Origin of the sequence: Paenibacillus sp. A3 (assembly GCF_001399685.1) — a bacterium.
Taxonomy (GTDB): Bacteria; Bacillota; Bacilli; order Paenibacillales; family NBRC-103111; genus Paenibacillus_G.
Map to the genome: position 1 here is coordinate 1 of NZ_JTHN01000005.1, position 57,671 is coordinate 57,671.

Below are 57,671 nucleotides of genomic sequence, written 5' to 3' on the forward strand. Positions count from 1 at the left end.
TTTATCAGCTACGGAGGAAGCTCGCTGCTCACCAATATGGTTGCGCTCGGTCTTGTTTTAAGCGTTAAAATTCATCAGGGTCCGTTCGAATGAGGCGCTTCTTCACCTGATTTGCACCGGATCTGCATTTTATCTTCACTTTTTCCTATTATTCTTTCTTGAAGCGGAGTCTGGAGGGGAATAGAATGATAGGGACAACGATGGCAATAGGAGAGCAATCGATGCACAGAACGATATTAATTGTAGAAGATGAGCCTATTTTACGGGAAATTATGAAGGATTATTTCATCAACGAAGGCTTTGATGTGCTGGAAGCAGGGGACGGGAAAGAAGCGCTGTCGCTCTTTCAGGAACGCGAAGTGCATTTGATTATTTTGGATATCATGCTGCCGGAGCTGGACGGCTGGTCCGTGTGCATGCGCATCCGTAAGAGTTCGAATGTTCCTATCATTATGCTGACGGCCCGGGTGGACGAGGACGACACGCTGCTCGGATTTGAGCTGGGTGCGGATGACTATGTGGCTAAGCCGTACAGTCCGCCGATTTTATTGGCAAGAGCGAAACGGCTGCTGGACAGCAGGGGAGTTTGCGAGCCTGCAGGCGATAGGTTGGAGAGCAGCGGCATTGCGGTGCATCTTCCCTCCCGCACCGTTACGGTAGACGGGACGAACTGCAATTTGACGCATACCGAGTTCGAAATATTAACGTACTTAATGAAAAATAAAGGGATCGTCATCACGAGAGAGCAGCTTGTTATAAAAATTTGGGGCTATGATTTCGTAGGCGACGACCGTACCGTCAACAGCCACATCCGCAATTTGCGCCACAAATTAGGGGACAAGTCCAAATGCATCGGCACGGTCGTGCGTTCGGGCTATAGATTCGAGGATCACGCATGAAGATCGGCATCGTATCTAAACTGTTTTTGCTGACGACCGCTTTATGCGTGCTTATTCTGACGATCATTTTTGGCGGCCAAGCCTTATTTTTTAAACAATTTTATGTGTATCAAAAAGAGGAGGATGTAAAGACAGCTCTTCAAGCTTATAAACAGGACTACCTGAAAAATGCCGGAGACGCACAGGCCATGGTGAGGCTTGAGCAAGATTTTTATCGAAAGCATGGCACCTGGATCACGGCATTGGACGCCATGGGCAATTTGATATATAAGGACGATTTTTACATGGAGGTCCGCTTGGGACGCTCTACTGAAACACCCGCCCTTTCCGGCAAAACGATGACCATCCCGCTGTACAGTGTCATGAATGTGGAGGATTTCAGTAAAGACATTCCGTTTCTTGAACCATTTATTAAAGAGGGGCGGCCGATTGCTATAGAAGGCATCATGGTGAAAAACCAGTTGTTTCCGCAGCGGATGGGGCCGAATGTATCCAATCTGAGAGAGGAAAACCAACTGGAAAATCAGCAGCTGGTGAAGAAGGAGTATGAAGTCGTCTCCCGGTTCGAGAATGCGAACAAGTATCGTGAAAAGTATCCCACCGATCTTGTCACCGGAACGATTACCAAAGTCGAGACACCGGAAGGGACGGGAATTTCGCGCTATACGAACCATTTGTTTCTGGAACGGGTCAAAGCTTTTCAAGCGGATCTTCTTTACGGAGACTATGATGGCGATTCGAACGCGAATCGGATCATGAATTATGAAGAAAACCATGTGAATTACAAAATATTCGTGGACCGTATCGAAGATCCGGCAGGGAATCCCACATACATTTTCGCGATGACGTCACTGCAGCCTGTAGATGAGGCCGCGGGGGTGATGCAGGATTACTATGTGTACATCATTATCGCCACACTGCTGCTCGTGCTGCTGGCTTCGTTCTATTATTCCCGCGGGATTGCCCGTCCTTTGCTGCGCATCAACCATACGACGAGAAAGATTGCGGACCTGGACTTTTTCGAAAAAATTCCGATCACAACCAAGGATGAGATCGGCGACCTGTCCCGCAATATTAACGAGCTATCCGACCGGCTGCATTCCTACATCGCACAGCTGCAGCAGGATATCGAGAAAGAAAAGCAGCTGGAGCATACGAGGAAAGAATTTATTTCCGGCGTATCGCACGAATTGAAGACGCCGCTTAGCGTGATCCAAAGCTGTCTTTCGATTTTGAGGGACGGGGTGGCAAGCCACAAGAGAGACCACTATTTCGCCGCCATGGAGAACGAAGTGAAGAAGATGGATCTGCTGATCGTCGATATGCTCGATCTGGCAAAATACGAGTCGGGGACGTATAAGATGAAGATGGATTCGTTCGCGATCGATGCCGTCATCGGGCAGGTATGCGAGAAGCTAGCCATCGAAATCGAGCAAAAGCAATTGCAGCTGCACCTCCGGCTGTCCCCGGCTGTCGTGGTTGCCAATCAGCATCGGATCGAACAGGTGGTCGTCAATTTCTTGACCAACGCCATTCGGCATACGCCGGAACGAGAATCCATTTACGTCTCGACCGTCGAAGAGCGCGATACGGTGATGATCCGTATTGAAAATAAAGGGGCGTCCATCCCGGACGAGCATCTGGAAAAAATCTGGGACCGATTTTACCGCGCAGAGCCTTCCCGTCATCGCTCTACGGGAGGAACCGGGCTGGGGCTTGCAATCTGCAAAAAAATATTGGAGCTGCACGGGGTATCTTATGGCGTGACCAATACGGCGAACGGCGTGCTGTTCTTTTTCCATCTGAATAAGAAAGTGTAGAACTTCGGTTCTGCACTTTTTTTGTGTGCTTGCAGCGCTTGCTATTCTTTAACTCATCTGAATGCGATCTGCACTTCATCTTCATCTCTCTCTATTAATCTATCGATAGAGAGAGGAGATGGATGGAGTGGGAAGCAGGAAAAGAGCAAAAAGATGGGGCTTCATACTGGCTGCTGCAGGGCTGCTGTTCTTCGGGCTGTCGGAGTTGCCGGTCCTTCCTGAAAAGGAGGTCCCGAAATCCGACGGAGTCCCTGTGGCTGCGAAAGCGTCAGCAGCGGCTGCCGATGACCGGCAGAAAGGGAAAGTCGTCTACTTAACGTTTGACGACGGACCGAGCGAGTGGACGGGGGAGTTTCTGGACGTCCTGAAGCAGAATAACATTAAGGCGACGTTCTTCATGCAGGGGAGCAATTTAAAACACGCCAATTTGCAGGACCATGTGAAACGAGCCGTGCGGGAAGGGCATTACGTCGGCGCTCACAGCATGACGCACCAATATAAGAAGCTGTATGAAGAGAAGCGATTCGTGCCGGAGATGAAGCAAACGTTGTCGCTCATCCACCAGATTACGGGCGAGAATCCGCATTTGGTGCGCCCGCCGTACGGTTCGGCGCCGGGATTAAACGATAAGCGCCTCCGCGATCAAATTGTGCAAGCGGGAATCAAGGTGTGGGACTGGACTATTGATTCGAACGATTGGAAGCTCAAGGGCCACCCGAGCGAGATCGTCGACAACATCAAGAAGCAGACGAAGGCGGATCTGGAAGTCGTGCTCATGCACGAAAAGCCGCAAACGCTGCAAGTGCTGCAGGAAATCATCGATTTTTATAAGCAAAAGGGCTACAAGTTCGCCGTCTATGACGAAACGAAGCATTTTCACCTGAATTTCATGAAGGATCATCGCTTGTAAATCACAAAGGAAAGTGGGAATCGAAATGGAAAATAAAATGGGAAACAAAATGACAGCAATCGTGTTGGCAGGAGCTATCTCATTAACGTTGGCGGCCTGCGGAAATCAAGAACGGGAGCAGGGCCTGGCCGCTGCGACCCGAGAGAAGGAAGCGGCTGCTGCGACCGCCGAAGCTTCTTCGTATAAATCGATGTTTAGATCAAGCGTCTTTCTCGGGGATTCGATTACGGAAGGGCTGTCGTTCCACGGAGTGCTGGATGACAAAAATGTGATGGGCAAAGCAGGGGCGACCGCGATGTTCGCTTTGGAGGATGTGGGCGACTTGGCCGGACGAAACCCGAAGCATGTTTTCATCCAATTGGGGTCGGACGACCTCTTATGGCCTACGGACAATCCCAAGCAATTTTCGCTGACGAACTATGCGAAGCTGATCGGCAAAATCAAGGAAAAGCTGCCGAAAGCCAAAATCACGATATTATCGGTCACTCCGGTGACGGCGGAGGCGGAGAAGAGCGAGCCCCGCTATAAAAACATTGCGGATTATAATCAAGGCCTGAAGGAACTGGCCGGCAAGGAAAAGGTGGGCTACACCGATGTATCGCCGATTTTTACGGCTCATCCGGACCTGCACGATACGGACGGCATCCATATGAAGGCCGAATATTATACGCAGCTGCTGAAGCTTTTGCAGGATCAAGTGAAATAGGAGCTTCCGGCAAGGAGTGAACGGGCATTGGTATTCAGCAGTCTGATCTTTCTGTTTTTGTTTCTGCCATTGACGCTCTTGGTTTATTATGTGTCGCCTTCCGGACTTCGGAATGCCGTGCTGCTTTGCGTCAGTCTCGTGTTTTATGCCTGGGGAGAGCCCGTCTATATCGTCATCATGGTCTTTTCTACGCTATTCGACTATGCGAACGGGCTGCTGATCGACAAGTACAGAAGCCGCAAAGGTGTCGCCAGAACGATATTCATCGGCTCTATCGCCGTCAATTTGGGGATTCTCGGCTTCTTCAAATATTATGGCTTCCTCGTGGACAATCTCAACCACCTGTTCGGCTTATCGATTCAGGCGGCCGCGCTCCCGCTTCCGGTCGGCATCTCGTTCTATACGTTTCAGACGATGTCTTACGTGGTGGACGTGTATCGGGACAAAATCTCGGCGCAGCGCAACCTGCTGTCGTTCGGCGCCTATATTACGATGTTCCCGCAGCTTGTTGCGGGTCCGATCGTCAAGTACGGCGATATTGCGCATCAGCTCGCGGACCGGAGCGTGACGCTGGACCGGTTCGGCGAAGGAGCGGAGCTGTTCGTCAGAGGGCTTGCCAAAAAAGTGCTTCTGGCCAACAACATCGGGCTGCTGTGGGCAGGGGTGAAAGCGACGCCCGCGGACGAGTTGACCGTGGCTTCCGCCTGGCTCGGCATCATCGCCTTTACGTTTCAAATTTATTTCGATTTCAGCGGCTATTCGGATATGGCTCGCGGTCTCGGCAAAATGCTCGGGTTTGATTTTATGGAAAACTTCAACTATCCGTATATTTCCAGAAGCGTTACGGAATTTTGGCGCAGGTGGCACATTTCGTTAGGCTCCTGGTTTCGGGAGTACGTGTATATTCCGCTTGGCGGTAATCGGATGGGCATGCTGAATCAATTCCGAAATTTGCTGGTCGTATGGTTTTTAACCGGATTATGGCATGGGGCGAGCTGGAATTTCGTCGTCTGGGGCATGTATTTCGGGTTCTTCGTCACGGCCGAAAAGCTGTTTTTGTTAAGATGGCTGCAAAATAAACCCCGCTTTGTCGGGCATGCGTATACACTTGTGATCGTCATGGTCGGCTGGGTGTTTTTCGAGTTCGAGAAGCTATCGGCAGCCACCGCATATATCGGAACGATGCTCGGTTTCGGGGCGCATGGTTTCGCGGACAACCGCACATGGTACGATTTGTCGGCGAATCTCGTCTTGTTGATCGTATTGGTTTTATGCTCGACTCCGTTTCCGAGTAAAGTTTTGTCTTGGCTTACTGAAAGGTTCCAAAAGACAGGCGTTATCGCCGCTCCTGCGGTTTATTTCGTCTTGCTGTTTCTGTCCACGGCATATTTGATCAATGCCACCTACAACCCTTTCCTCTACTTTAGATTTTGAAGAGAGTGATCTTATTTATGCACAAGTACCGTAAACGATCGCAATCGATTATCGCTATGCTGCTCTTGTTATTTCTCGGAGGCGTGCTGATTGTAAATCTGTGCAAGCCAAGCGCACCGTTTTCGGAAGCGGAAAACCGAAGCTTGGAGCAGCTTCCGAAGCTGTCGTTGCACAGCCTCGTTTCGGGAAAATTTACTTCCGGCTTTGAGAAATATATCTCCGATCAATTTATGGCCAGAGATTTCTGGATCGGCGTCAAATCCGATACGGACCAGGCGATGGGGAAGAAGGAGAGCAACGGGGTCTACCTCGGGAAGGACGGCTATTTGATTCAAAAATTTACCCCGCCTGTTGATGGGGATTTGGAAATGAAAGTAAATGCGGTCCATTCGCTAGCTAAGGCAGCGCCCGGACTGCGCACGTTCGTCATGCTCGTACCTATCGCCGCCAGCGTGCTTGCGGATAAGCTTCCGGACTACGCCCCGGCCGGCGAGGAGCTGGCGTATCTCGATCAAGTGAAGCGGTCGCTCCAACGGGATATTCGCTTTGTCGACGTGTATCCCGCGCTTCATGCGCAGCGGGAACGGTCCGTTTACTATAAAACCGATCACCATTGGACGACAAGAGGCGCATTCTACGCTTATCTGGAGCTTAGCAAGCGGATGGGGCTGACCCCGAAGAAGGAAGAGGATTTTACGATCCGCCAAGTGACGGACGAGTTCTACGGTTCGCTGTATTCGAAAAGCGGCTTCAGACATGTCGAGCCCGACCGCATCGAGCTTTATATGCCGAAGGCAGGCGGGAGCTGTACCGTAGAGTACGTCGAAGAGGGGCGAACCTCGGATTCCATGTATGCGATGGACAATCTCGGCAAGAAGGACAAGTACACGGTATTTTTCGACGGCAATCATTCGTTCATCCAAATCACGACGGGCCTTCGCAACGGAACGAAATTGCTGGTGGTCAAGGATTCGTATGCCAACAGCCTCATTCCTTTTCTAACTGGGCATTTCAGCGAAATTTATGTCGTCGATCCGAGATATTACGAGAAGGACTTGAAGGCGCTCATTCAAGAACGTCAAATCCGTGACGTGCTGCTGCTGTATAACGCCAATACGTTTTTTGAAGATCCGTCGTTGCACCAACTGGCTGAGCCGACGGAATGAGCTGATGAGGAGGGGGGAGAACGATGTTAAGATTGTTTGCAGTTGTGAATAGGAAGCGTGTGATCCTGCTCTTGGCGATTACGGTCGTTTTCGCCGCCGTTATGTCAGGATGCTCCGGCAAACAGGAAGGTGTCCGCAACGATGTGACGGCCGGCGAGCTGGGACAACGCCTGAAGCAAGCAGTGAAGCTGGATGAGCTGAAGCAGCGGGACAAGGAGGCGCTCCAGCGGCTGTATCGTCTTGGCGACGACGAAGTCGAGGACTTCGTCCTGTACACGGCCGCGTCGAATGTGAAAGCGGACGAAGTGGCTGTCATTCAAGCGAAGGATGCGGCCCAAGCGGAACGCGTCAAGCAAAACGTATCGAAAAGAATCGATGCGCAGACGGCGAAATTTAAAGACTACCGCCCGGAGGAGTACGGTTTAATCCAAAAGCATGTCTTGAAGAGAGACGGCTGCTTTGTTCTATTCGCGGTCTCGAAGGACGCCGACCGTTTGGAACAAGTATTCGACGATGCTCTTCGTCGGGATTGAGTTCATACCTATACGCTGACCGCTCAAGCCAGCCTGTCTGCTGGTGGTCCGATTATCGATTTCACCGTTACTTATAGGGAAATCGACGTAGTCGTGGAATCTGCTTAACTTATGATCAAGCTTGCCTTTCTGTAGAACATCCTACCGGAAGGCAAGTTTTTTGTTTAGGCTTATGCGCCTTCTCATTCGTCCACACGGTGCGCAGCGTCTTTTAATATGTTAGGAAGGATGATACTTATCCGCATGCATCTTAAACCACTGGAGGAGAGAAAAGGTGAGGGAACCTTCGGTCGTCTTTCATGAAGAGCCGCTTGTGGCAAGCTATGGGCAAGCCGTATCCGGGCCGGAATGCAGGCAGCTGATCGAATTGGCCAGGCATCAGCTGGAGCCCGCCAAGGTAATCGGGGAAAAGGAAGTCGTCGCCTCCGAATTCCGAAAATCGGACTTTGCCTGGTTTCACCATGATTCGCATCCGCTCGTACGGGAAGTGTCTGAAAGGATCGCGGCTCTTGTGGGGCAGCCCCTTCATTACGCGGAAAATCTGCAAATTGCGAGATATGGGGCTGGAGGCAAGTTCGGAGCGCATTTCGATACGTATGATCTGAATACGGTAGCCGGTAAAAAGTTCTACGACGAAGGAGGCCAGCGTCTATATACGGCGCTCCTGTATTTAAATACCGTCGATGCCGGCGGGGAAACATATTTTCCGGAGTTGAATCTGGACATTACGCCTTCCGAAGGCACGTTGATCGTATTCGAAAACTGCAAGAAAGGTACCAACGATCGCCATCCGCTTTCTTTACACGGCTCCCGTGAGCTAAGAGAAGGGGAAAAATGGATCGCGACTTTATGGTTTCGGGAGCGGCCGCAGTACATGCCGCGGCAGACGGTGTCCGATCCGCAAAAGGCTTCTCCGTCCGTTCCAGCGATGCTGCCCCCTGCGAAGGCGGATCGACAAGGGGAAGTCAGGAAGCTGCAAGAGGTTGTTGCCGACCGGAAACAGGAGCAGCCCAGCCCGGCCGAGCCGTCCAAGCTGCAAGCCAAAGTCGTAGCGCTGGGAGGCTCCGGGAAGCGGGAAATTCAAATGCGGGGCTTCCAGGTCACAACGGATGTTCTAGCCGAAGTCGGGGAGCAGTACAACTCGGGACCCGGTCCGGCGGAGATGATGTTCGGCGCGCTGGGCAGCGGACTCGCGCAGATCGCTTTGTCGCTTGCCGCTTCCAGAGGAATAACGCTGCAATATCTGGACGTTGAAGTCACGGGCGAGCTGACCACGGATGACGCGTGGGCTCCCCCGGCCATTCGTAACATTTCTTACAAGCTTAACATTCTGTCCCCGCATTCGACGGACGAGATTCTGAGGCTGCATAAAGCGGTTGAGAGGTCTTGTCCCAGCTTGCATCTATTGACCGATCCGCAGCCGGTTAGCGGAAGCTTCGCTCATATCAAAACAAACGGTTAGCAGTCTGCCGGGAAGCCTAAAGAACCAAATTTTTTTCCGCCGAAAAAGGCGCCAATGCGGTCGTATTCACGACTTCTTGGCGCCTTGCTTTATTTAATCGTCGCCTCTACGGTCAAGGATGCGGCTTATTGCCAGTTTTTCACTTTGAATGTTTCGAATTTGGACGGTACGGCAACGTTAACGACAACTTTTCCGCCGCCGCCGTTAACTGCGCTGACATATTTGCCGTTGCTTAAAGCTTTGGCCTGAATCGCTTTTTCTTGAGGCGTGTTGACGACATAGGTGATGGCAACTTTCTGAGCTGTGCCGATCGTAGCGGCGTTCGCCACTACGGTGCCGTCTGCATTAAAGGAGACAAACTTGCCGTTGGTGCGGGATTTTAAGGCGAAATACTGCGCGTCCACCGGAATCAGATCAAATTTGCCCGCTTGGTCGGCCGAGCTTGCGTTGGCTGTTACACTGCCGTCTCCATTCACTTTAATCCACGATCCATTGGCCGACTGGAAGCTGACGACAGGCGCCGCAGCGGCTTGATCTGCAGACGGAGCTGCGCTTGCGGCGAGCGAGAAGGAAAACGCCATAACGATAGCGAACAGGAAAAGCGGAACTTTTTTCAATAACATTTTCATAGAATAACTCTCCTTTTGATTCTTTTTTATTCGTTTTATTGACTTCTTCGCGCTTAGTGCCGTGCTCTTGGAGTTAAGGGTAATAACCCGTCGTCCTCAGACGATCCTTGCGCGGGAAAATCCGTGCCACCTCATTCACCTCCTTTTGATGTAAATTATTACAATATATGTTATTAAAACTAATGATTAGAACTATGAAATGAAAAAAGATTGCCAACCCTCTGGCACGAAAGGCCGGAGGCGCGGCAATCTTAATGACTTGGAAGCGGGCCACGACCGCGGAGGCGCTCGTCAGATCAGCATGCGAATGCCCGCTACGATGATACACAAGACACCATATACCACAGTCCCTTTCAGAAAAGCAATCAAATGAAAGCGGTAATTTTTATAATCCTTCATGCCTTGTGTTCCCGGAATAACTACAAAATCCGGTGTAATCAAGCAAAAAATAACCCAGTCCAGAACGACCAGATCCACCAGGCTGACGATGGTGAACACGAGAAACGGATGCAGAAAAGTGTGAATGAAGCTGATTTCATCGTAGTACAGCGTCGAGATAAACGGTGCGATGACGAGCAGTGCGGCAAACGGCGTCCCGATCGCTTTGGACAGTTTCGTTTCTTTGGGCGTTTTCGGGGGGACAGAGAGCCGAATGCTTTGGGGATAATCGTTTAACAGCAGCCGCGGGTTATAAACCAGCATTCCCAGAATAACGAAGCAAAAAAATACGGACAGCAGCATTCCTTCGATGAAAATCTGCGCAAAATTCAGCATAAGCGCCTACCTCCTGTGCCACGTGCATGAAGCCCGTCGTTCTGTAGCCATCGTATTACTTGGGGCAACGGATTATTCCTGCGGATTGCAGCATAAGAAAGCCGGGAGAAGAAACGTTTTTTTTTTAAAAAAGTTTCCTCAGGTAAAAATTATTGTCTATATACAAAAATGTTCTTATCGTGTAAACTTGGGAGGTACCAACCATTGGAAAAAGAGATTGCCGAAAGGAGATTGTCGAATGGAACAATTTACTTTGCCGGAGCTGCCTTACGGATATGACGAGCTGGAGCCTTATCTGGATGCCAGGACGATGGAAATTCATCATAGCAAGCATCATGCAACTTATGTAGCGAATTTAAACAAGGCGCTGGAGAGCTATCCGCAGTTTAAAAATGCAACCGTTGAAGAACTGATCGGCAATCTGAACGATGTGCCGGAGGATATTCGGATGGCCGTCCGGAATCACGGGGGCGGGCATTACGGTCATAGCTTGTACTGGTCTATCATGAGTCCTAACGGGGGCGGAGCGCCTTACGGAGATATTGCGAAGGGGATCGAGAAGCATTTCGGCAGCTTCGAGCAGATGAAGGACGAGCTGACGAAAGCGGCAATCAGCCGTTTCGGATCGGGTTGGGGATGGCTTGTTGTCGATGGAGATAAACTGGAAGTGACCAGTACGCCGAATCAGGACACTCCTTTTATGGAGAAGAAAACCCCGATTCTGGTCGTCGATGTGTGGGAGCATGCCTATTATTTGCAGTATCAGAACAAGAGGCCGGACTTCGTGTCTTCCTGGTGGAATGTCGTCAACTGGGAAGAGGTCAACCGCCGATATAACGAAGCGATCCGTTAAATAGCGGTCTTGGCCGGGGCAGGAATGGACAGGGAGGTCCGCATGATGAAGCTGCAAGTACATTCCAAAGGCCTGGGAGACATCTTCGAGGCGATATCCGACCTCGCCCGTTCGTCATACGAACAAGAGCCGTCCCAGCAAGCGTATTCGGTGCCCGCTGCAAAAGGCATGGTCAATTTGCGGCGGATTCGCTTGAGAGAAGGCATGGAGCTCAACTGGTTCGATGCGAGCTTTCAAGAGCCTGTCACCCTGGATGTCGGAGTCGATTATCCGCATTTGGAGATCGCTTATACGCTGTCCGGCCAAGGCTGCTGGGAAGCCGACGGTAACGCCGGAAGCTACGGCTTATCTCCGGGCCTCTCCACGTTCGTCTATATCGAGGATAAGAAGATGCATACGGAGCTGATGCCCAAAGACGATTTCTTGCATATGGAGCTTCGCATCGATCCCCGGCATTTTGGAGAAACGCTGCTTCCCGAGCTTTCCCGCTTGTCGGATAACCGGTTCTACTGCAGACAAATCGCCGGCGCACCGCAGACTTCGCTCATCGTGGAGCAAATGAGCAAGTGCCCGTATAGCGGAGCGCTTCGCAACCTTTATCTGGAGGGGAAAGCGTTCGAGCTGCTGGCCTTTCATCTGGACTCGGCGACAGAGGGGACGGCGAGGCATCAGGGGGAATCGAAGCTGAAGGCGGACGATATCCGGTGCCTGTACTTGGCCAAGGACATTTTGTCCCGCACGTGGAGAGAGCCTCCCGGTCTGCTTCAGCTCGCGCGAATGGCCGGTCTCAACGATTACAAGCTTAAGCTCGGCTTCAAAGAGCTGTTCGGCACGACGGTATTCGGCTATGTGCGCGCACTGCGGATGAATGAAGCGCGCAGCCTGCTGGAGCAGGGAAAAGTCAATGTCAGCGAAGCGGCAGGGATGGTCGGGTACCATAATTTAAGTCATTTCTCGCAGCTGTTCCGCAAAACGTTCGGCTACAACCCGAGCGAGATCCGCAAATCTTAAGACCTGCGTAACAAGCAGCCAGCCTCTATGGAGGTTGAGCTGCTTGTTTGTTTTGGCTGCCGTCTGCGGGCTCAAAATTGTGAGTATTAACACACTTATGGAAAAATTACTAAAAATATCTAAAAATCTCAATCGTTCTGTCCGATATACAATGAAAAGTGTAATCTGGAATGAATTTGCAGAAAAATCAAAGATTCCGCGGATCATGGTGACGGAACGAAAGGCAGGATGAACGATGGAGCATATGGACGAGCAGTGGCTGCAGCTGATAGGCAAGCAGGAGCAGGAAGAACGGCAGAAGGCGCTGAAGTCGGCATTGGAGGCTGACAATGTCAGCCGGGCGATTCAAGCGGGGGAGCTTGTGCTGGGCGACGAGACGATCACGTTTTCCAGAACGGAAGTGATGCCCGGACAGGTGTACATGTTTGTACCGGATTCCTTCGAGCCTATGCCGGAGGATTACGCCAGGATCAAATATCCGGCCGACCGCCGGCCGAAGCTGATCTATACCGACCCGACGCTGGAGATTAACCTGACGGTCAATCCGACGGCCAACCGGATGGTGAACGACGAGATGGACACGTTCGTCAAGGATCTCAGCTTCATGATCCGGCGGATGCAGCCGAATGCCAAATGGATCGGCGAAGGCGTCCGCGAGGCCGGCGGCCGCAAGATGGGCTTTTACGAATTTTCCGTGCCGGTGCTGGACGGGGTCATGTATAACGGCATCTTTTTCATTGAACTGGATGGAAAAGGCGTCTTTTTTGGCTTGAACTGCATGGAGAAATATACGGAGCAATGGCGCCCGATTGCCCACGGCATTATGGACGCCTTGCAAATCAATCCGAAGCGGGAAGGAGAGGAATAAAGGGTGGCAGAACGGTCATATGCGACTTATCAGGATCTGGAAGTTACGCCTTTTACGTTCGAATCGATCCAGGAGCTGGCGATCGTCAAGCAAATTAACGAGCATGCCACGCTTCGCTTGACCGGCATCGTCCCGGAAGAGCTGAAAACCAGCTACATGGAGATGAACCATGCCCGGACGAATATCGCCGTTACCCAAAAGACCGAGCAGGGCGGAAAAGTCCACCTGTTTCAAGGCATGATTATGAACATGCAAATCCATCAGGTGCGGGACATTTACCAGCTGGAGCTGGAAGCCGTATCGCTGTCGTACCAGTTCGATGTGACGCGCAAGGACCGCACGTTTCAGGACGCGGGAATGGCCTACTCGCAGCTGGTGGATCAGGTCGTGCAGGACTATGACGGCGCGGATGTGATGGATGCGGCCTCGAACGGCGCAGCGATCGGCCGAGTCGTTCTGCAGTACCGGGAGACGGACTGGGAATTGCTGAAACGGTTAGCTTCCCATTTCCACACCGGGCTGGTGCCTGCGGTCGCATTCGACACCCCCAGAGTCCATTTCGGCGTTCCGGACCTCGGCTTCAAAGGGGAAGTGAACGCTTATCATTACCGGGTGCACAAACGGATGGAGCTGTACCAGCAATCGGTGCAAGGGCTGATTCCGGAATTAAGCGAGAGCGATTGCATCTTTTATGAAGTGGAAACCGACCAAGTGTTCGAGATTGGCATGGAAGTGACGTTTGACCGGCAGCGGCTCGTCGTCTACGAGGTCCGGGTGAGCATGCTCGACGGACTTTTGAAATATAAGTACCTGTTAACTACGCGTCCGGGTCTAAGCGTGCGGAAGCAGTACAACATGGCCATCGTCGGGGCGTCGCTGCAAGGGAAAGTAATTGCGGTGACCAAAGACAAAATCAAAGCGCATTTAAACATCGATCCGGCGCAGGACGTAGGCAAAGCGTTCTGGTTCCCTTACTCGACGATCTATGCTTCCGAGGACAATGCCGGCTGGTATTGCATGCCCGAAAACGGGGACGATGTGCGCATTTATTTTCCAACGCACAAGGAAGAGGACGCGATTGCGGTCAGCTCCGTGCCGAAGCCCGAGGCGGGCGCCGCAGGCGGCGGTGGAGCGGTAGGAGGCGGAGCGTCGGGGGCGTCCGGCGGTGGCGGAAGCGATCCGATGGAAGACCCGAGCATCAAAACGATCAAGACCAAGAACGGCAAAATGATCGTGCTGGCCCCCGACCACATTCTCATCACAGGCGACGGCGTGTCGATCACGCTCAGCGATGCGGACGGCATCTCGATTGTCAGCAGCAAAAACGTGACGGTGAAAGCGACCGAAGAAGTGACGATGACCTCGAAAAAAATAACGATTTCCGCTCAGGAAAAAATCGAGTTAACCTGCAAGGCCAGCTCCGTCGTGCTGGAAGACCGCGTCGATGTGAAAGGCACCCAGGTTCACAACAACTAACGAAGCGCACGGTTGCGCGAGCGGACAAACGCCGGGGAGGAGAAACGATTGCAGCATGAACCGTTAGAACGATGGCTAACGCAGGAGGTCGCGCCGCAGCAGGAGGCCTTGATCAAGCGCATGGGCGCGGAGGTCCGGGAACAGGCTGAAGCCCGCATTCGGGAGTGGATCGAACCGTTCCGCAAGCTTTGCCTCCGTATCCATGCGATGCAAGAGGCCGGTGACAAGCGTCCCATAGCCTATATCCACGTCTCTTATTTGCGCTCGTGGCTTGGACAAGGAAAGCTTATGTGCAGTCTGGAAGCGTACGACGATACCTGGTATTTGGACCGGAATGCTTGCATGGAACTGCAAGAGCTGCCATGGCTGTATGATCATTTGGAAAGGTACCGGAAAAACATAGACGAGGCGCGCAAAAGCTATGGCACCGACATTTTGCCCTTGGAAAGCGACCGCATATGGATGGAGGACGTGTCTATCGCCGGCCATTATGTCGTCAGCCTCGTCCGGGCGGCCGCTACGCGTATTGTGGAGCTGCCGGAGTTTCAACGGATCCAGCGGGCCGATACGTTCCGCATCCGCGCGGGCGAGTACCTCGATTTGAGCGAGGAAGTGTGGGTGGAAGTGCGCGAGGAAAAGGATGCGGCGGCGATCCGCGCTTCGCTGGAGCGGCAGGACGGCACGCTTTTCCGCTATCAGGATTGGCGTAAACTGGATTTGAGCGGCGGCCGCTACGAAGGGGCCGATGTGGCTTACAGCCATCTGACCAGCTCCAATCTGACGGGAAGCCGCTTGAACAAAAGCGTCTGCGTGGGGGTTGATTTCAGCGGCAGCCGCATGCGGGACGTCGATCTTAGCCAAAGCGTGCTGTATGACGCCAACTTTAGCCATTGCGACCTGCAGGGGGCGAACTTTCAGGAAGCCGTCGGCGGCGAGCCGCTTATTCATGAAGGACAGGTCATGGGCACCTTCGGCGTCAGTTTTGCCGGAGCGAATCTGCAAGGGGCGAACCTGATGTTTGCGGACTTGGAGCACGCGGACTTTCGAGGGACCAATCTGCGGGAAGCCAGGATCATCCTGCAGGAGGCGAACAAGTTTGCGCTTAGCGAGGAGCAGAAGCGGCAGGTGCGATGGATGGAGGAAGACGAGACAGGGCGGCTGGTTGAGGTTCGGAACTAGAGCCATCGGGGAGGACAGAACGGGCACATGTACTATTTTCGTTTGCAGCAGGACAAGCGGTTCATCGACGGGTTAAGGCTGGAGCAGGTCAGCCGGGATATGGAGGTTAAGGAGCGGAACATCGTGTTTGTGAAAGAGGACGGGGACATGCCGGTTTACCTCGACTTCATCGACCATCCGCGCCGGCTCGTATCGGACCGGCTAAAAGCGCTGCTTGAGAAATACGACGACCGGCTGCGGTTTCAATCCGCCATCGTGACCGGGCGAAGTACGCAGCGCCAAGACATTTATTGGTTTATGGAGCCAGGCGAGCTGGATTGTTTATCCGGGAAGACGCAGGTGGACGCCGGCGGGACTTGCCGCCGCTTGGTGCTGTCGGCGTCAAACGTGCGGCGGGAACGTGTTTTTCGCGTGGCGGGCTTGCGGGAGGATGTGCTGATCGTCCGGCTGGACATCGCGGAAAGCTTGCTCAGACGGGCGTTTACGGGGCTTCATCTGACCCCGGTGGAGTTGGATTAGGGGAGTGTTGCTAAAGCAAAGCCTTGAGCACGTTGAGAAAGTGGCCAGATTGAGGTAATAGAATGTACGAGGGGGTGGGGTATCTACTTCCAGGCGCTCTTCTGCAGGAAATTTTTATTGGAAGCTGCTTAGCAGCGGATATTTCCCGCAGACAAAGGCGCATGCTATCGCTCTTCCAGTAGATACCCCACTTCCGTATGTATTTCCATTCTAGTCAAAACCACTTTCCCAACATTCTAAGTTTTGCTAAAGCTAAGCCATGAGGAGGGAGATAAATGCCTAGTGTCAGATCATTCATCAAGCCCGCGGGACCTGCCGTTGAAGCGCCGGCGGGGCAGGAAGCCAGCTATGTCGTAAGGGGAGCGATGCTGGAGTGCGAGTGCGGCAGCAATCCGAATCTGCTTAATCTGCCGACGTGCCATGGCGCATATATTCAGGGGCAGCCGCTCATGAATGTCGCGGACAGCAAGCCCGTCGTCAATATTCCGGCGACCTTCGGCGTATGCGAAGCGCTGGGCGCGCCGTGCGAGCCGCAGGTGAACATGGAGTGGATGAACGGGAAAGCGGACGTGCTCATCGACGGCAAGCCCGTGTTAACCAGCGACTCCTACATCATGTGCATGAAGCATGCGAACGGAGTCATTTATATCGCCGATGACGGGCAGAAGAAAGAATAGCTTTCGTCAGCGGTAATTAGGTTTACTGAGCCTTAAGCCATCTTTTACTTGCAACAGATTTGAGGGGGATGGATGTGTCGAACAACGAATCGGATCGCCTGTCGGGCTTGACCGTACAGGATCTTGTATTGAAATGGCCGTACGGAAAGCTGCGGCTTGAAGAAATAAAAATGACGCGGTTTCCCGGAGCCCATGCCCGCATGCAGCTCGGGGGCATCATGAGCGAGGAAGACAGTCAGGCCTTGGTACGGCAAGGCAGCTATCGCGACCCTATCGGTCTGTATGCGGTTCGGGAAGGGCAGCCGGAGGAGCCGTTGTTTCTCGGGCAACTGCATGAAATTCAAGTGGACCGCATCCATGGTGTTTACAACGTCCAAGTGGACGTCATCTCGCATACGTACCAACTGGACGTGCAGCGCAAAAGCCGTTCTTTCCAGCATGCGGGCATGCTTTATACGGATGTGCTGTCTGAAGTGATCCACGCGTATCCGGGTGGAAACTTTCTGGAAACCGACGCGTTTCAGCGCGGAGCTTCGCTCGGCGATCTGGTGCTCCAATACGAGGAGACCGACTGGGAGTTTATTCAGCGGATCGCTTCCCATGCGGGTGCGGTGGTGACGCCGGACGTCAGCACCCATGCCCCGCGTCTTTGGATTGGAACGCCGTCGGGCAGGCAGCATGTGAAGCTGGAAGAGGGTGCCTACCACATCCGGCATGACGTGCAGACGTTTCTGACCGCGATGGAAACGAATGTTGAACGCTTCCAGGAGGAAGATTTTACGCGCCTTATCGTCGCAAAGGACCAGTGGCTGGAGCTTGGGGCGGAGGTAGAGAGAAACGGCCGTCTGTTTGTCGTTGCAGGCATTCAGGGAGCGATGGTTCATGGCATTTTGCAATTCGAATACCTATGCACCACCCCCGCAGGGCTGCGGCAAAATAAACGGTATAACGAAAACCTGCCGGGTCTGGCGATGGACGGCAAAATTTTGGCGATCGGCGTCAAGAAGGCGAAAGTGCATCTGGATATCGACAAAAACCAGCCGGAGCACGAAGCAGTCTGGTTCACGTACTCGTCGCCGACGAGCCATATTTTCCATGCCATGCCGCCGGTCGGATCGCGGATCAAGCTGTATTTTCCGACGCATGACGAAGCGGAAGCGATGCTGATTCAATCGGTGCGGACGCCGTTTTCCCCGCAGGGCGAGGCGGCGGAGAAAGCGAACAAGAAAATGGCCGATACGACCGTAAAGTCGTTCTCCACGGGCGGAGGCAAGGAATTCGAGCTGGGGACGAAAGATATTTCGTTCACGGCGAAGGAAGGCGCACTATTTATCACCATCGGCGAAGAAGATGGGATCACCCTGCAGAGCGATAAAGACCTCGTGCTGATGGCGGAGCAGGAACTATCGTTTAGCGAGCTGAAGACGTTCCGGGCGGAGGCTCAGGAAGAGCTGTGGATCGCAGGCGGCAAAAGCAGCATGATGCTGACCGACATGACAGACGTGATGGGCCAGCAGGTCATGATGACGGGCAGCGAGCGGCAATCGTTTGAGGCGCTGAGCAACCCGGAAGCGGAGCAGGCCAAGAGCGACAAGGAGAAGGACAGCTTCCTGGAAACACTGGGAACGGCGCTGGATGTGCTCAGCATGGTGCCGGGTCTTGGCATTATCGCGGGAGCGGCAAGCGCAGTCGTGAGCATTTGCCGCGGAGACTTCCTCGGCGCGGCCTTGTCCATCGGCTCGATGCTGCCGATCGGAGGCGCGGCGTTCGGCGCAGCGAAGCTGGCGGCCAAAGGTGTTGCCAAGGTCGCAGCCAAGGCGGCGGCGAAGGCAGGCGGCAAGATGGCCGGAAAAATCGGCCGGGCCGCGGCGAAGAAGGCCGTCCAGTTCGGGAAGAACACGCTGAACAAGGTGATGACAGGAGCCCGGAAGCTGAAGCAGAAGGCCGAGGAGCTGCGGGAGCTGCTGCAGAAGAAGCTGCAGGATATGCAGCAGAAGCTGGCGGAGAAGGGCAAGGCGTTGCTCCAGAAAGCGTTGGAGAAATCCGGGGCGAAGAAGGCGCTTACGAAGTTCAACCATAAAGTGTTGAAGAAATTCGAGTGCACCAAAGGCCTTGGCGACCGTTTCTGTAAATGGGGTTTTGAGCCGGTCGATCTGATCACGGGACGGATGATGAGCGAAGCGACAGACTTCGAATTTCCGGGCCCGCTACCGATCCAATGGGACCGGCGCTGGATCAGCGACAGCGGTCATCGGGGCTTGCTCGGTCATGGCGTGCATCACAGCCTGGATATGCGGCTGGAGGTGCTGGATGACTGCATTGGCGTATTGCTGGCAGACGGACGGGCGGTTTCGTTTGAGCGCTTATACCGTGGACTTATGGAAACGCGAAACCCGAAAGAACGGATGGTTTTGCGCCGGGAAGGGACGGGGTACGTGCTTTTCGAGGAAGACAGCCGTCTGACGTACCTTTTCGGAAACCAGACAGGGATGGAAACGAGATTCCGCCTGGAACGGATTGGGCAGGAATGGGGACATTCTATTGCGCTCTCGTACGATGACCGCGGTCACTTGCGGCAGGTGACGGACAGCGTGGGCCGGAGGCTGGATATCCAGACGGACGAAGCTGGACGGATCACGAAAGTGACTCACGTTTATCGCGGGGAACAGCGCGAGGTGCTGGTGCAGTACCGCTACAACGAGGCGGGGGATCTCATCGAGGTGACGGATGCGTTGGGACAGACGACCCGCATGTCCTACGAAAGTCACTTGATGCTCAAGAAGACGGACCGCAACGGGTATAGCTTCCACTGGCGTTATGACGGACCGACCACGGGAGCGCGCTGCGTTCATACGTACGGGGACGACGGGCTGCTGGAGGGCAGCATCGCGTATTACGACGGCTGGAACGAAGTGAGCAACAGTCAGGGGCATACGACGACGTACGAATACACCCCGGAGTATTATTGCACCCGGATCGTCAACCCGCTAGGCGGCGTTGTGCAGTATGAATACAACGAGCTGGGCGAGCTGCTGAGCGAAACGGACGAGGAAGGCCGTGTTTCCCGGTATGCGTACGACGAGTTCGGGCGGGTCGTTGAGGAAGTACAGCCGGATGGGGGTGTATGGAAGTACACGTACCGTGAAGACGGAAGACTGGAGCAGGTGAAGGACCCGGAAGGCGGTATCAGGGCATGGCAGTATGATGAATTGGGCCGGGTGAAGGGAGTTGTCGGGCCCGATCAGACAGTGACGCGTTTTGCCTACGATGAGCGACATCGGATCAGCGAAGTACACGATCCGAAAGGTGCGGTCACGCGGCTCCTTTACGACGATCAGGATAACCTGATCGAGGTCACGCTGCCTGACGGGACGAGTGGAAAGTGGGCATATAACCACCGGGGAGAATGTCTGCAGGAGACGAATCCGCTTGGAGCGAAGCAAGTGCTGGTCTACGATGCGCTGGGCCGAGTCGTGCGCTCCGAGCTGCCGGATGGTAATGTAATTAAGCTGAAGTATAATGCCTACGATGAAGTGATCCTCGCGGAAGATAACCAGCACCGTGTGGCGTTCGGGTATACCCCGCTTGGTAAGCTGACTTGGCGCGAAGAAAAGGGCAAACGTGTCCAGTTGAGTTATAACAAGGAAGAAGAACTGACCGAAGTCATCAACGAGCGCGGGGAGCGCTATGTGCTGGAACGCGATGCGAACGGAAGCATCGTTCGCGAAACGGGCTTTGACGGAATTGTACGGCAATACATGCGAAGCCCTGCGGGTTTGCTACAGAAGGTAGAGCGGCCGGGTGGACGATGGACGGCTTACAGCCATGACGTTATGGGACGAGTAACGCAGGTGGAATACAGCGACGGTCTGGTGGAGACGTTTAGGTATAACCGTGTCGGGGATATACTGGAGACAGCCAATCCTTTTGTGACGGTGAAGCTGGATTATGACCGGGCCGGTCGCGTCATTAAGGAATGGCGGGGTGCGTACTGGGTAACAAGCCAATACGATGAAATGGGCAACCGGACGGAAGTAAGCAGCAGCCTTGGCGCTCAAGTGACGATGGAGCGCGACATACTGGGGCAAGTTAGCCAGATGCAGGCGCAGCAGCAGCGCGGAGGCGACGCAGCTCAGAACGTCGGCAAGCCGTGGACGGCGCAGATGAAGTACGATGCGCTTGGGCAGGAAATCGAGAGACTGTTGCCCGGCGGGGTAATCAGCAGTTGGCAGTACGATGCCGCAGGACGGCCTGAACGACACAGTGTAAAAGCGGGCGGACGGGAAGCCCGCAAACGAAAGTATACGTGGGACGTCAATAACCGTCTAAAGTCCGTGCTCAACGAGCTGACAGGCAAGAAAACGCAGTACGGATATGACGATTTTGGAACCTTGATCGGGGCCACGAACGACTTCGGTAAAATCTTCCGCATGGCCGATGATGTCGATAACCTGTACAGCAGCGGTCATAAGACGGACCGGAAATACGGAGCCGGCGGGCGGCTGCTTGAGTTTAACGGAACGAAGTACAGCTACGATGAAGAGGGAAATCTCGCTGAAAAGATAGACCCGGACGGCACGCATTGGCGTTATGAGTATTATAGCAATAATATGATGAGCAAGGTTGTGCGGCCGGACGGGCAGGAAGTTACGTTTACGTATGATAGTCTTGGTAGGCGGATTGAGAAGCATTTTAACGGTGTGGTACACTGTTATGTGTGGGATGGAAACACCATCCTGCATGAGTGGAAAGCGGTAAATAGTAAAGTGCAGAGCAATGAGCAGTCTAGGCCAACGCAGCACTTGGGACAAGCACAGAATCCTAAGTCCTTTTCACCAAACGATAGCTTAGTCACATGGGTATACAACGATGGATTCATACCTTCTGCAAAAATAACGAGCGAAGGCAACTACAGCATTATCAGCGACTACCTAGGAACACCAGTAGAAGTTTATGACAAGGAAGGAAACCAGGTTTGGTCATCTGAGCTTGATATTTATGGTAGATTGAAAGTATTTATTGGTGAGAAAGGCTTCGTACCATTTCGTTATCAAGGGCAGTATGAAGATGTAGAGAGTGGATTGTATTACAACCGATTCCGCTATTATTCACCAGTTGAAGGAATGTATACACAGCAAGATCCTATTGGATTAATAGGTGGTACGGCGCTATATGGATATGTAAAGGACACGAATATTTGGATTGATATTTTTGGATTGAGCGGTGCTTCTGGTATAGAAGGCACTAATAACATTTTCAGGGGTGATGATTTTTATAAAGGTGGTCCTATTGGTATGCCAAAGAGTGGAACAATCTCTGCTCAAGATATTATTAATCACATAAGCGAAAAAGGAGATGGACGTCTAACATCATTTAGTACTCAGTTGAAAACTAAAAATGCTAATTCTCGAGGTGCAGATTTCTTTACAAGCAAAAATAATATAAGTAAAGTTTCAGCTTTAGATTTAGATGAACTGGTCAAATCTGGTGATATCACAATTTTGACGAAAGAAAAAGCGATGGAAATAATTGAGAATGAGTTAGGAGTTAAAGCAGCTAAAAAATCTGGTATTCTTGCAAATATGAAGAGGAATAATGAAGTACTCGTTCACGGTCAGATACCGGGAAATAAAATTACTCGGTGCAAATAGTTGTTTGATTAAATATTTTTAAGTGAGGGAGACTATGTATAAAGTAAAAATAGGGATTTCTGGAAATACGTCCGCTCCATGTTTGCAGGTAATTCAGTCAAAAGGTTTTGTTGTTTCAATGTCAACGCATCTTGTATCAGACGATGTGTGGTCAGCAGTTCATGACTATTCTGCTGAAAAAGATGGACTGTTTTTTAACGCAACGAACCTCGAAGAGCTTTTAGGATTGATAGCAATGTGGGAACATCGTGGTGATAGTTGGCACGCACAACATGATGAGGTAGATGTTTATCATAAGTTGCAGGATGACTCGCCACTTTATGATAAAGACGGAAATCTAATAGAACAAGAGTAGTAAGACCCAAGCCGAGTGTTTGCACAAAAAAATAGTCATATTTGTAATAAAAACACTTTTATAGCTTCAGACCTATTAAGGTTATTGGGGTAATTGTTTCAAGAAAGAATATAAAAATGGAATGAGTAGAAAGCAACTAAGTATTATAATTTAATTTTAGATGAAATTCAGCCTATTATGAAATATTTAATATTTCTATGAGGATAGGCGGTGTTTTTTTGAGTCTAGTTGAGCACACCTACAGAGTTTTCAAATCTACATGGGGAATTTACATTAAAATAATTGCCGAGCATACTTCAATATCAAATTACAATGAACAAGATGGCATAATAGAAGTGTGTGAGGGGTTAAAATTGGTTTTTGCTAATAAGCAAATAGTCGGTGAAGATACCATTATTGACGAAGATGTTATTTATTTGATAGAAGGGCTGAAGAAAGTAAGCGGCCAAATTCTGAGTAATTCAAAGTATGAAAAAAATACAATCATTGTCATCCACTCTATAAATATAGCACCGTGTGATTTTCAAGAAGAGGGTTTAGTAGCTGCTATGATCGAATGGGCTTCCATAGCATTTGGTTTTGAGGTCCCCCCAATTGATGTTGCTTTTAATAAAGAAACAAACAAGTATGAATTCTTATATTAAATTTGCAATCTACCTTGAGTGGTTTCCGTCACTTAAGGTTTTTTTCTTCAGCGAGGTTACTCAATGAGAAACCCATCATTTAAATAAAATTATACTTAAATGGCGTATGAATATTTTCTAGATTTCATTTAAATACCTCAATAAGTTACACGTTTATTTTACTGACCTTAAATAAAATTCATTTTCAACGAATCCAGATTAATGAAACTTTAGTGAATAAGCTCTATGTTTCATACAACGAATCGGATCGACCGTACAGGATCTTATGCTGAAATGGCCGTACGGAAAGCTGCGGCTTGAAGAAATAAAAATGCCATACCGAGTGGACAGTCAGCCTTACCTGTGGCATGGGGACAGCGGAATTTCAGGCGATCGCCATCCGCTCCCCAATAGTCGTGGCAAATCCCATTGAGCAGCAGGGCGTACCGCTAGATGTCATGCCGGCAGGCGGTTCCTTCTCATTGCGAAGGTTCATCGACCATTTAAACCAGGAGCTAGAGGTCCAAAAGGAGGATGTCCATAATAAATATGAACGGAAATTTATTTGATATTTTGGATAGTTATTATAGGAATCCAAAATCTATGGAGAACTTTTGGGTAAAGAAAAAGGAATTCTCTAAAGTTCTTTCGATGATTTTAGATGTAAAGCTAGATTCTTCTACCAAAACAACTTTTCATCGTTATATAGATTATTTTATAAACTACACAATTGTTTTTTTGATAAAAAAAATGATGATTTTTTACAATTGTTTAGTGAAGTGAATGACAAAAGTAAGAGGGCTACATTTATGGATCGCTACTTCTCGAACGATCTAATATCTTATGAAATGGTATGTATGATTCTTAATGATGAAGAATTAATAAAAAAAATTGGTTTACATCATGAGTGGATAGAATATCCTTTAATGTTACGGACAAGCTATTTACTTTCAATTTCAAAAGAAAGAGGATTAGATGAAACTGATATTATTCCCCGTGAATTAGATTTAGATTGCTCGTTTAAAGAATATCTTTTGTCTTGGAGCTTTGAAGAAAAAAAATTATCCAAAAAAGGTGTTGATTACTTTAAGAAAAATTTTGAAAATAAGTATAATCAACTCTGTAAAATCATGGGGATCAATCCATAGACTAAACATATGTAGAGAAGACATAGTTCTTCTTTACATATGTTTTTTTCGTGTTCGCCCGGCATGGGTGATAAATTGGCGGTGAAAGTCAGCTACAGGCTTGGCAGTAGGAACTGTTAGCCAAAGGCAAGGGTGTCCGTCGCGAGACGGAATCTGAAGGAAGCCGGAGGCAAACCTTCGGTCTGACGAACAGAAATCACATAGAATAGCACGCCATGGACGTCGCAGATGAAGTACGATGCGCTTGGACAGGAAATCGAGAGATTGTTGCCAGGCGGCATAATCAGCAGTTGGCAGTACGATGCCGCAGGACGGCCTGAACGGCATAGCGTGAAAGCGGGCGGACGGGAAACCCGCAAACGAAAGTATACGTGGGATGTGAATAACCGTCTAAAGTCCGTGCTCAACGAGCTGACAGGCAAGAAAACGCAGTATGGATACGACGATTTTGGCACCTTGATCGGGGCCACGAACGACTTCGGCAAAATCTTCCGCATGGCCGACAATGTCGGGAATTTGTACAGCGACGGACACAAGACGGACCGGTCTTACGGAGCCGGCGGGCGGCTGCTGGAGTTTAACGGAACGAAGTACAGCTATGATGAAGAAGGAAATCTCGCTGAAAAGATAGACCCGGAAGGCACGCATTGGCGCTATGAGTACTAATGGCAACAATATGATGAGCAAGGTTGTGCGGCCGGACGGACAGGAAGTTACGTTTACGTATGATAGCCTCGGTCGCAGGATTGAGAAGCATTTTAACGGTGTGGTACACTGTTATGTGTGGGATGGAAACATTATCCTGCTTGAGTGGAAAGCGGAGAAGGCACAAGCCGAGAGTGGGGGCAGAGTGGAATGAGGAGTGGTCAAAGTCTCCGAATCGGCACGGACAAGCGCTGAATTCTGATGGCTTGACTACATGGATTTTCGAAGACGGAACATTTCATCCTGTAGCAAAGATTACGCCGGAAGGCTCGCACAGTATCATAACGGATCATTTGGGTACGCCTGTTAAAATGTACGACGATGCAGGGGAAAAAGTCTGGTGGATATTTATGGAAATACTTGACGACAAGATCTTTTAGGCGATCGCAGCGCATGTCCGTTCCGGTACCGGGACAGTACGAGGACGAGGAGACGGGGCTGTATTACAACCGTTTCCGTTACTATTCGCCGGATGAAGGGATGTATACGCAGCAAGACCCGGTTGGGTTAGCTGGTGGGACACAATTATATGGGTATGTAAGTGATCCATTAACTTACATTGATCCTTTTGGATTAAGTAGTGATTATATTTTTAGAGGAGATGACTTGTATAAATTAGGAATTGACATAGGTCAGGAATTAGGCAAAGTGCTGATATTTCCACTCCATGGGACCATGTAAGAAGGCCAAGCAAGGGAGAGACTAGTATATTTACATCATTTGCAATAAAGAAAGGTAACGCTAAAAAATTTACTCAAAAGGATAATATTGTGAAAGTGTCGCTTGAAGATTTGAAAAATCTGGAACGCGATGGAAAAGTAAAAATTCATACACCAGAATTAGTTGAGCAAATTATGAAATCCAGTGAGGATAAAAAAATTAAAAAGGATGGAAAAAACGTTAGAAATATTATGGAAAAAATGGACAAATTTTAATAGAAGGTAAGATAGATTCTAAATATATTCAACCATGTAGATGAGGTGAGTCTGTTTGAAGATCACAGATGCCATGAATACTTATAATATTGCATTAGAATTAATAATAAATGCGGGCTTTGCTATTACAATTAACGACGAGGATGATGATTCGTTTGTCTGGGAAGCCAAAAAAGGGGATGACATTTTTATTGCTTCAGGTCCATTAAGGGTAGGCTTGAACTGCAAATAAAGAAATTTGGGTTTGACCAAACACTGGAAGCCGTTGCCCTGGATGCCGGCTATTACACAGCAGATATCTGCAAGAAACTCCACGCTCGGAAGATTTATGCCGTCATTGGCGGTCGAAGCTATACCCCAGTAAAAGGCTTGATCGCCAAGTGGCGATTTAAGTATGACAAGGAGCGCGACTTGTATACCTGTCCGCAAAAAACAAGAGCTGACCTATGCCACGACAGACCGGGAGGGTTACCGCCAGTACAAGTCGGATCCTGAGATTTGCAAAGACTGTCCGCTCCTTTCCCAGTGTACACGTTCAAGGAACAAACAAAGGATTCTGACACGACATGTTTGGCAAGACAGCAAGGAGTTGGTAAAACAAAACGGGCGGTCTCGCTCGGGCAAATATCTGTACCGTCTCCGGTACCAAACGATTGAGCGAAGTTTCGCGGATGCCAAAGAGCTCCATGGACTTCGCTATTGCCGGTTCCGCGGCAAGAAAAAAGTCTTAGAGCAAGCGCTCATGACTGCCATCTGCCAGAACGTCAAGAAGATCGCCAACCACCTGGCCAAACTAGCCGGGTAGGGCGATCTTCTGCTTTTCTTATCTTCGATCTTTTCCGAGAATAGATAGTTGATCAAGTGAGCTCTTTAAAAACACAGCTTTGTCAACAAGCTAAGGCATCTCATGACGAGATGCCTTTTTGCCGTTCAATCTCATCTCCATGAATTTGTAAAGAAAATAATGCGCACATTAAAGTTACCATCCAAAAAAGGGGGCTTTGTTGTGAAAATTATCTTTAAGCTTTTGCTTAACGGGGCGATCGCCGTCACGATCCTCCTTTGGCTGACAAGGGCTACGTTCTGGGAAGCGGCTATAGCCTCCGTTGTCCTTAGCGTGATAGCTTATTTGGTGGGTGACCAGTATGTGCTGAGGATAAGCAACAATACAGTCGCGACGCTTGTCGATGCGGTGCTGGCCTTTGTTTATTTTTGGGTCGTCGCTTCCTTGCTGAAATGGGATTTGAGTATCGGCGGGCTCATCTTCCTCACGCTGTTTCTCGGGGTCGGTGAAGCGGTGTACCACCGGTTTCTGGCAAGTGACCGGGAAAGGGGAAAGGTTACCGGCTAATTGACGAATCATGGCTAAGCGAATGATAAAACCGGGATTCAACAAACGCTATCCATACTGGGACCGCAACCTAGGGTCGGGCTGTCTGTTCGGGCTTGGTTTGGTGGCCTTTATTGATGAAGCCGTATTTCATCAACTGCTGCATTGGCACCATTTCTACGATAAGTCGACAACCGGTATCGGCTTGATCTCGGATGGCTTGTTTCACGCTTTTAGCTGGCTTGCAACGATCGGCGGGCTGTTCATGTTTGCCGACCTTCTCCAGCGAAACGCTTTGCTGCTCCAAAGATGGTGGGGAGGGGTTCTGCTCGGCAGCGGCGTTTTTCAGTTATATGACGGAACGATCCAGCACAAGTTGATGCGCCTTCACCAGATCCGGTACGTCGAAAATGTCATGATCTACGATCTGATATGGAACTTCGCCGCGATAGGCATGATCGTGATCGGCAGTATGTTCCTCATTCGTTCGAAAAGTAACAAGCTTGGAAGGGTGGCCACGGATGAATCATGAGCTTGTCCATTACGAATCGAGGAGCCTTGCCGAGTTTGGGTTGGCGTGGACAGCCATATTAGTACTGGTTCTTTATGTTTTTGCCGCGGTCGTATCCGGCCGTCGGTTCAAGCCGTGGCCGCTGTACCGATATGTTTGCTGGTTTTTCGGTATTGGCAGCGCAGCTGTTGCTGTGATCGGACCTTTGGCCCATCGGGGACACACGGTTTTTGCAGCGCATATGACCGGGCATCTGCTGCTTGGAATGCTGGCACCGCTCTTACTGGCGCTTGCGGCACCCATGACACTTCTCTTAAGATCCCTTCCCGTACCATGGTCGCGAAAGCTATCACATGCGCTGAAAAGTCGGCCGTTGGCAATACTAACCGATCCGGCGGTAAACTCCGTCCTTAATATCGGAGGCTTGTGGGTTCTATATACAACGGACCTGTATATGATGATGCATCAAAATGTTATTATTCATATCCTGGTTCATGTCCATGTTTTTTGGGCCGGGTATTTATTTACGGCGTCCATGTTATATGTCGACCCGGCACCGCACCGGACAGGCTTCCTTTACCGTGCGACAGTGCTTGTATTGGCCTTGGCGGGACACGGCATCTTGTCCAAGTACATTTATGCCCATCCACCCGCCGGTGTGTCCGGAATACAGGCGGAGGAAGGGGGCAAGCTGATGTACTACGGCGGCGATGCCATCGACGTGGTTCTCATCTTTATGTTTTGCCTTCAATGGTTTAGAGCAGCCCGTCCCCGCATGGGGATGGTCGCAAAGGCTTAAGATCTGGATATAAAGGAGGAATTTGAACCCATGTCACATCAATGCTATTACTGTGAAAAAAAGGCTGAAACTGCCCATAGTATTACGATATATGACGACAGCGGCGTTGAAGAACGTCTCGAAGTTCTTTGCCGTCCCTGTTATGAGGATTGGCTGCTTTCGCAAAAAGGGTAATTGCCGAAAATATGAAATGCCGCATCTAATCGAAGCCACAATGCGGAAGGAGCCGCACTGTGGTTATTTTTGTTGGAATATTTTATTGTATGTACAGGAACTGATAAAATGTTGGAGAGAATATTAATATATTTCATTGGATTTATGATTAATGCTATTTATTATTAATGATATTTAGCTGGAATCGATTTCTGAGGGGATATTTTCCTGGCTTAGCATCATTTTCAGGAGAAATTAACATGAGCGATTCAATACCGGAACATTTGGAAAGCACCTGTACCATGTTAAGTAAAGCGTTCCCAACAGGCATTGGAGAAGAGGAATACTATCCGCTGCTCGCCTTTTTGTACGAACATCTGACGGATAGAAATTTAGCCGAAGTCATTGTTTTAGTTACAGGTAAAGATAGTGCTGTAGCTCTTAGTGATGTCCATCGATCGGTAACGACAAATCGGCCTGGGCAGGAAAGTCTAGACTTAGTAAAATGGAAGCTAATGACTCAGGGTTACGAAGCATGGCTAAATGAAGAGTAGGTAAACCTATTTTTTAAAAGGCTATGTTAATAAACTTTGTTGATTACTATCAAAATGAAAACCGCCTTTTCCAAAGGCGGTAATTAGGGCTATCGTATCCCAGTTTGTTGAGCTTGTCGGTTTGATTTTTTCATTTCCTTTTGCAACTTCTCCTTAATACGGGCACATTTATTCAAATGCAAAAAATTATGTCTTGTTGCTGGCATTAGCACAAGTCCAGCAATTGTCTTCTTGTTCCAATATTCAGCAATACCACTTGCTTCCTGAAGAATAGCATTTTCATCAAACAACTTTTTGATTCTACAATCTTGAACTTTATCTCTGAACTCGCCTGGTTGCAGTGACGAAATTATTTGTCGGGTTTGTTTTCCCACGGCTATTCTATATTCTAATAGTGATTCTATATTTATAAGTGAACTTAATTCTGCGATATCGTCATCACTCATGCTGTTTCCGCTATGGGGAAATCTGATGTTCATTTTTTGTAGCCAATTATCAGAATGAAGTACCTGCTGACTGTCAGCAACTAAAATATTCATCGTCATGTCCTCGACTCTTGCAATATGCCAGAGATGCCATACGATTGAATTTTTTGTATCTGGAGCATTTACTGGATACTTCCTTAATGCACTTTCCTCCAGACTTTCCAAAACGAAATCCTCCAAAGTATTGATGCGGTCGTTACTCATTTTCGATGAGTACAACAAAGCATGATGATTGAGAAAAAGCTCAATCGCTCGAGCATGCTCGTTTGGATTCAATATGATTTCAGTTAAATTCTTATGGTTTTCATTCCAAACCCTTCTTTGCTCCAAATCCATTGAAATCAACTCCAGAATAAAAGTGGGAAGCGACCCATTCCCTTAGCAAACAAACGATGCTTGACGAAGATGAGCATTCGTCTCTTTTACAGGAAACAGACAAGATAAAACTAACATATTTTTCTTATTCGACGCTGTGTTCTCATATTCCTTGCTGTCTAAATAACGGAACCATGCCAAGTAGTTTTGCAGATACTTGGTTGCCACACTGTTGAAGCGGTCCATCCATCGTTTTAGTCTGCTGTGATAACTGTTCACATTCTGTATGTGGTAAATACCTTTTACACGCTGTTTCCCATCGGATTTAAACCGATAATGAGACAAGCCTTTTTTGTTGGCGAAGGAACTGAATGCTCTCCATGAGTCAGCACAGAGCACATTTGCCCCTGTTAGATGAACGCCAATAGCTTCGTCCAGTTTTGATGTTCGAATGCGACCACGCCCAAGAATTCCAGAGTAAGTGGTCCTCTGACGGTCACGAGCAACCAAAACACACACTTGGTCATTACTTATCCCACGTAACTTGGCTTTACCTCCACGTTTACGTGGTTTACGTCCAATGATATTTTTCTTTCCCTTTTCAGAGTAAAGGAAATAGGTCTCGTCCAATTCGACGATACCTTTGGAAGGTTTCGGATGGTATCTGTTTCAAGGCAGATAAAATCTTATGTCGCCATAGAACAGGGTTACATGCGTAACTTCCCCATGCAGTAATTCCGCACTCTTACGTAGCGAAAATCCCTCAATCATGCATTCTATGAACCGAATCCAAAGATGAGGTCGTTTCGTTCTTTGTAGAGGGGTATTGGTAAGGTCATTGAAGGTATGACGACAAGCTTTACAACGGTAACGTTGACGCTTCACTGTTCCAGAACGAGTTTTAATCGTATATTTACCGAACCGAACAACGGAGTGATTATTACAATGTGGACATACCAACCCGTCCTTATGTTTTTGTTCCTGAATTTCGTCGATAGCACGAACAGGTGTGCCAGCTCCACTCGTGCGAGACTGTAAAAAGTAAATGAGTTCTCGCTTACTACTATCATCTAAAGCTCCTGCGAGTCGCTTTAAGTCCTTCAAATCCATAGGTAAAATTACTCCGAAGTTGGTTTATACCCATAATCGTAGAACATTTGTTCCTATTTATCAAATATCAACAATCTCATTTAACATAGCCTTTTAAAATAACTTAAAGGTCGGATGGAGGAAGCCCTGGTGGATTTTAAATCTCACTTCCAGATAATCAAAGCGATCTGATGGAGATAGCCCGCCGCATACCGTTTCTTTCATCGATTTTGTATTCTGTGATGAATCAAAAATATATTGCATCAAGCAAAGAATCCATCCATAGACTAGTATATATAAGTAGCTTCAACCATGAAAAAAGTTATTGGGAAAATGAACGGGGACTTGCCGTATGTGATGACGAGCGAAGAGCTGGACATGATGCTTGACGAAGATCGTCGAAAACTTGCAGGAACAGGGCGTCTCGGTTGGCTTTGCATGAATAATTTCAGTTGACACTGGCTTCCGGACTGCTATAGACTTACTGTGGACAACCGAATAGGTGGAAACAGGTGCTTCAGCGATCGGCTGAAGCTTAAAAGGGAAGTACGGTGCAAATCCGTCGCGGTCCCGCCACTGTTATGGGAGCCGGAAGGTCCGGCTATTTTTCGGCACAACGTCACTGGAGCTTATTTCCGGGAAGACGCCGAAGGAAAAACCCTGAGTCAGGAGACCTGCCTGTTTTGACAACACTGCTATAACCCTGCGGAGAATGGGGAGGTGTTAGGATGCTAGGGCTAATTGGGGACCTTGATGGGTCAATCGGGTCGTCATCTCTTATGGAGGAGCATTTCTAACCGCTGATCGTGGTTGGAGATGCTCCTTTTTGCATGTACTTAGGAAAAAGAGGGGGAGTTCGATGAGCAGCATCATACAAGAGAGGTCTGCGCGAGCGGAACGAACCGTGGCCGAAGGACGTTTCCCGTTGGTGCTGCTGGGGCTGTTCGGAATTTTGCTCGGATCCATCACGCTCGCAGTCATGCTGGGGCCGGTTCGCATCGAACCGTCGATCGTCTGGAAGATTGCCTTCTCGCATATTCCCGGACTGGACCGGTGGCTGGAGCCCGACTGGTCCAAGGCGCAGGGCAACATCGTCTGGGATATCCGCTTCCCGCGCGTGCTGCTTGGCGCCGTCGTCGGAGGCGGACTGGCTGTGGTAGGCACCGCGATTCAGGCATTGACCCGCAATCCGCTGTCCGACCCGTATATTCTGGGAGTGTCCTCGGGGGCATCCGCCGCCGCGACGCTCGTCATTTTATTCGGAGCTTTCCAGTTGTTCGGGCAGTATGCTTTATCGGTGTCGGCTTTTATCGGTTCGTTAATTGCCATTGTTCTGGTGTACATGCTGGCCCGCGTAGGAGGCGCATTGTCCAACACCCGCTTGCTGCTCGCAGGTATTGCGGTATCGATGATGTTGTCGGCCTTGACCAGCTTTATCGTCACGATGGCTCCGAAGGAAGAAGGCATCCGCTCGGCGATGTTCTGGATGATGGGAAGCCTGACCGGGGCCAAATGGAGCTACTTGACGTTTCCGTCCTGTGTTGTCGTCGCCGGTACGCTGTATCTGCTGCTTCAATACCGTTCGCTGAACGCGCTGCTCATGGGGGAAGAGACGGCCGTGACCTTGGGGGTGAACATGGATCGCTTCCGTAAAGTCCTGGTTATTCTGACCTCCTTGCTCACGGGGGTAATCGTTGCCGTGAGCGGAGCCATCGGGTTTATCGGCTTGATGATTCCGCACTTGGTCCGGCTGATGGTCGGCTCCGATCACCGCCGCGTTTTACCGGTCAGCGTACTGCTGGGAGCGTCGTTTATGATCTGGGCCGACGTGTTCGCAAGGCTTGTCATTGCGCCGGAGGAGCTTCCTGTCGGGATCGTGACGGCGCTGTGCGGGGGACCGTTCTTCATTTGGCTGCTGCGCCGCAGCTCATACTCATTCTAGAGAGGAGGGGACCAACAAGATGAAGGTAGAAGTTCAGGGGCTCTCCTACGGCGTGAAGGGAGTGCCCATTATTGAAGGAGTGGACCTGCGGGTCCATCCCGGCGAATTTGTCGGCATTATCGGTCCGAACGGAAGCGGCAAATCGACGCTGCTCAAAAACATATACCGTGTGCTGAATCCCCATGCAGGGTGGATCTCCTTGGACGGGCAGCCGCTGTCCGAGCTGACCCATAAGGAAACCGCGCAGCGGATGGCCGTCGTCAGTCAAGAGACGTCGTCTGCGTTTGATTTTACGGTACGGGATATTGTGCTCATGGGGCGTCATCCGCACAAACGGATGTTTGCCGCAGACACGCGGGAGGACGACGCCTTGATCGACGAATCGCTGGAGCGCGTAGGGATGGAATTGTATGCGCGGCGGAGCTTCTCCAGCCTGTCCGGAGGAGAGAAGCAGCGCGTGCTGATCGCCCGGGCGCTGGCGCAGCAGTCGCCATTTTTGATCATGGACGAGCCGACGAACCATTTGGACGTCCGGTACCAGCTGCAAATGATGGACTTGGTCAAAACGCTCCGGATTACCGCCTTGTCCGCGCTGCACGATCTGAACATGGCCTGTTATTTCTGCGACCGGCTCATTGTGATGAATGAGGGCAAAGTGTACGCTTCGGGCACGCCCGAAGAAGTGATGTCAGCGGAGCTGCTGCACCAGGTGTTCGGCGTGAGCGCGCAGCTGGCCGTGCATCCGGTGACCCGGAAGCTCAGCATTACGTATTTTCCGGAATCGCTGCAACTTCATTTGACGTCAAAAGGAGCTTTAATTTCATGAAAGGCATCTTAGCTTATACAACATCCTTGCTGTTCGTTTGTTCGCTGCTTCTCTTGGCCGCTTGCGGTCAAACCCCGTCGAAGAACACGGCTGCAAGCGGGGACACCCCGCAGAACGATGCGCCCAAGATGGCGGCCTACAGCTCCGTGACGATAGAAAACATGGGCCGCACGCTTACCTTCAAGGAAGCGCCTAAACGGGCCGTCAGCTTAAACCAGCATACGACGGAAATTATGCTGTCGCTCGGCCTGGAGAAATCGATGGTCGGCACCGCATATATGGACGATGAGATTCTCCCGGAACTAAAGGAAAAGTACGCCGCCATTCCGGTGTTGGCCGACAAATATCCTTCGCTGGAAGTGCTGCTTGGCGCGGAGCCGGATTTCGTCTACGGCCGCAAGAGCGCTTTTGCCGAAAAAGGCGTTGGCACCGTCGAAACCTTAAAGGAAAAAGGAATCGAGCCCTACGTGGCCAAAGGGACCTACGTGCCGTTCGGTACGCTGGAGGACGTCTATGAGGATATCTCGAATCTCGGGCGCATTTTCAACGTGCAGGCCAAAGCCGACGCGCTCATCGAGTCGATGAAATCGAAAGTGAAGGAGATTCAAGCGAAGGTCGGGCAGCCCGAGAAGCCGCTGCGGGTATTTGCTTTTGACAGCGGACAGGACACGGCCTATACGGCGGGCAAGTCGTTGTCGACTGAGTTGATCCAGCTTGCGGGCGGCAAAAATATATTCGACGATGTTGAAAAGGGCTGGGCGAAGGTCAGCTGGGAGGAAGTCGTCAAGCGCGATCCGGAGGTTATTCTGATTTTCGACTACGACAAGCCGTCGGCCGCGGAGAAGATCAAGTTTCTGCAGAGCCTCCCGGCCTTGGCGAACGTAACGGCCATCAAGAACAACAAGTTCGTCATCATGCCGCTTTCCGACGTGTTCGAGGGGGTAAGAAACACGACGGCTTTGGAAAAAATGGCGAAGGGCTTTTATCCCGAGAAGTTTAACTAAAAAGCGTCAGGAGGAGCGGCGTTGACCACAACGGAATGTTCATTTTGCCATTATATTTATGACGAATGGTTCGGCGATTGCCGCAACGGCGTGCCATCGGGCATGGCGATCGGGGCTTTGGCCGGAACGGTCTGTTCGCGGTGCGGCCTTCAGGGCGTACGGCACGAGCCGCGGGCCAACGTGCCTTATGCGGGGCTGGAAGCGGAGCTGTACGACCAGTTCGCCGGGAAAGCGGGCATCGTCTTTGCCCGCGATTGGATCATGGGTACCGCCGCGGGCTTCTCCGAGCCGCCCAGGGTACTGGAGCTTGGCACCGGCACCGGCCGAATCGCGGTCGAGCTGGCGCAGCACGGCATCCGGGTATGCGGCGTGGACTGGAGTCCGGACATGCTGAAGCTCGCGGAAACGAAGCGTCAGCGCGTGCTTAAGGACCGTGCGGACACGCTGGAGCTGGTGGAGCAGGACATGTTGAAGCTGGAGCTTGCAGGAACGTTCACGCATGTTCTGTGCCCCGAGGGAATTATCCAGCATGTGACCCGGATGAGCGAGCACCGGACCGTGCTTGGGAACATCCGGAAGCATCTGGTTCCCCAAGGGCTGCTTGCCGTGGAGCTGCTGCTGCCCCCTGCTCAAGCGAGCTGGAAGACGGTGCAGCGCAAGGTGCTGCCGAAGGACAAAATCGTCTACAAACACGTGGAAGGGGAAACGTCGCTGCGGCGTCAAATTTACCGGCTGACCGCCACCTACGAAACGTTCGTGCAAGGCTTGGAACAGCCCAGATACCGGGTGGAACGGGAGCTGGCCCTGATGACGCCGAAGGAGCTCGTGCTGCTGCTGGAGTCGGAGGGCTTCGAGGTGGTCGGTCTCGTGGAAAATGAAGGTGGCAGCAAGCCATGGAGCACCGTGCTTCCGAGCGGGATTGACCGGGTCGTGTCCGATCTGAAGCCGGACGAAACCTTGGAAACGCTGGAAGCCGAGGGACGTCTCGGCTCGGCGACGCTGCCCTACACGCCTGAGGCATGGCGCGCAGGAAGCTTCCCGGTCGGAACGAATGCCGGAATGAACGCGCACGCGGCGGCCGCGTCCTTCAGAATCCTGGCGAAGAAGCGCTGATCGGGCTGCATTAATACCATAATCCTTGTCGATGGCGGCAGGGATTATTTTTTTTGCAGACGTTTTTCGTTAGAAAAGATAGCCCCGGCGAGTCATAGGCACGGGTGCTGAATTATGTTTAGATGAAGGGGCGTGGTTGCGCCGAGTTCATATCCGGGAGGATTTTTGTCATTGTATAAACATTTGAAAAGCTTGATTTTGATCATTCCTACGCTAACGATCGGGATATGGGAGTATACCCGGCATGCGTTTTTGCTTCCTTATATTTCGATGGATTTGGGCAATTGGCTGGCGCCTTTGCTCGTTTACCTCGTCACCATGACGCTGCTTCGGAAGCTGTTTGCGCTGATGGAGCAATTGCAGGAGCAGCTGCAGCAGGAGAGGGCCGCGAAGGCGGCTTTGGAAGAGCGGGAGAAAGTGGCTTCGGAGCTTCATGACGGCATCGCCCAATCGTTATTTCTGTTATCGGTCCGCGTGGACCGGATGGAGCAAAGCCATGCGGTTCCGATGGGAGACCTGTATCAAAGCCTGCGGAAAACCGTGCACGAAGTCAACGACTATGTCCGCCAGGCGATCGACGGCTTGCGGTACCCGGCCGTGCCGCAAACGCAGCCGTGGATGGAGTCCGTCCAGCACCTGATTGCGGATTTCAGGAAGGATACCGGCATAGCCGTCCACTTGGAGTGGGAACTGTCCGAGGAGCGTATGACCGTGAAAGAAAAGGTGGAGCTGTACGCTACGCTTCGCGAGGCGTTGATCAATGTCTTCAAGCATGCGGCGGCGGCGAACGTCTGGATTCAAGGCAAGGACGCCCCCGGACCGGGTTACGGCTGGAGGTGTACGGTTGCGGACGACGGACAAGGCTTCGCATCCGATCCGCTGTCGAAGAAGAACGGCTACGGCTTGAAGATCATCAAGGACCGCGCGGCCAAGATGGGCTGGACATTCGCTCTCCACAGAGAGAACGGGCGCACCTTGTTGACCGTGAACAAGCCGTATGACGCAGAATTCGAGCATAAGGGACAAGAAAACCAAATACGTATTTGAGTAAGCCGCACAGTTTCCTTGGAGATGGAGCAAGAAACGGAGGGAGCTTATTGAAGCACAGGTATGCTTTTTTGCTTTCCTTGAAGCTGCTTGAATACGAGATCCGTCAATTAACCGATTTTTCCAGACAATGCTCGGATTGCTTTGACTTGCTTCAAACCAAATTGGAGGATCTTTGCCGGTTTATGGTCAGCGAAGAGAACGAACGACAGTGGCTTTTATGGAGCGATCATGAAGAAATAAGACAGCATAGCGAGCGGCTGCGGGAGACGTCGGCCCAGGCGCTGTGCGACATGGAGAAATATCAGTCCATCCGTATGCTCGAGCGGCAGATGGATATGGGTCGGTATTTATCCGCTTTGTCGGATGCGGTCTATGATGAGCTTCGGCATTTTCGGATCAGCCGTACGTCGAAGGTGCTGTTCGTCGGTGCGGGCGCATTCCCGCTAACGGCGCTGACCGTTGCGAAGGAGACGAGGGCGGATGTGCTGTGCCTGGATATCGATGCCGAAGCCCTCGATCTGGGAGGCAGAATGGCGGAAGCCTCAGGCTTGCACGATAAGGTGCAATTCTCGGGCCATGGTCTGAAGGAAGAACTGCCGTTTGTCAAAGAAGCCACGCATGTCATGGTTGCGTCTCTGGTCAAAAACAAGCTTGAAGTACTGGAGGACTTGAGGCAGGTCGTGCATCCGGATGCGAGCATCATTTTGCGTTACGGCAACGGGCTGAAATCGATTTTCAACTACCCGCTGGAAAAGGATTTGTCGCAGGAATGGGAGCTGTCACCGGTCGTCCAGAGCAGGGGCATTTACGATACTCTCATGATCAAGCCCAAATGGACGGAAGGACGCTGAAGCCGGTCGTCCACCGTTTGTTCATAAAAAAGGCGGAAAATTGACTCAAAGGGGTCATTTTTCGCCTTTTATCGTTCGTTATAATAAGGACGAGGGTTCGCGAAAAGAACAGAATGCAGGGAGGCAGCCTTATGCAGCGTAGAAATGTCGAAGGGATTAAAAAATTCAGCGAGCAAAAGACGGTTGAGGCGTACCGCAAGGCCGTATCGGCCATTGAACGGTTGAGGAAGGAAAAGCTGAAGATTAATTTCAATACCGTATCGATCGAGGCCGGCGTGTCGAAACCTTTTCTATATACCCATCCTGAGCTTCGCGACAAAATCGAGCGCCTGCGCAGGCAAGAGCAGACGGAGACGAGCGAGAAATGCAGGCTGACGCAACGGCTGGAGGAAGAGAACGAGAAGTTGCGAAAAGAAGTGCGTAGACTGCAAGATATTCTGAGAAAATCGAAGATACCCGTTATTATTTAAAGTAAATGACGTGTTTGTTCATTTTTTTATCAATATATTAGCCCTGGGGAGTCATTTTGAACGAAAACGACTTCTATACAATAATTCTTGTCGCTTGCGGCAAGGATTATTTTTTTTACGGAAAGGGAGTGCGGGAAAGTGGAATTTCCGACAATCGATTTCGGCTGGGTCGGCAACGGCAACCTGATCGGCATGATGGCGGTGCTGCACGTCATGATCAATCATGCCGTAGCTATCGGCGGGTCCGTTCTTATGGTATCCATTGAGTATGCCGCTTTCAAGAGAGGTAACGAAAGGCTGGAGGCATACGCCAGATGGCTGAGCAAATGGATTCTGATCATCACGACGACGACGGGAGCGATGACGGGAGTAGGCATTTGGTTTACAACGACCGTTATTCTGCCCAATGCGATCGGCTCGCTTCTGCGTATTTTTCATTGGGCCTGGTTTACGGAATGGCTGGTGTTCGTATCGGAGGTCGTCTTGCTGTTGACGTATTTTTACACATGGGACCGCTGGAAGGGAGAGAAGAAAAAGCTGCATTTGCGAACCGGCCTTGCGCTGTGCATCATGTCCTGGTTCACGATGGTGATCATTACCGGCATTTTGGCCGCGCAGATCAATCCGGGCGATTGGGTCGAGACGCTGTCGTTCTGGAGCGCGTTTCTGAATACGACTTGGGTGCCTTCGACGCTGTTCCGCACCTTCGCCGCCATCACGCTGGGGGTTGCGGTACTGACGCCGCTGAACCGCTGGTTTGTGAAAGATTCGCTGGACCGCCACATCGTCCTGAAGCTGTACGGCAAATGGCTCGTCGTTTCCGTGCCGCTGATGCTCGCATCCGGGTGGTGGTATTTAAAGACGCTGCCCGCTCAAGCGCAAACGCTGGTCGTCTGGGCGTCGGGCATGAGCGACTTCACGTTCGCTTTTATCAACGTGCTCGGGCTGCTGCTCATGTTCGTGCTCGGCGTCATGCTGATGGATGGCCGAACGAAATATCCGGTTGTGCTCACCGTATTCACGGCGGCATTCTCGCTGCTGCTGATTACCGAATTCGAGATCGTCCGGGAAAATATTCGCAAGCCCTATGTCATTTACAACTACATGTACGCCAACGGTGTGCTGAAAACGGACGTCGAGCGGTTCCGCAAGGATGGCGCGCTGGCGCAAGCGAAGCTTTCTCCGGTCCGGGAGGTGACGGAGGCGAACAAGCTTCAGGCCGGGGAAGAGCTGTTCCGCATGCAGTGCATCGCCTGTCACAGCATCGACGGTCCCCGGCGCAGCCGGGTGATGACGGAAAGGGCTAAAGGCTGGAGCGAGGAAGCGCTCGCTGCCTTCATCCCTCAGATGCACAATATCCGCCCAGTCATGCCGCCGTTTGCGGGAACGGACGAGGAGGTTAAGGCGCTGGCCGCCTATATTCACAAGATGGTTTCGGAGAGGAACGGTGCAGAGTGAACGCCTATTTAACCGCCAAATCGCCGGTGCCCAACGATCTGGGGCTGGCCATTCCGGGCGACCTGCCTTTTTTCGAAGTGCTGATGGTCGTCGGCTTTATTCTTCATATCATTTTCGTCAACATTCTGGTAGCCGGCTCTGTGTCCGCGGTGTATAACGAGCTGAAAGGCATCGTCCGTAAGGATGCGGTTCTGGACCGCCTGGCGCAGCATATGGCGACGCACGTGTCGATTGTCAAAAGCATCGCCGTCGTGCTCGGCATTGCGCCGCTGCTGATCATCAGCACCATGTATACCCAGTTTTTTTATCCATCGACGATCCTGATCGGCAAAATGTGGCTGCTGCTCATCCCGCTGTTGACCGTCGCGTTTCTGGCGCTGTACGTCTATAAATTCACATGGGAGCGCTGGCAGAAGCGCAAGGCGCTGCACCTCGGCTTCGGCCTATTCGGCACGCTGATCCTGCTGTTCGTACCGCTGCTGTTCATCACGAACGTGACCTCGATGCTCCATCCCGAGCTGTGGGACCCGGAGCGCGGCTTCTGGCGCTCGCTGTTCGCGTATCCGACCATCTGGCAGCGCTACCTTCACTTTATGGCGGCGAGCTTTACGATGCTCGGTCTGTTCCTGTACGGATGGGGGAGACGCACCGAGCGGAACGGCGCAGGACCGGTCACGGAAGCGGCCAAGCGATACGGCAAAACGATGGCGGCGGGCTTCACGCTGCTTCAACTGCTTGCAGGACCGCTGCTGCTGCTTAGTATGGACGGACGCGTCCGCCATGCGTTTATGGGCGGCTCCGCGTTCCATACCGCGCTGCTCGCGGCCGCGGTGCTGCTGGCTATCGTCCTGTGCTGGCTGCTGGTCCGCCTTGTCTGGCGGGACGGACGGAAGCTGTTCGCCGTCACCGTTAGCGTGCTGCTGATCGTGCTGACGCTGATGAGCTGGATCCGGCACGAGGTGAGGGAGATTTACTTGCAGCCGTATATGGAGGAATCGCCGCGCACCGTGCAACAGTAATACCGGGGAAGGCTGCCGTGGAGGCGGCTTAAGCCAAAATCGGAAAAGGGCCGACAGCAGGTCCTTTTCCTTCACAGCTTCCGAATATCTGTAAAAAATAAAGGAAAGCAGGGTTGTATAAAATTGCCAACGTGCTATAATAATATTGTTTCACGAGAAACAAAACATCGATATTGTTTTGTGTGAAACAAAAAATAATCGAGATGGTATATGGAGAGAAGGAGAGGATACGAATGGATTATGAAGTGATTGTTGTCGGCGGAGGTCCGGTCGGCATGATGCTGGCGGCAGAGCTGGCTTTGGCCGGGGTGAAGGTATGCGTGCTTGAGCGCTTAAAGGATACGACGCCGTATTCCCGGGCGCTGACCCTCCATCCCCGCTCGCTTGAACTGTTTGATTTGCGCGGCTTGAAATCGAAGCTGCTGAGCATCGGGAAGCCTCTTCCGATAGGGCATTTTGCGGCGCTGGATACCCGGCTGGATTTTTCGGTATTTGATTCTTCTTCCAATTACACGCTGTATATTTCGCAGCACGATACGGAGAAAGTGCTGGAGGAGTGGGCGCAAAGTCTTGGCGTGGAACTTCGGCGGGAGACGGAGGTCGTATCGGTGCGCCAGGATGCGCAAGGCGTAGAGGTCACTGCCGTCGGCCCGAAGGGGGAGACCGTACTGACCGCAGCGTATGTTGTCGGCGCAGACGGGGCAGGCAGCATTGTCCGCAAGCAGGCAGGCATCCCGTTCGAAGGTACGGACGCGACCTTAACCGCGGTGCTCGGAGACGTCGTTCTGGCGTATCCCCCGGAAACGAACGGGCTTTCCCGCTTCACCGAGCACGGGCTGGTCATGATCGTCCCCGTGGGGGACCGGCTCCATCGGGTCGTGATGATCGATCCTCTGAGGACAGGGGTGCCGAAGGAAGAACCGGTGACGTTGGAGGAGCTGCGTTCGGGGATGGAACGTATTCTCGGAAGCGATCTTGGCATCTCCGAGCCGTTCTGGCTGTCCCGCTTTGGCAATGCGACACGCCAAGCGAAGCGTTACCGGAAAGGACGGATTTTCCTTGCGGGGGATGCGGCGCATATTCATTTCCCGGCGGGCGGACAGGGGCTGAACGTAGGGCTGCAGGAAGCGATGAATCTTGGCTGGAAGCTGGCAGCGGAGCTGAAGGGGCAGGCTCCCGGATGGCTTCTGGACAGCTACCATACGGAACGGTTCCCCGTAAATACGGCGCTGCTTCGCAATACCCAGGCGCAAACGATGCTGATGGGGTTTGAATTCTCACCGAGAATGATGGGACTGCGCAGCATGCTGTCCGATTTGCTTCGCATCCCCGAGGCGAACAAGCAATTAGCGGCCCAACTCGCGGCGTTCGATGTCCGGTATGCGCCGGATGAGGAGGCATTGCCGCACGCGTTGAACGGACGCCGCTTTACGGAATTGAAGCTGCGGCTGGATAATGGTACCGTTCGGAATGCTTATGAGCTGTTTCACTCCGGCTGCTTCGTCCTGCTTCATCTCGCTTCCGATGACCGGCTGAACGACGTCGTTCCTTGGGAGGAGTACGGTCATATCCAAGTTGTTCGCGCCTCGATCGCCGGAAACGGGAACGAAGCCGAATGGGACGACGTGCATACGGCGCTGATTCGCCCGGACGGACATATAGCGTGGGCGGTTCCCCGATCGGAGCCGCAGCCGCTGGAAGCCGTCAAGCGGGGAATCGCCCGTTGGTGCGGAATCCGTCCTATTTAACGATCTTATTGTTTTGTTCGAAACAATCGGTGTATAATCAGAAGGAGATGATGTGTGAAGAGGAGACCCTAAACCGATGTCCAAAACCGAGCTTAACAAGCAGTGGATTTTCAAGCAATTCGTAGAACTTATTACGCAGCAGGAGACGAGAGACGGCAATTTTGCCGTCCGATTCGGAGAAGAGAAGCGGAAGGTGGAATCCGAGCTGGGCCAGAAGCTGGATCTCAATTTGTCCGAGATTCACCTGATCGCCTGCATAGGGGACCACGGGCCCATCAACGTGACGACGATTTCGGAGAAAACCGATTTGACCAAAGGGTCCGTCACTCGGATCACCCAAAAGCTGTTAGCCTTGGATTTGATCAAAAAACAGCAGCTCCACGATAACAAGAAAGAGGTTTATTTTCGGTTAACGGCCAAAGGCCAGAAGCTGCATCTGATTCATGACCGCCTTCATCAGGATATCGAACAGCGGTTTATGCTCTTATTGGATAAATATACGCCGGAGCAATTGACATTTGCCCGGGAGCTGCTGCAGGATTTACTGGAATGGGATTACTGAGCGGTTAACAATTTGACTGCCGGCCGTCTCATCGGCACGGAAAAGGAGAATGGAGCCATGAGCATCGCCCAAACGATCAGGGAGAGAAGAAGTATCCGGACGTTCAACCAGACCCCCGTTCCCCAGGATCTGGTTCTTCAGCTGCTGAATGATGCGGTATGGGCGCCCAATCACGGCCTCCGGGAGCCTTGGCGGTTTATTTATGTGGGAAGCGCCGAGGGGAGGGAGAAGCTGGCTGTTCTTACGCTTGAAGCCTCCGCCCACTTGAAACGGGTTAAACTGCTGCCGTCCAAATTAAAAGAACTGATGCGAAAAAAGCTGGCCGAAATTCCGGCCAATCTGATCGTCGTCATGACGGAAGATAAAAACGAGCATAAAAGAGATGAAGATTTCGCCGCCGTCTGCTGCCTGATGCAAAATATGCAGCTGCTCGGATGGGAGCAAAAGCTCGGGATGATCTGGTCGACGGTTGACTTTATTCATTCCCCTGTGTTTCGCAGCGGACTTGGCGTCCGGGAAGGCGAACGGATCGTCGGCATCCTGCACATGGGATATTTCGATAAAGTCCCCAAGCCGAAAACCCGCACGCCGGCGGAGGCTAAGCTTGTAATATGGTAGGACCGTTCAAGAGGGGGAGAGCCCCCTCTTTTCTGCTTTTGGCTTCACCTGCGATGAGACCAGGATCGAGACCGTCAGCAAGGCGCAAGTATAATAAACCAGACCGTTCCAGCCGAACCGGTTGAGAAAGAAGCCGCCCGACCAGCCGACCAAACTCGATCCCGCATAATAAAACAGCAAGTAAAAGGAAGAAGCCTGCGCTTTAAAATCTTTTACCGCCAATATGCCTACCCAGCCGCTCGCCACCGAATGACCGGCAAAAAAACCGAACGCAACGACCGCAATCCCCAATACCTTGACGGCAAGCAGACTATTTAACGTCATCAGCGCGCCCAGAATAAAAATGGCAATCGCGAGGCCGATAACCCGCCTTCGGGAATAACGGTCCGCCAGCTTCCCGAACCAGATCGAACTCCACGTCCCTACCAGATTGACGACGAACAGGAAGCCGAAAATCGTTTGGCTGACATGATACGGCGCTTGCGTAAGCGGGTAACCGATATAGTTCAATACCGTGATGTAACCGCCCATCAGCAGGAAGCCCGTGATAAACATGGACAGCAGATTTTTATCGCCCAGACTGGCCCGCATCCCGGCAAGCCATTGCCGTACGGACGTTTTGCTCGGGGTAAAGTTGCCGGAAGCCGGGAGATAGAACCAGAACCATAAACTAAGCAGCAAGCTGACGATCCCCATCATCAACATGGCGAACTGCCAATTGAAGAGATCGGTTAGTCCTCCGATAATAATCCGGCCTATAAAACCGCCTATGGCCGTTCCCGCCACATAGACCCCGACGACTCTCCCGATGGCCCGGGGCGAAAACTCCTCGTTCAAATACGCCATGGCGATCGGCGGAAAGCCTGCGATGCTGATGCCCTCTAAAAACCGGAATACGAGAAACGCCTGAAAATCATGGATAAAGGCCGAAGCGATGGCAAATACCGAAGTGAGCAGCAGCGAGAGGCTCATGATTCCTTTACGCCCCCAGCTATTGGAGACGACCGTGAAAAAAAGCAGGCTCATCCCCAGGGCGATCGTCGTTAACGAGATCGAAGCGCTGGCGGTGGCCGGCGAAACTTGATACTGCTGCGAAAATAAACTGATGAGCGGCTGCGGACTGTATAATATGGCAAACGTGACGATGCTCCCCAGCAGCATGCTAACCGAAGCCTTCCGATGCGCCCGGCTTCCGAGTTCGAGATAGTTCATCTTATGGCGCCTCCATCCGTTGAATTAACAATTCAAGTATAGGATTGACAAGAAGCGCTGTCTAATGCATTGTTTTTATTGAAACGATGTTGTTTGTGTAATGAGAGACGGAGGGATCGGAATGGAATGGCAGCAGCTTGAGTATTTTCAAACGGTTGCCCGATTGCAGCATATGACCTTGGCGGCGCAGACGTTATGTATAACCCAGCCGGCCTTAAGCCGCTCGATTGCCCGGCTGGAGAAGGAGCTCGGCGTCCCGCTCTTCGAGCGCAACGGCCGCGCGATCGTGCTCAACCGGTATGGGCGCCTGTTTTTGAACCGCGTCAGCCGGATCATGAACGAATATCAGGAGGGCAAGCGGGAACTGGAGGATTTGATTCATCCGGAGCATGGGGAGGTATCCCTGGGATTTCTTCATACGCTCGGCGTCCACTCGATTCCGGATGTCATCCGGTCCTTTCGCTCTGCTTATCCGCAGATTCATTTTCAGCTGCATCAAAACAGCACCCAGTTCCTTCTGGATCAGCTTTCGGCAGGGGAGATCGACCTCTGTATGGCCGCCCCGCAAGAAACGAAGCACATCCAATGGGCCTCGTTATGGAATGAAGAGCTGTTTATTATCGTTCCCAAAGATCACCCGCTTGCCGCTTCCGAATCCGTTCTGTTGGAAGACATACGCAGCGAGCCGTTAATTTCGTTCAAGAAAGGCTACGGACTGCGAAAAATTACCGACAAGCTGTTCGAGGAGGCCGGAATCGGTCCCGACATCCGATTCGAAGGGGACGAGGTTCATACGATAGCCGGGCTCGTCGCGGCCGGGCTTGGCGTTGCCGTCATCCCCGACACGAAAGGAATCGAACGTGCCAACATTTCATTCCTGCGCGTACGTTGGCCCGAGTGCCGCCGGGTGATCGGCATCGGCTGGATCGAAGGACGTTACCTGTCGCCTGCGGCGGAGCGGTTCCGGGATTTTGTCATCGATTATTTCAGAAGCTGACGTAACCGGCCTTCCGGCGGGTATCCGGCTTTCTTGACAGCGAGCCGAAATCCAACCGGAGGGCGAGCCTCCGGTTGGGGCGCGTCGTCCGGCGAAGAGCGGGCTACTGGCGCAGCAGGGGCCAAGCCTTGCATCGGATTCGTTGCCTAAATTATTTATGAATAAATTCTTAATATGTAATTAATTGGGTTGACTTCTTTGTAATCTATCATAATATATGTAATATATTTAATAATTTCATGAATCAAGGTTTAATGCCAATTAATGGTTTGTTTCTTGAAACATGCAACCTCCATAACTCACTCCTCAGCTTCGTGACTTCTGCGTACTGCATTTCCTAATTTCGTTTCGATTTGTAAATTACTCATCCTACATCCGATTCACGGCTTCTTAGGAAACATTCCATAGTTCTTATGTCGGTGCTCGAAAAGGGGTTAGACATGAAGCGAGTAGCTTTACTATTTCCAGGTCAAGGGTCCCAATACGAAGGAATGGGCAAGATTTGGTCCAAAAAATTTCAAGGCGCCGACCGATGGTTCGAGGAAGCGAATGACATCCTCGGGTATGACTTAAAGTCGATTTGTACCGAAGGCAGCGCCGCCATACTGTCGAGAACGGAGTATACGCAGTCGGCTCTGCTGACGGTAAGCGTTATTGCCTTGGAACAGTACAGGCAAGAGATTGGCATCGTTCCCGCGTTTTCCGCCGGACACAGTCTCGGGGAATATTCCGCGCTGGTGAGCAGCGGCGTTCTCTCGTTTGCGGACGCCTTGCGTCTGGTGCAGCAGCGGGGAATCGCTATGCAGGAGGCCGCCGATGCCGGCCTGGGCGAGATGGCCGCCGTGCGTGGCGAGGAGCTTGAGACGCTGGAATCTTTGTGCGAAAAGCATTCGTCGCCGGGTCAGCCCGTTGCCATCGGTTGCTACAATTCGCCACGGCAGTATGTGCTGACAGGCCATCAAGCAGCCGTTGCCCGGGTAACGATCGCAGCGGAGCTGAGAGGCGCTCAAGTTACCCGTTTGCCTGTCAGCGGTCCGTTTCACAGTCTGCTGATGTCACAAGTTGCGGAGCGTTTGTCCGGCGTGATGCGAAAGTTTACGTTCCGGGAAAGCCAATGGCCGGTCATATCCAACGTCACGGCGCTGCCGTATGCCAATGCGGAGCAAATCCGGGACGGTTTGATTTTACAGATGACGCATCCTGTCAAATGGCTGCAAACGATGCGGTATTTGGAGGAGCAGAAGGTGGAGCTCGCCGTCGAATTAGGTCCACGGTCCGTCTTGAAAAATTTGGCGAATGATATGACCGATAAGATTCGGTCGTTCGCTTTCGAGCGGGAAGAGGACGCTTTCGAACTGGCCCGGCGGTTTCCGCTTCACGATTTTATATCCGGCTGCTTGTCGGAAGCGATAGCTGCACCCAATGCCAATTTTAACGAGGAGGAATACCGTACCGGTGTGATCCAGCCGGTGCGCAAGCTGAAGGAAATGCTGCAAAGCGCAAAAGAAAGCGGTGTCACAGGAGCGGGAACTGAGGCCCGCGCGCAAAGAAAGGAAGCATTGGATTGCATGCGGCTTGTGCTGCAGACCAAGCGGGGGCAGGAAGGAAAAGAGTGTTCTCAATGACTTCAACCTAGTTGCGGAGGGATACGATGAATCAGTTTCTAACGTTAGTCGACGTCCTGCAAGACCGAAGCAGGCTGGCAACAAGAGGCATCACTTACATTTCCGGAGACCAGCAGGAGGAGTACGAGTCTTACGGAATCTTGTTCGACCGGGCGCTTTGCGTGCTTCACGAGCTGCAGAGCAGCGGCATGAAGCCCGGGGATGAATTGCTGATGCAAATCGACGATAACCGCACGTTTCTCAACGTGTTCTGGGGCTGCCTGCTAGGAGGCATCATACCGGTGCCCGTCACGGTAGGCAACAACGACGAGCACAAAATGAAGCTGTTTAAAATATGGGGGACGCTCAACCGTCCTTATCTGATGAGCGATGCCAAAGCGCTGGACCAGTTGGAGAAATACGCCGGGGAAAACGAACTGCAAAATTCGTTCGAAGCGCTGAAGCAAACGGTTTTATTTACGGATAAACTTGATTTTTCCTCTCAGAATAGAGGGATTATTTACCCGGCTAAACCGGAACAGCTTGCCTTCATCCAGTTCTCCTCCGGTTCGACCGGTGACCCGAAAGGGGTTATGCTGACACATGAAAATCTGGTCCACAATATTCGCGATTGTGCGTCGGGAGCGCGCATGGACGAGAGTGACAGCTACCTCGGCTGGATGCCCTTGACGCATGATTTGGGGTTGATCGCTTTTCACTTGACCTGCGTCATCGCCAACGCCAATCAGTACATTATGCCGACGGCGCTGTTTATCCGGCGCCCGACCTTGTGGCTGAAAAAGGCGTCCGAGCACCGAGTGACCCAGATCTGCTCTCCGAACTTCGGCTATAAATTTTTCTTGGTCCAATATAAACCGGAGACAGCCGCAGACTGGGACTTGTCGCACATCCGAATCGTATACAACGGCGCCGAGCCGATTTCTACCGAGATTTGCGATCAGTTCCTTGATGCGATGGAGAAACACGGGCTTCGGAGATCGGCGATGCTGTGCGTCTACGGGATGGCGGAAGCCTGCGTCGGTGTTTCCCATCCACCGCTGGGAGAAATGTCTCTTCCCGTACATTTGAACCGGGAGCGGCTGAACATCGGCGAAGCGGTCGTGCCCATCGAGCCTTCCAACAACCGCTGCGTAACCTTCGTCGATGTCGGCTATCCGCTCGCAAGCTGTCATATCCGCATCTGCGACGATGACGATACGGTGCTGGCCGACAACGTGATCGGGCACATTCAAATCAGCGGAAAAAATGTGACTTCCAGCTATTACAATAACCCGCAGGCGACGGCCAAAGTGAAGACGGCGGACGACTGGCTCAAAACCGGCGATCTTGGCTTTATGCGCAGCGGGCGGCTCGTCATCACCGGACGGGCGAAGGATATTATTTTTGTGAACGGACAGAACATTTATCCTCACGATATCGAGCGGGTCGCTGAAGAAGTCGACGGTGTGGAGCTTGGCAAGGTGGCGGTGTGCGGCGTTCATGATGCCGGGGCCCGGCAGGACCGCATTGTCGTCTTTGTGATGCATACGAAGAAGGTTGAGGATTTCGTTCCGGTCGCCCGTCGGCTGAGGAAGCATCTGAACTATCGGGGCGGCTGGGACCTTCACGATATTGTGCCGATCCGGCGTATCCCCAAAACAACGAGCGGCAAGGTGCAGCGCTTCAAGCTGTCACAGGAGTACGAAGCCGGCCAGTACCAGCCGCTCTCGGAGCAGTTGGCCGAGCTGCTGCGGAAGGAAAAAGAGGCGAGGCCCGTCGCTATTCCGCAGAACGAAGCCGAGCGAAAGCTGCTTGATATCTGCAGGCAAATTTTGCAGACCGATGCCATCGGCACCGACGAAAGCTACTTCGATCTCGGCGCGAATTCGCTGCAGCTGACGCAAATGGCGGAGCAGCTGGAAAGCCAGCTCGGCGTGAACATCGCCGTGACCGACTTCTTTTCGTATCCGACCATCGCGAAGCTGGCTGCCTATATCGCCGAAGGAGAGCAAGAAGCGTCCGCAGATCGCGAACCCGAGACGGAAGACCCAAGGGACCGGGATATTGCGATTATCGGCATGGATGGCAAGTTTCCCCAAGCGGATACGCTGGAGCAATTCTGGGCGAATCTGGCGGAAGGCAAAGACTGCATCGGACCTTTTAACGAAAAAAGAACGAAGGACGCCGAGTCCTATATCGCCCATCTGCATACCGGAGATCGGGATCTTCAACCGGTGGAGGGCGGTTATTTGGACGAGATCGATACGTTCGACTATTCGTTCTTCCGGCTGACGCCACGCGAAGCGTCGCTGATGGACCCGAACCAGCGTCTTTTTCTCCAGACGGCGTGGAGCGCCATCGAAGACGCGGGATACGGCGGAACTTCGTTGTCCGGCAAAAAAGTCGGCGTATACGTCGGATTTTCCAAAACGAGCTTCGAATACGAGCGCCTGCTGACGGAAGTCGCGCCGGAAGCGCTGCCTCATTTTGTAATCGGCAACCTGCCGTCGATCATCTCGAGCCGCATCGCGTACCTGCTTGACTTGAAAGGGCCTGCGGTCACGGTAGACACCGCCTGCTCGTCTTCGCTCGTCGCGGTGCATCTCGCCTGCCAGGCGATTCTTGGCGGGGATTGCGAGATGGCGCTGGCGGGCGGCGTCAAGACCATTCTGCTGCCGCACAAGGCGGGCATCGGCATGGAATCTTCCGACGGCCGTGCCAGAGCGTTCGATGACAATTCGGACGGAACGGGCTGGGGCGAGGGGGTCGGTGCCGTGCTTCTGAAGCCTCTGCGCAAAGCCGTGGAGGACGGGGACAACATTGTCGCCGTTATTAAAGGGAGTGCGATCAATCAGGACGGAAGCACGGTCGGCATCTCAGCTCCGAACGCCTCGTCGCAAGCGGAAGTGATTGCGCAGGCTTGGCGCAATGCGCGCGTCGATCCGGAAACGATCACGTACATCGAAGCGCACGGGACGGGAACAAAGCTGGGCGATCCCGTCGAAATCGACGGCTTGACGAAAGCGTTCCGCAAACAAACGCAGCGCAAGCAGTTTTGCGCCCTCGGCACGGTGAAAACAAACATCGGGCATTTATACGAAGCAGCGGGGATCGCCGGTTTGATCAAAGCGGTGCTGTCGCTTCGGCATCGGCAAATTGCCCCCTTGGTGCATTTCCGTCAGCCCAATAGCAAGATCAGCTTCGAGGAATCGCCGGTTTACCCCAACACGGAGCTGGCGGATTGGCAGCCGGACGGGATTCCGAGAAGATGCGGCATCAGCTCGTTCGGATTCAGCGGGACGAACTGTCATATGGTGCTGGAAGAGTATGTTCCTGACGATACGGCGCCGGTCCTGCCGAATCCATCCGACAGCGGGCCGATGCTGTTGACCTTGTCGGCGCGCAGCGAAACCGCGCTGCGGACGATGGTCGGGCGGTATGCGGAGCTGTTCGAACGCCGCCCGGAGCTGGATATGCGCAGCGTATGCTTTACGGCGAATACGGGGCGGAGCCACTTGACGCACCGGATTGCCGTAACCGATGCCGGAGCTGCCGAGCTGCGGGCGAAAGTGATTCGGCTGCATAGCGAAGGCTTGGCGGAGGAAGGCGTATATCGGAGCGGAGCCGGCGGAACGGCTGAGAGTCCGTCCGGAGAGACTGCGCTCTTGCGCATTGATACGGAAGAGGGCGTGGCTCAAGTAGCGCTGCGGTATGTACAGGGAGCGAAGATCGACTGGAGCTCGCTGTACGCGGATCGGCGCTATCCGAGGGTGTCGCTGCCCACGTACCCGTTTGAGCTGAAAAGATGCTGGATCGATGTGCCCGCAGTACGGTTCGAGCGCAGCGACACGATGCCAGCCTCGGCTGCGATAGCAGATAAAGCAGAGGAGCGTGTTAAATCGATGAATGATCATTCCGGCACAGAGGCCGTTTCCGATCTCCATCGGCAATCGGTCAGAATTTCCCTGATGCAGATGATCCGTAACGTATCGCAGTTGGACATGGACGAGCTTCAACCGCAAACGCACTTTCTGGAGCTCGGACTGGACTCGATCGTCTTAACTCAGGTGCAGCACGGCATTAAAAATACGTTTGAGCTGGATATTCCGATGAACAGCTTCTTCGAATCGTTAACGAATCTGGAGCTGTTAACGGATTACATCGCGCAGCATACGGCGCTGACGCAGCCTCTTGCCCCGCAGGTCCGGGAGGAGGGGAACAAGCCGGCTCCGGTTGCTCAACCGTCAAGCCAGGGATCGGCACCTGCGTCTGCATCTGCGTCCGGCTATTGGGAGGCGCCTCTCGCTGCAGCGGATCGAGATCTGCCGCTTCCGGCAAACGCCGCCTCTGCCGGAGTGGAACGCATCATGGAGCAGCAACTCCGCCTGATGTCCCAACAGCTTGACGTGCTGAGGCTGCATCCGGGGCCTTCACCGGCCGTGCTGCGCGAGCAGGCCGCATTACCTGCACCCGGCGTTGTTTCCCGGCCGGACAATCTCGTTCATGCAGATGCAAGCAGGGAGGTGGCGGCCGCATCGAGCGTTTCCGCCGTCCGCCAGCCGGAAAGCGCCGAGGCGAAGCCGTTTACGCCCTTCAAGACGATCGACGTGAAAGTGCGCGAATCGCTGCCGTTCCGGCAAGAGAAGCATCTGCGCGATTTGATTGAACGGTATACGGCCCGCACCCGCCGGACGAAGGAATACACGGAGAAATACCGCCCCGTCTATGCGAACAACCGCAATGTGGCCGGTTTCCGGCCGGTGCTGAAGGAAATGGTGTACCAGATCGTGGCGGAACGGGCTGAAGGCTCTAAAATCTGGGATCTGGACGGCAATGAATATATCGATCTGACCATGGGCTTCGGCGTCAATTTGTTCGGACACAATCCGGATTTTATCCGGGAAAAAATTGAAGCCGGGCTGCAAAACGGCATGTGCGTAGGACCGATGTCCAATCTGGCCGGACAGGTAGCCGAAGGCATATGCAAAATGACGGGAGTAGAGCGCATCGCGCTGTTCAACACCGGCACGGAAGCCGTGATGGTGGCGCTGCGTCTGGCCCGGGCGGCAACCGGACGGGCGAAGGTCGTGCTGTTTGCCGGATCGTATCACGGCACGTTCGACGGCGTGCTGGCGCTCGGCAGCGCCGGAGCGGATCAAGAGCACTCCGTGCCATTGGCACCGGGCATTCTGCAGCATATGGTCGACGATGTAGTCGTGCTGAATTATGGCACGGAAGAGGCGCTGTCCTACCTTCGCGCCCATGCGCACGATCTGGCGGCCGTGCTCGTGGAACCGGTGCAAAGCCGGCGGCCCGACTTCCAGCCGCAGGCGTTTCTGACGGAAGTCCGCCGGATTACGGCGCAATCGGGCACCGCGTTTATTTTCGACGAGGTGATTACGGGCTTCCGCGTGCATCCCGGAGGCGCACAGGCGTGGTTCGGCATCCAAGCCGATCTTGTGACCTACGGCAAAGTCATCGGAGGCGGCTTGCCGATCGGCATCGTGGGCGGGAAGGCGATGTTCATGGACGGGATCGACGGCGGCATCTGGCGCTTCGGCGACGATTCGTATCCGCAGCAGGAGCAGCGCCGGACGTTCGTTGCCGGCACCTTCTGCCATCATCCGCTGGCGATGGCGGCCGCTCTGGCCGTGCTGGAGAAGCTTGAACAAAGCGGAGGGAAGCTGCAGGCCGAGTTGAACGCCAGAACGACAGCTTTGGCGGCGGAGCTGAACGAGTATTTTGTCCAAGACAACGTACCGATGAAAGTCGTCCACTTCGGTTCCTTGCTCCGCTTCGTGCTCAAAGGCGATTTGGAGCTGTTCTTCTATCATATGCTCGATCAAGGAGTCTATATCTGGGAGGGTCGCAACTGCTTCCTGTCGACGGCCCATACGGAATCGGATATCCGCCGGATCATTCAGGCGGTGAAAGACAGCATCCGGGAGCTGCGCGACGGCGGCTTCTTGCCGGATGTGCCTCCGGACGGGGGCGGTCCGGGGAAAAGGTCCCTGCCTGCACCGGAATCGGGGGATAAAGGGTCTGATGCGGTTATTTCCTTGACGCCGGAGCAGAAGCAGCTGTGGTTTGCCTCGATGTCCGGCCGGAGCGAAGCGCAATCGCTGCACGAGACCGCGCTGCTTCGGCTGTGCGGGCCTCTGCGCATCGAAGCGTGGAGCGAAGCGGTCAACGCCGTCGTCCGGCGGCACGAAGCGCTGCGCACCTATATGAGGGGAGACGGGGAGACGCAGGTTGTCGCACCCGAGATGACGATCCGCATTCCGCTGCTCGATGTAAGCGACTGCGCCGCCGACGTGCAAGAGCAGCGCCAGCGCGAATGGCTGGACCGGAATGCGGACGCTCCGTTCGGCATGTCGGCGGTCGAGCCATTGTTTCGCATCGGCCTGCTGAAAAAATCCGGGGACGAGCACGTCGCGCTGTTTACGTTTCATCATTTGATCGCCGACGGCTGGTCCATGGGCGTGTTCATCCAAGAGCTGGAGCGTATATACTCCGCGCTCGTACGACAGGAGAGCTGGGCGCTCCCTGACCCGGTCGCTTTCCGGGACTATGCCGCTTGGCAGCGGAATAAGCTTGACCAGCCGGAAAGCCGGGAAGCCGCAGCGTACTGGGCGGCTTTGTCCGACAGGCGGCTCCCGGTGCTGGAGCTGCCGTCGCTCACGCGGGGAACGTCGGTTCCGACCTCCCGTGGAGGCCGGCATACGGTTATGCTGGACAGCCGGCTTGCGAAGGAGCTGAAAGCGGCCAGCATCCGGCTGGGCAGCAGCTTGTTCGTGACGCTGCTGTCCGCGTTCCAACTGTTTTTGCACCGGCTGACCGGGCTGCAGCAGATCACGGTGGGCATACCGACAGCCGGACAAGCACAGATGGAGGCTTTCTCGCTCATCGGCAACTGCGTCAATCTGCTGCCGGTCGCGAGCGAGGTCAAGCCGGAGCTTACGTTTGCCGAATATACACAAGCCGTCAAGAGCGGAATGAACGAGATCGAACCGTTTCAGCCTTACAGCTTTGCCGCCTTGGCGGAAAGGGGGCTCGGGCATCTGCCGGCGATCACGGCCGTCTTCAATATGGACCGTCTGCCGAGGCTCCGCTTCCACGGGCTGGATGCCGAGCTGCTGCCGAACCCGATTTCGTACAGCAAATACGAGCTTTTCCTGAATGCGATCGAGATCGGAAGCGAGCTGCGGCTCGATTTCGATTACAGCGCCGATTTGTTCTCGGCCGAAACGATCCGGACATGGGCGCGGTATTATGTGCATTTGCTGCATTCGATCGCTCGAGAGCAGACGTTTCGCATTTCCGGGCTTGCCTTGTTGAGCGCCGGTGAAATCGCGCAAAAATGGGCGGCTTGGGCGGCCCTTGCCGATGCGGAAGGCAGCTATCCTTGCGTGCTGGATGCATACCACCAGCCGGTTCCGTCAGGAACGATGGGGGAGCTGTACATCGATCGGCCTACGGACGGGAGTTCCCGGAATTCCCGGGACTCCTTACTTCGCACCGGAGAATGGGTGCATTGTGCGGAAGACGGCAAGCTGACGCCTGTCGGAAAAACGTCCCGTTTTGTCCGGCTTCGCGGACATCAGGTCAACCTCCAGCAACTGGAGGAGCACGTACGTCGTACGTTCGGTCTTCACGCATGCGCCTTTACCGTTCGCTCAGAAGCAGACACGGACACCGCTGCCGATCTGACCGCATACATCGTTGCCGATCCGTCACATCCTTGGGAGGAGTCCGAGCTCAAGCAAGCGATGAGCGCAGCGCTCCCGGATTACATGCAGCCCCGCTACGTGATCAAGATGGCGGGCCTCCCGCTAACGCCAAGCGGAGAGACGGACTGGCCGCAGCTGCCGGAGCCCGGAGAAGGAGGCGGCTTTGCCGCAACCTCCGATGTTCATGGCGGAGACGAGACGGAGGAGACGCTGGTCCGCATCTGGAAGGAAGTGCTTGGGGCGGCGAACGTGGGCCGTCGCGATAACTTTTTCCAGCTGGGCGGGGACTCCCTGAAAGCAACGGTGATTTTGTCGAGAGTGAATAAGGAATTCCATGTGCATATTCCGCTCGGTCACCTGTTCGAGCTTCAAACCATTGACGAGCTCGCCCAATATATCCGGGGCGGGGAAAAGGGCGCCTACGCGCCGATTGTGCCGGTGGAGCGCCGGGAGGCGTACCCCGTATCGTCATCGCAAAAGCGCATGTACGTGCTGCATCAGCAAGGCGACAGCACGACATATAACATTTCCGGGCAGCTTAAGATCGAAGGGAAGCTGGATACGGCGCGTTTGATCGAAGCGCTCCGGGAAGTATTCGGGAGGCACGAGTCGCTGCGCACTTATTTTGCGCTGGAGGATGGCGAGATCATTCAGAAAATCAGCCCGGACGCCGTATTGAACGTCGAGGTGACGTGCATTAGCGAGGAAGAGGCGGACGAAGCGCGAGCGCGGTTTGTCCGGCCGTTCGATCTCGGCCTGGCTCCGCTGTTCCGCGCCGAGCTGCTGCAATTTGCGGTCGACCGCTTTACGCTTTTGGTCGATATGCATCATGCCGTGGCTGACGGATTTTCGATGGCCGTGCTGCTGGACGAGCTGCTGCAAACGTACCAGGGAAGGCAGCTGGCGCCAAGAAACGTGCATTACAAGGACTTTGCCGTCTGGCAGCAGAACCGGATCGCCGAAGGCGTCTTTCAGCAGCAGGAAGCATATTGGTTAAGCGAGCTTGGCGGCGAGCTTCCGGTGCTGAACATGCCGATCGATTATCCGCGCCCGCAGCTGCAAAGCTTCGAAGGAGACACCTTCTCTCTGAAGCTGGACCCCGAGCTGACGGCATCGCTGTACAAGCTGGCGCAGGAGTCGGGAACGACGCTGTATATGGTGCTGCTGGCGGCGTATAATGTCCTGCTCGCCAACTATTCGGGACAAGACGATATCATCGTCGGGACACCGGTATCCGGCAGAAGACATGCGGACACGGAAGACGTTATAGGGATGTTCGTCGGTACGCTCGCTATGCGGAATCGACCAAGACGGGAACTAACGTTCGATGAATTTTTGCAGGACGTCAAGCGGCAGGCGCTGCTCGCCTTCGAGCATCAGGACTATCCGTTTGACGAGCTGATGGAGAAGCTCGAACTCGTGCGGGATTTGAGCCGCAACCCGATTTTCGACACGATGTTTATGCTGCAAAACGAAGCGGTGCACACGCTCGAAGCCGGCGGGCTGACGTTCGAATCGGAAGAGCTCAACCCGGGCGTGTCGAAATTTGACTTTTCCTTAAGCGTAACGGCGGACAAGGCAGGACTTTCCTGCACCTGGGAATATGCGACGAAGCTGTTCACATCGGAAACGATCCGGCGGATGGCGGAGCATTACGTCCGTGTGCTGGAGGGCGTCGTTGCCGGGCAAGGGCTGCGGCTTTCCGAAATCGATATGCTGACGGAAGCGGAAAAGCGGCAGCTAGAGCGCGTTTCCGGCGAGACGGCGCTGCCGTACCCGACGGTAGGGACGATCTGCGAGCGGTTCGAGCGGCAGGCGGCCCGGACGCCGGAGCGGACGGCGCTTGTGTTCGGCGGGCAGACGATTTCGTACGGGGAGTTGAATCGCCAAGCCAACCG

47 protein-coding genes, 4 pseudogenes and 1 riboswitch (1 of these 52 running past the window's edge) are annotated in these 57,671 nt (G+C 52.8%); of the genes and pseudogenes, 45 read left to right on the forward strand and 6 right to left on the reverse strand.

From position 1 onward, the window contains the following. The 9 genes from QJ48_RS36510 to QJ48_RS35250 form a co-directional block, all read left to right on the forward strand. Positions 1–93: FtsW/RodA/SpoVE family cell cycle protein (locus tag QJ48_RS36510; RefSeq protein ID WP_157261447.1), on the forward strand; the 93-nt coding region annotated here is incomplete at its 5' end. A gap of 128 nt (positions 94–221) precedes the next feature. Further along, on the forward strand, positions 222–899 hold the full coding sequence (locus tag QJ48_RS00025; RefSeq protein WP_054971622.1) for a response regulator transcription factor: 678 nt from the start codon (positions 222–224) through the stop codon (positions 897–899). Continuing rightward, positions 896–2,719 (forward strand): cell wall metabolism sensor histidine kinase WalK, encoded by a 1,824-nt coding sequence (locus tag QJ48_RS00030; protein ID WP_054971623.1) that lies wholly within the window; start codon positions 896–898, stop codon positions 2,717–2,719. The genes QJ48_RS00025 and QJ48_RS00030 overlap by 4 nt, the downstream gene beginning before the upstream one ends. A 118-nt stretch (positions 2,720–2,837) precedes the next feature. Further along, positions 2,838–3,629 (forward strand): polysaccharide deacetylase family protein, encoded by a 792-nt coding sequence (locus QJ48_RS00035; protein WP_054971624.1) that lies wholly within the window; start codon positions 2,838–2,840, stop codon positions 3,627–3,629. Positions 3,630–3,666: 37 nt separating this feature from the next. Beyond that, positions 3,667–4,335, forward strand: a complete 669-nt coding sequence (locus QJ48_RS00040) for a GDSL-type esterase/lipase family protein (protein WP_082420262.1) — start codon at positions 3,667–3,669, stop codon at positions 4,333–4,335. Positions 4,336–4,362: 27 nt separating this feature from the next. Continuing rightward, positions 4,363–5,769 carry an MBOAT family protein gene (locus QJ48_RS00045; RefSeq protein ID WP_054971626.1) on the forward strand — a complete coding sequence of 469 codons (1,407 nt, stop codon included), beginning with the start codon at positions 4,363–4,365 and terminating at the stop codon, positions 5,767–5,769. 17 nt (positions 5,770–5,786) lie between these two features. Further along, positions 5,787–6,935: a DHHW family protein gene (locus QJ48_RS00050; RefSeq protein ID WP_054971627.1), complete on the forward strand. Its 1,149-nt coding sequence runs from the start codon at positions 5,787–5,789 to the stop codon at positions 6,933–6,935. A 23-nt stretch (positions 6,936–6,958) separates the two neighbouring features. Further along, positions 6,959–7,468, forward strand: a complete 510-nt coding sequence (locus QJ48_RS00055) for a DUF4358 domain-containing protein (protein WP_054971628.1) — start codon at positions 6,959–6,961, stop codon at positions 7,466–7,468. A gap of 274 nt (positions 7,469–7,742) precedes the next feature. Beyond that, entirely contained in the window at positions 7,743–8,930 is a 1,188-nt protein-coding gene (locus QJ48_RS35250) for a 2OG-Fe(II) oxygenase (protein ID WP_063857982.1), read from the forward strand. A 125-nt stretch (positions 8,931–9,055) separates the two neighbouring features. On the opposite strand, the gene QJ48_RS00065 is transcribed toward QJ48_RS35250, so the two are convergent. Both QJ48_RS00065 and QJ48_RS00070 read right to left on the reverse strand, forming a co-directional pair. Next, positions 9,056–9,559, reverse strand: coding sequence for a fibroblast growth factor (locus QJ48_RS00065; protein WP_054971629.1), 504 nt, complete (start codon positions 9,557–9,559; stop codon positions 9,056–9,058). Positions 9,560–9,850: 291 nt separating this feature from the next. Beyond that, positions 9,851–10,333, reverse strand: coding sequence for a hypothetical protein (locus QJ48_RS00070; protein WP_054971630.1), 483 nt, complete (start codon positions 10,331–10,333; stop codon positions 9,851–9,853). 238 nt (positions 10,334–10,571) lie between these two features. On the opposite strand from QJ48_RS00070, the gene QJ48_RS00075 reads away from it, so the two are divergent. The 10 genes and pseudogenes from QJ48_RS00075 to QJ48_RS00125 all read left to right on the forward strand — a co-directional run bounded on the left by QJ48_RS00075 (position 10,572) and on the right by QJ48_RS00125 (position 23,566). Further along, on the forward strand, positions 10,572–11,186 hold the full coding sequence (locus QJ48_RS00075) for a superoxide dismutase (protein ID WP_054971631.1): 615 nt from the start codon (positions 10,572–10,574) through the stop codon (positions 11,184–11,186). 42 nt (positions 11,187–11,228) lie between these two features. Beyond that, positions 11,229–12,197 (forward strand): helix-turn-helix transcriptional regulator, encoded by a 969-nt coding sequence (locus tag QJ48_RS00080; protein ID WP_237762759.1) that lies wholly within the window; start codon positions 11,229–11,231, stop codon positions 12,195–12,197. 235 nt (positions 12,198–12,432) lie between these two features. Continuing rightward, on the forward strand, positions 12,433–13,065 hold the full coding sequence (locus QJ48_RS00090) for a hypothetical protein (RefSeq protein WP_054971634.1): 633 nt from the start codon (positions 12,433–12,435) through the stop codon (positions 13,063–13,065). Between the two features lie 3 nt (positions 13,066–13,068). After that, a complete protein-coding gene (locus QJ48_RS00095) occupies positions 13,069–14,541 on the forward strand; it encodes a hypothetical protein (protein ID WP_054971635.1) in 1,473 nt (490 codons plus the stop codon). Positions 14,542–14,589: 48 nt separating this feature from the next. Beyond that, complete coding sequence (locus QJ48_RS00100; RefSeq protein WP_054971636.1) at positions 14,590–15,720, forward strand: pentapeptide repeat-containing protein; 1,131 nt, start codon at positions 14,590–14,592, stop codon at positions 15,718–15,720. 18 nt (positions 15,721–15,738) lie between these two features. Then, positions 15,739–16,239, forward strand: a pseudogene (locus QJ48_RS00105) (DUF1629 domain-containing protein); the annotation flags it as partial. A 275-nt stretch (positions 16,240–16,514) separates the two neighbouring features. After that, positions 16,515–16,916 carry a DUF4280 domain-containing protein gene (locus tag QJ48_RS00110; RefSeq protein ID WP_054971638.1) on the forward strand — a complete coding sequence of 134 codons (402 nt, stop codon included), beginning with the start codon at positions 16,515–16,517 and terminating at the stop codon, positions 16,914–16,916. A gap of 74 nt (positions 16,917–16,990) precedes the next feature. After that, positions 16,991–22,567 carry a DUF6531 domain-containing protein gene (locus QJ48_RS00115; RefSeq protein ID WP_054971639.1) on the forward strand — a complete coding sequence of 1,859 codons (5,577 nt, stop codon included), beginning with the start codon at positions 16,991–16,993 and terminating at the stop codon, positions 22,565–22,567. A gap of 34 nt (positions 22,568–22,601) precedes the next feature. Beyond that, positions 22,602–22,922: a hypothetical protein gene (locus tag QJ48_RS00120; RefSeq protein ID WP_054971640.1), complete on the forward strand. Its 321-nt coding sequence runs from the start codon at positions 22,602–22,604 to the stop codon at positions 22,920–22,922. A 218-nt stretch (positions 22,923–23,140) separates the two neighbouring features. Further along, complete coding sequence (locus tag QJ48_RS00125) at positions 23,141–23,566, forward strand: hypothetical protein (RefSeq protein ID WP_054971641.1); 426 nt, start codon at positions 23,141–23,143, stop codon at positions 23,564–23,566. 311 nt (positions 23,567–23,877) lie between these two features. Here QJ48_RS00125 and QJ48_RS38385 read toward each other — a convergent pair. Further along, positions 23,878–24,041 (reverse strand): annotated as a pseudogene (locus QJ48_RS38385) (DDE transposase); the annotation flags it as partial. 313 nt (positions 24,042–24,354) lie between these two features. Between QJ48_RS38385 and QJ48_RS00135 the strand changes: the two are divergent. The 11 genes and pseudogenes from QJ48_RS00135 (at position 24,355) to QJ48_RS00185 (ending at position 29,680) form a co-directional block, all read left to right on the forward strand. After that, on the forward strand, positions 24,355–24,693 hold the full coding sequence (locus tag QJ48_RS00135) for a hypothetical protein (protein ID WP_054971643.1): 339 nt from the start codon (positions 24,355–24,357) through the stop codon (positions 24,691–24,693). 228 nt (positions 24,694–24,921) lie between these two features. Beyond that, positions 24,922–25,359, forward strand: coding sequence for an RHS repeat protein (locus QJ48_RS38390; RefSeq protein WP_054971644.1), 438 nt, complete (start codon positions 24,922–24,924; stop codon positions 25,357–25,359). A gap of 13 nt (positions 25,360–25,372) precedes the next feature. Beyond that, complete coding sequence (locus QJ48_RS38395) at positions 25,373–25,552, forward strand: RHS repeat domain-containing protein (RefSeq protein ID WP_237762761.1); 180 nt, start codon at positions 25,373–25,375, stop codon at positions 25,550–25,552. A gap of 239 nt (positions 25,553–25,791) precedes the next feature. Further along, on the forward strand, positions 25,792–26,079 hold the full coding sequence (locus QJ48_RS38400) for an RHS repeat-associated core domain-containing protein (protein ID WP_054971647.1): 288 nt from the start codon (positions 25,792–25,794) through the stop codon (positions 26,077–26,079). 89 nt (positions 26,080–26,168) lie between these two features. Further along, the gene (locus tag QJ48_RS36515; RefSeq protein ID WP_157261448.1) at positions 26,169–26,333 is read left to right on the forward strand and encodes a hypothetical protein; all 165 of its coding nucleotides are present in this window, start codon (positions 26,169–26,171) and stop codon (positions 26,331–26,333) included. A 55-nt stretch (positions 26,334–26,388) separates the two neighbouring features. Then, positions 26,389–26,565, forward strand: coding sequence for a hypothetical protein (locus QJ48_RS36520; RefSeq protein WP_157261449.1), 177 nt, complete (start codon positions 26,389–26,391; stop codon positions 26,563–26,565). After that, positions 26,547–27,138 (forward strand): annotated as a pseudogene (locus tag QJ48_RS00160) (transposase); the annotation flags it as partial. The gene QJ48_RS36520 and the pseudogene QJ48_RS00160, both read left to right, overlap by 19 nt. Positions 27,139–27,339: 201 nt before the next feature. Continuing rightward, positions 27,340–27,684, forward strand: a complete 345-nt coding sequence (locus QJ48_RS00165; RefSeq protein WP_054971649.1) for a DUF2512 family protein — start codon at positions 27,340–27,342, stop codon at positions 27,682–27,684. A 10-nt stretch (positions 27,685–27,694) separates the two neighbouring features. Continuing rightward, a complete protein-coding gene (locus QJ48_RS00170; protein ID WP_237762760.1) occupies positions 27,695–28,195 on the forward strand; it encodes a DUF2243 domain-containing protein in 501 nt (166 codons plus the stop codon). After that, entirely contained in the window at positions 28,185–28,973 is a 789-nt protein-coding gene (locus tag QJ48_RS00175) for a cytochrome c oxidase assembly protein (protein ID WP_054971650.1), read from the forward strand. The genes QJ48_RS00170 and QJ48_RS00175 overlap by 11 nt, the downstream gene beginning before the upstream one ends. 413 nt (positions 28,974–29,386) lie before the next feature. Then, positions 29,387–29,680: a DUF3349 domain-containing protein gene (locus QJ48_RS00185; RefSeq protein WP_054971652.1), complete on the forward strand. Its 294-nt coding sequence runs from the start codon at positions 29,387–29,389 to the stop codon at positions 29,678–29,680. Between the two features lie 89 nt (positions 29,681–29,769). On the opposite strand, the gene QJ48_RS00190 is transcribed toward QJ48_RS00185, so the two are convergent. Further along, the gene (locus QJ48_RS00190) at positions 29,770–30,501 is read right to left on the reverse strand and encodes a DinB family protein (RefSeq protein WP_054971653.1); all 732 of its coding nucleotides are present in this window, start codon (positions 30,499–30,501) and stop codon (positions 29,770–29,772) included. A 42-nt stretch (positions 30,502–30,543) separates the two neighbouring features. Continuing rightward, a pseudogene (locus tag QJ48_RS35450) lies at positions 30,544–31,476 on the reverse strand (IS1595 family transposase); the annotation flags it as partial. 586 nt (positions 31,477–32,062) lie between these two features. After that, positions 32,063–32,266: riboswitch (cobalamin riboswitch) on the forward strand. A gap of 162 nt (positions 32,267–32,428) precedes the next feature. Here QJ48_RS35450 and QJ48_RS00200 point away from each other — a divergent pair. The 12 genes from QJ48_RS00200 (at position 32,429) to QJ48_RS00255 (ending at position 44,230) form a co-directional block, all read left to right on the forward strand. Next, positions 32,429–33,511: an iron ABC transporter permease gene (locus tag QJ48_RS00200; protein ID WP_082420259.1), complete on the forward strand. Its 1,083-nt coding sequence runs from the start codon at positions 32,429–32,431 to the stop codon at positions 33,509–33,511. A gap of 19 nt (positions 33,512–33,530) precedes the next feature. Further along, positions 33,531–34,337, forward strand: coding sequence for an ABC transporter ATP-binding protein (locus tag QJ48_RS00205; RefSeq protein ID WP_054971655.1), 807 nt, complete (start codon positions 33,531–33,533; stop codon positions 34,335–34,337). Next, positions 34,334–35,341 (forward strand): ABC transporter substrate-binding protein, encoded by a 1,008-nt coding sequence (locus tag QJ48_RS00210; protein ID WP_054971656.1) that lies wholly within the window; start codon positions 34,334–34,336, stop codon positions 35,339–35,341. The genes QJ48_RS00205 and QJ48_RS00210 overlap by 4 nt, the downstream gene beginning before the upstream one ends. A gap of 21 nt (positions 35,342–35,362) precedes the next feature. Next, positions 35,363–36,454 (forward strand): class I SAM-dependent methyltransferase, encoded by a 1,092-nt coding sequence (locus tag QJ48_RS00215; RefSeq protein ID WP_054971657.1) that lies wholly within the window; start codon positions 35,363–35,365, stop codon positions 36,452–36,454. Positions 36,455–36,625: 171 nt separating this feature from the next. Next, the gene (locus QJ48_RS00220; RefSeq protein WP_054971658.1) at positions 36,626–37,501 is read left to right on the forward strand and encodes a sensor histidine kinase; all 876 of its coding nucleotides are present in this window, start codon (positions 36,626–36,628) and stop codon (positions 37,499–37,501) included. Positions 37,502–37,551: 50 nt separating this feature from the next. Continuing rightward, a complete protein-coding gene (locus QJ48_RS00225) occupies positions 37,552–38,355 on the forward strand; it encodes a nicotianamine synthase family protein (protein WP_054971659.1) in 804 nt (267 codons plus the stop codon). A 131-nt stretch (positions 38,356–38,486) separates the two neighbouring features. Then, positions 38,487–38,825, forward strand: a complete 339-nt coding sequence (locus QJ48_RS00230) for a DUF6262 family protein (RefSeq protein ID WP_054971660.1) — start codon at positions 38,487–38,489, stop codon at positions 38,823–38,825. Between the two features lie 138 nt (positions 38,826–38,963). Next, the gene (locus QJ48_RS00235; protein ID WP_054971661.1) at positions 38,964–40,283 is read left to right on the forward strand and encodes a cytochrome c; all 1,320 of its coding nucleotides are present in this window, start codon (positions 38,964–38,966) and stop codon (positions 40,281–40,283) included. Continuing rightward, on the forward strand, positions 40,280–41,302 hold the full coding sequence (locus tag QJ48_RS00240) for a hypothetical protein (protein WP_054971662.1): 1,023 nt from the start codon (positions 40,280–40,282) through the stop codon (positions 41,300–41,302). The genes QJ48_RS00235 and QJ48_RS00240 overlap by 4 nt, the downstream gene beginning before the upstream one ends. Before the next feature lie 233 nt (positions 41,303–41,535). Then, the gene (locus QJ48_RS00245; protein WP_054971663.1) at positions 41,536–43,050 is read left to right on the forward strand and encodes a monooxygenase; all 1,515 of its coding nucleotides are present in this window, start codon (positions 41,536–41,538) and stop codon (positions 43,048–43,050) included. Between the two features lie 76 nt (positions 43,051–43,126). Beyond that, positions 43,127–43,612, forward strand: coding sequence for a MarR family transcriptional regulator (locus tag QJ48_RS00250; RefSeq protein WP_054971664.1), 486 nt, complete (start codon positions 43,127–43,129; stop codon positions 43,610–43,612). 57 nt (positions 43,613–43,669) lie between these two features. Further along, the gene (locus QJ48_RS00255; RefSeq protein ID WP_054971665.1) at positions 43,670–44,230 is read left to right on the forward strand and encodes a nitroreductase; all 561 of its coding nucleotides are present in this window, start codon (positions 43,670–43,672) and stop codon (positions 44,228–44,230) included. A gap of 6 nt (positions 44,231–44,236) precedes the next feature. Here the strand turns inward: QJ48_RS00255 and QJ48_RS00260 are convergent, their stop codons facing one another. After that, positions 44,237–45,442, reverse strand: coding sequence for an MFS transporter (locus tag QJ48_RS00260; RefSeq protein ID WP_054971666.1), 1,206 nt, complete (start codon positions 45,440–45,442; stop codon positions 44,237–44,239). Positions 45,443–45,563: 121 nt separating this feature from the next. Here QJ48_RS00260 and QJ48_RS00265 point away from each other — a divergent pair, with 121 nt between their 5' ends. The 3 genes from QJ48_RS00265 to QJ48_RS00275 form a co-directional block, all read left to right on the forward strand. Further along, complete coding sequence (locus QJ48_RS00265; RefSeq protein ID WP_054971667.1) at positions 45,564–46,439, forward strand: LysR family transcriptional regulator; 876 nt, start codon at positions 45,564–45,566, stop codon at positions 46,437–46,439. A 440-nt stretch (positions 46,440–46,879) separates the two neighbouring features. After that, positions 46,880–48,064 (forward strand): ACP S-malonyltransferase, encoded by a 1,185-nt coding sequence (gene fabD / locus QJ48_RS00270; protein ID WP_054971689.1) that lies wholly within the window; start codon positions 46,880–46,882, stop codon positions 48,062–48,064. A 26-nt stretch (positions 48,065–48,090) separates the two neighbouring features. Next, on the forward strand, positions 48,091–57,671 hold the 5' portion of the coding sequence (locus tag QJ48_RS00275; RefSeq protein ID WP_054971668.1) for a non-ribosomal peptide synthetase. The gene runs 11,806 nt beyond the window's last position; only the first 9,581 of its 21,387 coding nucleotides appear in the window; its start codon is at positions 48,091–48,093; its stop codon lies beyond the right edge, outside the window.

What these genes read in the sequence shown, in the direction of transcription:
- QJ48_RS00025 (WP_054971622.1), top strand. Translation starts at nt 222, where the DNA reads ATGCACAGAACGATATTAATTGTAGAAGATGAGCCTATTTTACGGGAA.
- QJ48_RS00030 (WP_054971623.1), top strand. Translation starts at nt 896, where the DNA reads ATGAAGATCGGCATCGTATCTAAACTGTTTTTGCTGACGACCGCTTTA.
- QJ48_RS00035 (WP_054971624.1), top strand. Translation starts at nt 2,838, where the DNA reads ATGGATGGAGTGGGAAGCAGGAAAAGAGCAAAAAGATGGGGCTTCATA.
- QJ48_RS00040 (WP_082420262.1), top strand. Translation starts at nt 3,667, where the DNA reads ATGGGAAACAAAATGACAGCAATCGTGTTGGCAGGAGCTATCTCATTA.
- QJ48_RS00050 (WP_054971627.1), top strand. Translation starts at nt 5,787, where the DNA reads ATGCACAAGTACCGTAAACGATCGCAATCGATTATCGCTATGCTGCTC.
- QJ48_RS00055 (WP_054971628.1), top strand. Translation starts at nt 6,959, where the DNA reads ATGTTAAGATTGTTTGCAGTTGTGAATAGGAAGCGTGTGATCCTGCTC.
- QJ48_RS00065 (WP_054971629.1), bottom strand. Translation starts at nt 9,559, where the DNA reads ATGAAAATGTTATTGAAAAAAGTTCCGCTTTTCCTGTTCGCTATCGTT.
- QJ48_RS00070 (WP_054971630.1), bottom strand. Translation starts at nt 10,333, where the DNA reads ATGCTGAATTTTGCGCAGATTTTCATCGAAGGAATGCTGCTGTCCGTA.
- QJ48_RS00075 (WP_054971631.1), top strand. Translation starts at nt 10,572, where the DNA reads ATGGAACAATTTACTTTGCCGGAGCTGCCTTACGGATATGACGAGCTG.
- QJ48_RS00080 (WP_237762759.1), top strand. Translation starts at nt 11,229, where the DNA reads ATGATGAAGCTGCAAGTACATTCCAAAGGCCTGGGAGACATCTTCGAG.
- QJ48_RS00090 (WP_054971634.1), top strand. Translation starts at nt 12,433, where the DNA reads ATGGAGCATATGGACGAGCAGTGGCTGCAGCTGATAGGCAAGCAGGAG.
- QJ48_RS00110 (WP_054971638.1), top strand. Translation starts at nt 16,515, where the DNA reads ATGCCTAGTGTCAGATCATTCATCAAGCCCGCGGGACCTGCCGTTGAA.
- QJ48_RS00120 (WP_054971640.1), top strand. Translation starts at nt 22,602, where the DNA reads ATGTATAAAGTAAAAATAGGGATTTCTGGAAATACGTCCGCTCCATGT.
- QJ48_RS00135 (WP_054971643.1), top strand. Translation starts at nt 24,355, where the DNA reads ATGGATCGCTACTTCTCGAACGATCTAATATCTTATGAAATGGTATGT.
- QJ48_RS38390 (WP_054971644.1), top strand. Translation starts at nt 24,922, where the DNA reads ATGAAGTACGATGCGCTTGGACAGGAAATCGAGAGATTGTTGCCAGGC.
- QJ48_RS38395 (WP_237762761.1), top strand. Translation starts at nt 25,373, where the DNA reads ATGAGCAAGGTTGTGCGGCCGGACGGACAGGAAGTTACGTTTACGTAT.
- QJ48_RS38400 (WP_054971647.1), top strand. Translation starts at nt 25,792, where the DNA reads ATGTCCGTTCCGGTACCGGGACAGTACGAGGACGAGGAGACGGGGCTG.
- QJ48_RS00170 (WP_237762760.1), top strand. Translation starts at nt 27,695, where the DNA reads ATGGCTAAGCGAATGATAAAACCGGGATTCAACAAACGCTATCCATAC.
- QJ48_RS00175 (WP_054971650.1), top strand. Translation starts at nt 28,185, where the DNA reads ATGAATCATGAGCTTGTCCATTACGAATCGAGGAGCCTTGCCGAGTTT.
- QJ48_RS00185 (WP_054971652.1), top strand. Translation starts at nt 29,387, where the DNA reads ATGAGCGATTCAATACCGGAACATTTGGAAAGCACCTGTACCATGTTA.
- QJ48_RS00190 (WP_054971653.1), bottom strand. Translation starts at nt 30,501, where the DNA reads ATGGATTTGGAGCAAAGAAGGGTTTGGAATGAAAACCATAAGAATTTA.
- QJ48_RS00200 (WP_082420259.1), top strand. Translation starts at nt 32,429, where the DNA reads ATGAGCAGCATCATACAAGAGAGGTCTGCGCGAGCGGAACGAACCGTG.
- QJ48_RS00205 (WP_054971655.1), top strand. Translation starts at nt 33,531, where the DNA reads ATGAAGGTAGAAGTTCAGGGGCTCTCCTACGGCGTGAAGGGAGTGCCC.
- QJ48_RS00210 (WP_054971656.1), top strand. Translation starts at nt 34,334, where the DNA reads ATGAAAGGCATCTTAGCTTATACAACATCCTTGCTGTTCGTTTGTTCG.
- QJ48_RS00230 (WP_054971660.1), top strand. Translation starts at nt 38,487, where the DNA reads ATGCAGCGTAGAAATGTCGAAGGGATTAAAAAATTCAGCGAGCAAAAG.
- QJ48_RS00245 (WP_054971663.1), top strand. Translation starts at nt 41,536, where the DNA reads ATGGATTATGAAGTGATTGTTGTCGGCGGAGGTCCGGTCGGCATGATG.
- QJ48_RS00250 (WP_054971664.1), top strand. Translation starts at nt 43,127, where the DNA reads ATGTCCAAAACCGAGCTTAACAAGCAGTGGATTTTCAAGCAATTCGTA.
- QJ48_RS00255 (WP_054971665.1), top strand. Translation starts at nt 43,670, where the DNA reads ATGAGCATCGCCCAAACGATCAGGGAGAGAAGAAGTATCCGGACGTTC.
- QJ48_RS00260 (WP_054971666.1), bottom strand. Translation starts at nt 45,442, where the DNA reads ATGAACTATCTCGAACTCGGAAGCCGGGCGCATCGGAAGGCTTCGGTT.
- QJ48_RS00265 (WP_054971667.1), top strand. Translation starts at nt 45,564, where the DNA reads ATGGAATGGCAGCAGCTTGAGTATTTTCAAACGGTTGCCCGATTGCAG.
- fabD (WP_054971689.1), top strand. Translation starts at nt 46,880, where the DNA reads ATGAAGCGAGTAGCTTTACTATTTCCAGGTCAAGGGTCCCAATACGAA.